The 57,671-nt window shown below is 68.0% G+C and carries 37 protein-coding genes (1 of these 37 running past the window's edge); 9 read left to right on the forward strand and 28 right to left on the reverse strand.

From position 1 onward, the window contains the following. Positions 1-789, forward strand: a 789-nt coding sequence (locus tag AC5WS8_RS33185; protein WP_496107220.1) for a class I SAM-dependent methyltransferase, incomplete at its 5' end; no start/stop codon positions are given. Between the two features lie 287 nt (positions 790-1,076). Here AC5WS8_RS33185 and AC5WS8_RS33190 read toward each other — a convergent pair. Beyond that, positions 1,077-1,904: a carbon-nitrogen hydrolase family protein gene (locus tag AC5WS8_RS33190; RefSeq protein ID WP_496107221.1), complete on the reverse strand. Its 828-nt coding sequence runs from the start codon at positions 1,902-1,904 to the stop codon at positions 1,077-1,079. Between the two features lie 405 nt (positions 1,905-2,309). On the opposite strand from AC5WS8_RS33190, the gene dnaE reads away from it, so the two are divergent. Together dnaE and AC5WS8_RS33200 are read left to right on the forward strand one after the other, a co-directional pair. Continuing rightward, the gene (gene dnaE, locus AC5WS8_RS33195) at positions 2,310-5,912 is read left to right on the forward strand and encodes a DNA polymerase III subunit alpha (RefSeq protein ID WP_496107222.1); all 3,603 of its coding nucleotides are present in this window, start codon (positions 2,310-2,312) and stop codon (positions 5,910-5,912) included. After that, positions 5,909-6,292 (forward strand): DUF6300 family protein, encoded by a 384-nt coding sequence (locus AC5WS8_RS33200; protein WP_496107223.1) that lies wholly within the window; start codon positions 5,909-5,911, stop codon positions 6,290-6,292. The genes dnaE and AC5WS8_RS33200 overlap by 4 nt, the downstream gene beginning before the upstream one ends. Positions 6,293-6,442: 150 nt before the next feature. Here the strand turns inward: AC5WS8_RS33200 and AC5WS8_RS33205 are convergent, their stop codons facing one another. From AC5WS8_RS33205 to AC5WS8_RS33325, 25 genes are all read right to left on the reverse strand, one after another. After that, entirely contained in the window at positions 6,443-7,180 is a 738-nt protein-coding gene (locus AC5WS8_RS33205) for a M15 family metallopeptidase (protein WP_496107224.1), read from the reverse strand. A gap of 1,175 nt (positions 7,181-8,355) precedes the next feature. Continuing rightward, positions 8,356-9,705 (reverse strand): MFS transporter, encoded by a 1,350-nt coding sequence (locus AC5WS8_RS33210; protein ID WP_496107225.1) that lies wholly within the window; start codon positions 9,703-9,705, stop codon positions 8,356-8,358. Next, positions 9,702-11,921, reverse strand: a complete 2,220-nt coding sequence (locus AC5WS8_RS33215; RefSeq protein ID WP_496107226.1) for a tetratricopeptide repeat protein — start codon at positions 11,919-11,921, stop codon at positions 9,702-9,704. Before AC5WS8_RS33215 ends, AC5WS8_RS33210 begins: the two co-directional genes overlap by 4 nt. Further along, the gene (locus AC5WS8_RS33220; protein ID WP_496107227.1) at positions 11,918-13,186 is read right to left on the reverse strand and encodes a tetratricopeptide repeat protein; all 1,269 of its coding nucleotides are present in this window, start codon (positions 13,184-13,186) and stop codon (positions 11,918-11,920) included. Before AC5WS8_RS33220 ends, AC5WS8_RS33215 begins: the two co-directional genes overlap by 4 nt. Before the next feature lie 781 nt (positions 13,187-13,967). Further along, positions 13,968-14,234: a helix-turn-helix domain-containing protein gene (locus AC5WS8_RS33225; protein WP_496107228.1), complete on the reverse strand. Its 267-nt coding sequence runs from the start codon at positions 14,232-14,234 to the stop codon at positions 13,968-13,970. A 210-nt stretch (positions 14,235-14,444) separates the two neighbouring features. Continuing rightward, positions 14,445-15,251, reverse strand: a complete 807-nt coding sequence (locus AC5WS8_RS33230; protein ID WP_496107229.1) for an SAM-dependent methyltransferase — start codon at positions 15,249-15,251, stop codon at positions 14,445-14,447. 105 nt (positions 15,252-15,356) lie between these two features. Further along, positions 15,357-16,070: a GntR family transcriptional regulator gene (locus AC5WS8_RS33235; protein WP_496107230.1), complete on the reverse strand. Its 714-nt coding sequence runs from the start codon at positions 16,068-16,070 to the stop codon at positions 15,357-15,359. Further along, positions 16,067-16,567 carry a hypothetical protein gene (locus AC5WS8_RS33240; RefSeq protein WP_496107231.1) on the reverse strand — a complete coding sequence of 167 codons (501 nt, stop codon included), beginning with the start codon at positions 16,565-16,567 and terminating at the stop codon, positions 16,067-16,069. Before AC5WS8_RS33240 ends, AC5WS8_RS33235 begins: the two co-directional genes overlap by 4 nt. A gap of 29 nt (positions 16,568-16,596) precedes the next feature. Then, a complete protein-coding gene (locus tag AC5WS8_RS33245) occupies positions 16,597-17,391 on the reverse strand; it encodes a zinc-dependent metalloprotease (RefSeq protein WP_496107232.1) in 795 nt (264 codons plus the stop codon). 94 nt (positions 17,392-17,485) lie between these two features. Further along, complete coding sequence (locus AC5WS8_RS33250) at positions 17,486-18,340, reverse strand: helix-turn-helix domain-containing protein (protein WP_496107233.1); 855 nt, start codon at positions 18,338-18,340, stop codon at positions 17,486-17,488. 53 nt (positions 18,341-18,393) lie between these two features. Continuing rightward, a complete protein-coding gene (locus tag AC5WS8_RS33255) occupies positions 18,394-18,990 on the reverse strand; it encodes a hypothetical protein (RefSeq protein ID WP_496107234.1) in 597 nt (198 codons plus the stop codon). A 70-nt stretch (positions 18,991-19,060) separates the two neighbouring features. After that, positions 19,061-20,896: a glycoside hydrolase family 15 protein gene (locus AC5WS8_RS33260; RefSeq protein WP_496107235.1), complete on the reverse strand. Its 1,836-nt coding sequence runs from the start codon at positions 20,894-20,896 to the stop codon at positions 19,061-19,063. Between the two features lie 84 nt (positions 20,897-20,980). Beyond that, the gene (locus AC5WS8_RS33265) at positions 20,981-21,832 is read right to left on the reverse strand and encodes an HAD family hydrolase (protein ID WP_496107236.1); all 852 of its coding nucleotides are present in this window, start codon (positions 21,830-21,832) and stop codon (positions 20,981-20,983) included. After that, positions 21,832-22,545, reverse strand: a complete 714-nt coding sequence (locus AC5WS8_RS33270; RefSeq protein ID WP_496107237.1) for a hypothetical protein — start codon at positions 22,543-22,545, stop codon at positions 21,832-21,834. The genes AC5WS8_RS33265 and AC5WS8_RS33270 overlap by 1 nt, the downstream gene beginning before the upstream one ends. Before the next feature lie 94 nt (positions 22,546-22,639). Beyond that, positions 22,640-23,092, reverse strand: coding sequence for a DUF6302 family protein (locus AC5WS8_RS33275; RefSeq protein ID WP_496107238.1), 453 nt, complete (start codon positions 23,090-23,092; stop codon positions 22,640-22,642). Further along, positions 23,089-23,286, reverse strand: coding sequence for a DUF5999 family protein (locus AC5WS8_RS33280; protein WP_496107239.1), 198 nt, complete (start codon positions 23,284-23,286; stop codon positions 23,089-23,091). Before AC5WS8_RS33280 ends, AC5WS8_RS33275 begins: the two co-directional genes overlap by 4 nt. Before the next feature lie 143 nt (positions 23,287-23,429). Beyond that, a complete protein-coding gene (locus AC5WS8_RS33285) occupies positions 23,430-24,665 on the reverse strand; it encodes an acyl-CoA dehydrogenase family protein (protein WP_496107240.1) in 1,236 nt (411 codons plus the stop codon). Positions 24,666-24,748: 83 nt separating this feature from the next. Beyond that, the gene (locus AC5WS8_RS33290) at positions 24,749-25,375 is read right to left on the reverse strand and encodes a GAF domain-containing protein (protein WP_496107241.1); all 627 of its coding nucleotides are present in this window, start codon (positions 25,373-25,375) and stop codon (positions 24,749-24,751) included. Then, positions 25,375-25,968 carry a GTP-binding protein gene (locus AC5WS8_RS33295; RefSeq protein ID WP_496107242.1) on the reverse strand — a complete coding sequence of 198 codons (594 nt, stop codon included), beginning with the start codon at positions 25,966-25,968 and terminating at the stop codon, positions 25,375-25,377. The genes AC5WS8_RS33290 and AC5WS8_RS33295 overlap by 1 nt, the downstream gene beginning before the upstream one ends. 52 nt (positions 25,969-26,020) lie before the next feature. Further along, a complete protein-coding gene (locus AC5WS8_RS33300; RefSeq protein WP_496107243.1) occupies positions 26,021-26,461 on the reverse strand; it encodes a DUF742 domain-containing protein in 441 nt (146 codons plus the stop codon). Then, positions 26,461-26,964 carry a roadblock/LC7 domain-containing protein gene (locus tag AC5WS8_RS33305; RefSeq protein ID WP_496107244.1) on the reverse strand — a complete coding sequence of 168 codons (504 nt, stop codon included), beginning with the start codon at positions 26,962-26,964 and terminating at the stop codon, positions 26,461-26,463. The genes AC5WS8_RS33300 and AC5WS8_RS33305 overlap by 1 nt, the downstream gene beginning before the upstream one ends. 58 nt (positions 26,965-27,022) lie before the next feature. Then, the gene (locus tag AC5WS8_RS33310) at positions 27,023-28,597 is read right to left on the reverse strand and encodes a sensor histidine kinase (protein WP_496107245.1); all 1,575 of its coding nucleotides are present in this window, start codon (positions 28,595-28,597) and stop codon (positions 27,023-27,025) included. Next, a complete protein-coding gene (locus AC5WS8_RS33315; protein ID WP_496107246.1) occupies positions 28,594-29,046 on the reverse strand; it encodes a hypothetical protein in 453 nt (150 codons plus the stop codon). The genes AC5WS8_RS33310 and AC5WS8_RS33315 overlap by 4 nt, the downstream gene beginning before the upstream one ends. 198 nt (positions 29,047-29,244) lie before the next feature. Next, a complete protein-coding gene (locus tag AC5WS8_RS33320; protein ID WP_496107247.1) occupies positions 29,245-29,688 on the reverse strand; it encodes a hypothetical protein in 444 nt (147 codons plus the stop codon). Positions 29,689-30,014: 326 nt separating this feature from the next. After that, the gene (locus AC5WS8_RS33325) at positions 30,015-30,467 is read right to left on the reverse strand and encodes an ATP-binding protein (protein WP_496107248.1); all 453 of its coding nucleotides are present in this window, start codon (positions 30,465-30,467) and stop codon (positions 30,015-30,017) included. 340 nt (positions 30,468-30,807) lie between these two features. Between AC5WS8_RS33325 and AC5WS8_RS33330 the strand changes: the two genes are divergently transcribed. After that, entirely contained in the window at positions 30,808-32,196 is a 1,389-nt protein-coding gene (locus AC5WS8_RS33330; RefSeq protein ID WP_496107249.1) for an NsdA family TPR-like regulatory protein, read from the forward strand. A gap of 66 nt (positions 32,197-32,262) precedes the next feature. Then, on the forward strand, positions 32,263-32,751 hold the full coding sequence (locus tag AC5WS8_RS33335; protein ID WP_496107250.1) for a TrmO family methyltransferase domain-containing protein: 489 nt from the start codon (positions 32,263-32,265) through the stop codon (positions 32,749-32,751). Positions 32,752-32,807: 56 nt separating this feature from the next. On the opposite strand, the gene AC5WS8_RS33340 is transcribed toward AC5WS8_RS33335, so the two are convergent. Together AC5WS8_RS33340 and AC5WS8_RS33345 are read right to left on the reverse strand one after the other, a co-directional pair. Further along, on the reverse strand, positions 32,808-33,413 hold the full coding sequence (locus AC5WS8_RS33340) for a hypothetical protein (protein WP_496107251.1): 606 nt from the start codon (positions 33,411-33,413) through the stop codon (positions 32,808-32,810). A gap of 123 nt (positions 33,414-33,536) precedes the next feature. Continuing rightward, positions 33,537-34,781 (reverse strand): helix-turn-helix domain-containing protein, encoded by a 1,245-nt coding sequence (locus AC5WS8_RS33345; RefSeq protein ID WP_496107252.1) that lies wholly within the window; start codon positions 34,779-34,781, stop codon positions 33,537-33,539. 608 nt (positions 34,782-35,389) lie between these two features. Here AC5WS8_RS33345 and AC5WS8_RS33350 point away from each other — a divergent pair. The 4 genes from AC5WS8_RS33350 to AC5WS8_RS33365 all read left to right on the forward strand — a co-directional run. Beyond that, positions 35,390-36,577 (forward strand): hypothetical protein, encoded by a 1,188-nt coding sequence (locus AC5WS8_RS33350; protein WP_496107253.1) that lies wholly within the window; start codon positions 35,390-35,392, stop codon positions 36,575-36,577. 1,554 nt (positions 36,578-38,131) lie between these two features. Further along, on the forward strand, positions 38,132-55,549 hold the full coding sequence (locus tag AC5WS8_RS33355; protein ID WP_496107254.1) for a hypothetical protein: 17,418 nt from the start codon (positions 38,132-38,134) through the stop codon (positions 55,547-55,549). A 231-nt stretch (positions 55,550-55,780) separates the two neighbouring features. Further along, the gene (locus AC5WS8_RS33360) at positions 55,781-56,896 is read left to right on the forward strand and encodes a hypothetical protein (RefSeq protein WP_496107255.1); all 1,116 of its coding nucleotides are present in this window, start codon (positions 55,781-55,783) and stop codon (positions 56,894-56,896) included. Between the two features lie 631 nt (positions 56,897-57,527). After that, on the forward strand, positions 57,528-57,671 hold the 5' end (the start) of the coding sequence (locus tag AC5WS8_RS33365) for an ATP-binding protein (RefSeq protein ID WP_496107256.1). 1,938 nt of this gene lie beyond the right edge of the window; 144 of the gene's 2,082 nt are visible here — the first part of the coding sequence; the start codon lies at positions 57,528-57,530; its stop codon lies beyond the right edge, outside the window.

The raw sequence follows: 57,671 nt of genomic DNA on the forward strand, positions 1-57,671 counted from the left end.
ACTGTCTTCGACCGAGCCGCCGCCAGTTACGGGCGCATCGGCGGGCAGTTCTTCGAACAAGCGGGGCAAGCCCTGGTGCAGCTGGCCCTGCCACAGCCGGGCGAGGACCTTCTCGACGTCGGCTGCGGCCGCGGCGCCTCGCTCCTGCCCGCAGCCGCGGCCGTTACCCCCCGCGGACGAGCCGTCGGTATCGACAAGTCATCAGCGATGGTCAGCCAAGCGAACCAGGCACTTGCTGCCCGCGGACTCACCCACGCATTCGCGGTGGTTGCCGACGCAGACGCTCTTCCCACAAGGACAGGAACCTTCGACGTCCTTCTCGCCGGCCTCGTCCTTCAATTCCTTCCAGAGCCACAACGCACCCTCCGGCGGCTCACCCACATGCTTCGCCCCGGAGGACGCATCGCCATCTGCACCCCCGCGGCAGCACCTGACGACCTGGACATCGTCGACCGCACCGCAGACGCGGCCCTCATGGAGTTCATGGGCGCATCTGCACAGGAACGAGCGCACATGCCGGGAATCGACAGCTCAGCCCTAGTCGCCGCTATGCGTCACGACTACGTGAAAGTTCAAGTGTTGAATACGTTCTTCCCGATCGCAGTGCCGGTCTCGAAATTCTGGGACTGGCGCATGTCACACGGCAGAAGAACACAACTGGAGAGGATTCCAGAAAAGGACAGGGAGCGTGCGCGCGAAAAATTAGTGGAGAGCGTGCGCGCAGTCAGCGTCGCCGGTCACGTGCACCTTCCCATGCCCGTGTGCATGATCGCGGCATGCCGAACCTAGCGGCTTGCTATCCATCACACGAGGCTGGCCTGCGGTCATGGTGGCGATTGACAGTGGAGACAGAGGGGCCTCCTCTCGTCCAGCGGAGCGAATGGATCCGACGTCGAGCCTCTGTCCGTCCTCTTCATCGCGGCCGGGACCGCGGTCTGCGTTGCTGACGGGCCCGTTCACAGTTGTCATCTCGAGACTGTCCACGGTCGTGAGCCTCGGCGCAACAGCACCTGTGTGCCGCCCATCCTGTACGGCGTGTGTCTCTCGGTTCTCCTAGCGGGCACAGAAGCAGGAACTCAGTCGAACAGGCCGGCCCCGCGGCTCTGCGCGCGTGCCAGCCGCCGCCAAGGCCGGGCCAGCCGCAGGCCGACAGTGATGTCCTGGTCTGAGGCGTCCAGATCAAGGTCTATGACGGCCAGGCCTGGACGATCCGCTGCCGGGCAACGGGCAAGCCACCGGCCTCCCGGACCGATGATCCCAGCGGGAGCTGTGCGGCCGAACTGCGCGGGCACCGAGTAGCCGATCCAGTAGTTGAAGAGCGTTCCGTACGCCTGGGCGACGACGGCGCGAGCGGCGTCGTCCACCATCACCGACAGCAGGACCACATCCACATCAAGCGCCTCGTACTGGTCAAACAGCTCGGGAAAGTTCGCCTCGATACACAGCGCGCAGCCAATCCTCAGCCCGTCGACATCGAACACCACCGGCTCGCTGCCGGGGGAGTACAGGCGGGTGGCCTCGGTGTGGGAGAGAATCCGTTTGTCGTACCTGGCAACAATCTCTCCCCGGTCAGACACGACCAACAAGGAGTTCCGTGGGGCCGCGGCTGCGGGCAGAGGACGGATGGTGCCGAACGCCACCCACACGCCGAGCTCGCCGGCCAACAACCGGATCGACTCTTCCTCTTCGCCAATGACATCCCAGGCTGCCCCCGCCCAGTTCACCCTCCCAAGGTCACCAGTCGGCATGGCATCCGGGTCGGGGTAGACGATCGCTCCCTCGGGGAACTGGACAAGCCTGACCCCAGCTGCGGCGGCCTCACGCATCAACGAGCGAATCTGCGCCCCGCTCGCCCGAAGAAGCGCAGGGTTGGCTGGGTCCTCCGGGACGTTGCTCTGCGCCACGGCCAGCCGTAGGAGACGGACGGCGCCTGCATGGTGCGGCAGGTCCCATCGTGGCGTCGGCGGCGCGGATGGGTCGGCGGTGGAACGGGGCACGGTTGCCTTCCTAGACGTGGGACTGCGACCAAACGCTCAGATCTTCCCATTGTCTAGCAAATCGGAATTAAGGCGCAATGCGAGTCGTGGCGACAGGGCATCCATTCGGCCGCCGGGCCACCGATGGGACGGTGGCGCCAGCATCCTCCCAGGCTGGAGCGGCTTTACCCGAATTTGCGTGATCACCACATCGGCAGATGTGGTGACTGCGGGGCCTGTGGATGTGTGTGTCGCGTCCTGACGCATCGCCAAATCCCGCTAGGCTTGGGACCCTTGCTCGGGCCAGTCAATGCGCAAGGGAGCCACCGCACCGTGAGTAGCAGCTTCGTTCACCTGCACAATCACACCGAGTACTCGATGCTCGACGGAGCGCAGCGAATGAAGCCCATGTTCGAGGAAGTGGCGCGCCAAGGGATGCCGGCAATCGCCATGAGCGATCACGGCAACATGTTCGGGGCTTACGAATTCCAGTCAGTAGCTAAGGCATTTGGCGATGTAAAGCCAATTATTGGCATTGAGGCATACGTTGCCCCTTCGTCTCGGAGGCATAAGAAGCAGGAATTTTGGGGACCTGGTGGCCGGCGTGCGATGAGCGATGACGGCGAGGGTTCAAAGGACGTCTCAGGCGGTGGCCGATTCACTCACATGACCATGTGGGCAGAAAACGTCCAGGGTCTTCGAAACCTCTTCTACCTCTCCACTGAGGCCTCCTACACCGGCCAGTTCCCTGCCGGCAAGCCGCGCATGGACATGGAGCTGATCAGCGAGCACCCCCAAGGGATCATCGCCACCACTGGCTGCCCGTCGGGCGCCATCCAGACGCGCCTGCGTCTGGGGCAGTACGAGGAAGCGCGCGAGACCGCTGGTGCATACCAGGATATCTTCGGCAAGGACAACTATTTTCTCGAGTTGATGGACCATGGCCTGTCCATCGAACGCGAGGTGCGAGACGGATTGCTTCGCCTTGCAAAGGAATTGAACATTCCCTTGCTGGCGACCAATGACGCACACTACGTCCATCCGACCGACGCGGAGGCGCACGATAACCTCCTCTGCATTGGAGTGGGTAAAAACAAGGACGACCCCAACCGATTCAAATTCCAAGGAACCGGCTACTACCTCAAGACCGCGGCCGAGATGCGCGAGCTGTTCTCGGAACTGCCGGAAGCCTGCGATAACACCTTGCTGATCGCTGAGCGCATCGGCTCATACGACGACGTATTCGACAACGTCGATGAAATGCCGCAGTTTCCTGACGTCCCCGAGGGGATGACGCAGGAGGAGTATCTGCGCAAGGACGTGCTCAAAGGGCTCGCCATGCGCTATGGAGACCCAATCCCCGACCACGTAATGGATCGCTTCGAGACCGAGATGAAGATCATCGGTCCGATGGGCTTCTCTTCGTACTTCCTCGTCGTCGCAGACATCTGCAAGTACGCGCGCGACAACGGAATTCCTGTTGGGCCAGGCCGTGGATCCGCAACCGGATCCATCGTCGCCTACGCCACTCGAATCACCGAACTGTGCCCCCTCGAACACGGCCTCCTGTTCGAGCGGTTCCTCAACCCTGAGCGCATCAACCCGCCGGACGTCGACCTCGACTTCGACGACCGCCAGCGCGACCGGATGGTCCGGTACGTCACCGAAAAGTACGGTGACGCGTACACCGCCATGGTCAACACCTTCGGCCGGATCAAGGCGAAGAACGCGATCAAGGATTCCTCCCGCATCCTCGGCTACCCGTTCTCCCATGGCGAGCGGATCGTGAAGGCTCTGCCCCCGGACCAGCAGGGCAAGACCATCACCCTGTCGGGCATCTGGGACCCCGAGCACCCACGGTACGGCGAGGCCGGCGAGATCCGGGCGCTGTACGAGAACGAACCTGATGTGAAGAGGGTCATGGACACCGCAAAGGGTGTCGAAGGCCTGATGCGCGGCACTGGCGTGCACGCCGCCGCGGTGATCCTCTCCAAGACCCGCCTGACGGATCGCATCCCCCTGCATATGCGCGCCTCGGATGGCGTGAAGATCACAGGGTTCGACTACCCCAGTTGCGAAAACATGGGGCTGGTCAAGATGGACTTCCTGGGGCTGCGGAACCTCGGTGTCATCGATCAGGCGATCCAGAACATCCGGGAAAACCGAGGGGTCAAGCTGGCGACAGTGGATCCGATGGACGGCGACCCAGAGACAGTCGTCATTCCCTTGGACGACACCAAGACCTACCAGCTCCTGTCCGACGGCAACACATTCGGCGTCTTCCAACTCGACGGCGGCGGCATGCGCGCCCTGCTGAAGCTGATGCAGCCCACCCGATTCGAGGACATCGCCGTAGCGCTCGCGCTCTACCGGCCCGGCCCGATGGCCGCCAATGCCCACACCAACTACGCACTTCGGCAGAGTGGCAAGCAGGAACCCGCTCCAATCCACCCGGACCTGAAGGACGCTCTCGATCCGATCCTGGGCTCTACCCACCACCTACTCGTCTACCAAGAGCAGATCATGGCCATTGCCCGGCAACTCGCCGGCTACACCCTGGGCGGGGCCGACATGCTTCGCCGGGCCATGGGTAAGAAGAAACCTGAGGTCCTGGCCGCCGAGTGGGACAAGTTCGCGGGCGGCATGAAAAGCAATGGCTACTCAGAAGAGGCGATTAAAGCCATCTGGGACGTCATGCTGCCGTTCTCCGGCTATGCATTCAACAAGTCCCACACCGCAGGCTACGGCTTGGTCTCCTATTGGACGGCGTACCTCAAGGCCAACTACCCCGCCGAGTACATGGCCGCGCTACTGACTTCGGTCGGAGACGACAAGGACAAAGCAGCCGTCTACCTGGCCGATGCACGCGCGAACGGCGTCCGCGTTCTACAGCCGGACGTCAACGAGTCGACCGCAGAGTTCACCGCCGTCGGCGACGACGTGCGATTCGGCATGAGGGCCGTTCGCAACGTCGGCGATGCGGTGATCGAGGCCATCGTCGCTGCACGCCGTTCCAAGGGGAAGTTCTCCTCGTTCGCGGACCTGCTCGACAAGTGCGACCTGCCTGCCCTGAACAAGCGGGCCGTCGAATCGCTGATCAAAGCCGGCGCCTTCGACTCCCTCGGTCACTCCAGGCGCGGTCTGTGCGCGATCCACGAGGACGCGATCGACGCCGTCGTGCCCGTCAAGAAAGCGGCCTCCTACGGGCAGGACGATTTGTTCGCCGGGCTGGGAGACAGTGCGGCCGAAGACGCTGGGGCCGGGTTCGGGCTCGACTTCCCTGTCGACGAACAGGAATGGCCCCGCCGGCAACTTCTCGCTACCGAGCGGGACATGCTCGGCCTGTACGTGTCGGCGCATCCCCTGGACGGCGCCGAACACATCCTCTCTGGCGCCAGGGACACCACAATCGCTGAACTCTTGGCCTCCGGGCGAAACCAAGGAGACGTTCAGCTCGCCGGCCTGATCACCGGTGTCCAGCGGAAGATGACCAAGCAGGGAAACAACTGGGCCATCGCTAACCTCGCAGACCCCACGGGGTCCATCGAAGTGCTCTTCTTCCCCGCGGTCTACCAACTCGTAGCTCACGCCTTGACTGAAGACAACGTCATTTCAGTCAAGGGAAAGATCGAGGACCGTGACGGGACCCTGAACATCTTCGGCAGGGAGCTCTCAGTCTTGGACGTATCTAGCGCCGAACACGGCGGCAAACCCCCGGTACGCCTAGCGCTGCCTCTTCATCGTGTTTCCGACCAGGCAGTCGCGGACTTGAAGCGCATCCTGCATGCTCACCCTGGGGATAGCCCCGTGCACCTGAGTGTGCGCGGACCGCAGAAGACGACCGTCTACGCCTTGGCAGCACAAGTCGACGCTTCCTCGCTGGCCTCCGATATCAAGGGCGCATTCGGACCGGATGCCTGGCAAGGTGTGGCGTGACCGACGTAAATCGGACGGCGACGACTCCCGCCCTCATCAGTCATGACGAGGTATTGGTCAAGATCGCCGAGGTGCCAGACTGTCTGGCCTGCGGCACTCCTGGACTGCTGCTCGTCCGTTATAAACACTCCTGGAAGAATCAAATCGGGGATGATGTCCCAGGCATTCGCGAGGCCCTGTTATGCGCCCAGTGCTCTCACCGAAACTCAGTCGCTGCCGAGTTGATTGCGCTATTCACCGTGGACGAAAAGATGAGTCCCGATAACATCGATGCTTTCGGCGGCCTCGTCGCGGCATGGGTTGAATCACTGCGTCAAGACCCCATTGACGTGGAACTACTCGCAGCTGAACACGATCAGTGGCTGCGAGGCGCACTTTGATGGTCGCCGGCAGGATGCGGTCTGGCGTCACTTGGCAACCGTAAGTTTGCACCGATGTAGTATCGGCTGGCTTCGTGTGGCCCCCGGCCGCAAGCTCCCTTGGGAGGCAGGGGCTGCGGGGTCGTGACCTGACATGGATGCCTCTGACCTTCAGTGGGATAGCCGGAGAGACTCCGCATGTGGATCGGTTATCACCCCGTACACGGACCTGTCCAAGTCGGTCATCAGTGCTGCGAATCTCGTGCCGATCTCGAAGTGCCAGCTCTCGTACCAATGGGGTACCCAACCGCCGTGGGCCATCGCCGCAAGCAGAAGCATTCTGTTATCGCGAACGCGCTTAGGAAGAGCATGTGTATCCAGGAATGACATGTCGTCGGGTCTTTTGGGGGTGGCGTCGATCCGATAGCCGATGTCCAACTCGGTTCCGTTCAGGGATGCGAGGGCGACATCGATTGCGCCGCCGCAGCTGTGCGGGGCGATCCATGGTGGGGACACGTACCGGCCAGCCAGCCCGATGAGTTGGCTTGAAGTCATATTCGGATGGTCGGTGGCCAGTCGCGACATCTCCTCCTGGAAGTAGAGGCTCTGCTGAGTCGGTAGCCGGTAGCACTCGACGACGCGCAGCCTACGGCCGCGCTCGCGCAAATACTTCTCAGCCATCCATAGGTGGTCCACCAATCCTGAGCGAATCATCGCAAAAGTGTCAGTGGTGTTGGCCTTACGCTCGTCGATCAGGAACCGCCCGTCGTCGCGTAGGGACACCAGTGGCTCTCCACAATCGGCGACCCGGACGGCGGCGACCCGCGGATCAGACATAGCAATGCGGTCCCCAGCGATGCGGGGCACGCAGTGAGGGGCCGGAAGGAACGGGCGGGAAATCTCGCTCATAGCGCAGGTGACTTCTCTTCCATTCGTGTGGGAAGGTCTGGGAGGGCGGGAAATTGGTGGCTGACACGGTCCGGTCGGCGTCGAGTGGGCTGAAGGATGTGGTTCCGCCCGCCAGCTGGACCGGCCTGCTCTTGCCCACGCCGCCGACCCCGCTGATCGGGAAGCTGGTTCGGGAGCGGCGTCAAGAGCACGCTGGTCCTCCTCCTCTCGCTGGCCTCCGTGGGGGCTGCGGAGGAGCCGAACACGATCGGCTCTACGCTGGCGTGCATACGAGGGACCGCAGCGACCCGGTTTGCGGGAAGGCTTCGTCGGTGCCTGCACGGGGCCTTCGGATTGCTCTTGAGACGCCGAGCCCTCAGCAGCGTGGGGTGCACCACCTCTCCACACGAAGTGCACCGGGTGCGCCACCGGTATGACACACCTGGGTAGGGTTCCTGGGGCTCGCCGATATGCAGGCGCATGTCAGCGATGGCGATGGCTTCTGGGAGCGGCACACCACGGTTGTTGTGGGCGCAACGCCCGCCAGGGTTGTTGTTGACGACATCGGTCAGGCGAACACTGCGGATGCGATAGCACGTCCCGCACTGCACACGCCACGGATCCCGTGCTCTGCCGGGGTATGGGCCGACTGGCAGGAAGTCGAATTGAGCCAGAACAGCCACTGGGTCGGTGACGGGCACGCCAGCTTCCGCGATCGCAACAGTCATCGGCAGGCTCCTTCAAATGCTGGCGGCACAGTCTTCGGGGCGGTGAACTCCTCGGCCGGCATGACGGGGAAGGTCATCGCGTCATCAGCCACGATCGTCAAGCCGACGCCAAGCCGGTCGAGGTTGCGGTCTGCAACGCCTCGACGGTGAATGAGGCGCACGTCGCCATCGACGTCATGGGCCCTCTCCTGAGCGGCACACGCTCCAGGGCGTCCATTGATTCCTCGTTGCGCTGCAGCAGCACGGACTTGCCGCTGTGGACCGGATTGAGTCACTCCACCCGGTCGTCGGGGTGGGTGGCGTGGAGAAGGCGCCACGATCGGTTTGACGCCGGGCCTGCTAATCGGGACGCAGGCATGGTGCAGAGGCACCTCCCTGAGGACACGGAGCAGGGCGTCGCGCAAGCGCGGGTCGGTCAGCGCAGCGTCGGCATCGAGGCGCTGGCGGCGGATGGCCGGGGCCAGATCATCAGGCACGGGAGTTGTCCTTGAGGTGCCTGTGCTGAGGGGAGAGGGGCGGGCGAGCGGGGGCACCGGGCATCGCGGCGAGATCACGGATCGGGGAGAACCACAGCATCAAGACGGGGACCAGGTAGAGGACCGTGCCGGTCAGCAGCGTGGCCCACACTCCGACGAAGGCGGCGATGCCGCCCGCGGTCAGGGCCGCGAAGGGCCGGAGGCCGGAGACCAGCCAGACGGACGTCTGCTGCGCACGGGACTGTAAGTGCGGCGGGCACAACTGCTGACGGATCGACCGCTGCGTCGACCCGGCAGCAGCGGCCCCCGCCATCCTCACCGCCCCGGCTGCTGCCAGGACGGCCAGCCACATCCACCCTGGCCGGGCGAGCAGGAGCGGTATGCCGCACACTGCGTATCCAAACAGGCCGGCCAAGAGGACACGGCCGGGCCCGATCCGCCGGACGAGGCGCGGGGTTGCGATCGCGCCCGCCAGGCCGCCCACGCCGCTCATCCCCATTACCAGTCCCAGTCCGGGGGCGCCGGAGTCGAGCGTGGTCAGCAGTGTGTAGGCGAAGTACGTGGTCACGATCCCCTCGGCGTAGGCGTGGAAAGTGAGCGTCAGGACCAGGGGCCGCTGGAGCGGGTGCCGCATTACGTAGCCGATGCCTTCGCAGATTCCGGAGACCATGCGCGCGGGCCGCGCTTCGGCCGTCCGCTGCACGGCGGAGCGGATCCGTGACGCGCACCAAGCACTGGCGAGGTAGGAGAAGCAGTCCAGCCACAAGGCGCGGGCGGCTCCGGCCAGCGTGACGACGAGGGTGCCGCCATAGGCGCCCGCAGTGTCGGCGGCCGAGAACGCCGCGATTGTCCGGGCGTTGGCGGTCTGCAGCTGCTCGCGATTGACGAGTTCGGGCACGATGGCGATCGACGCGGCCTGGTGCAGCACGGTCAGCGCGCCCAGCAGCAGCGCGACGACGTAGAGGACCGGCATGGCAAGCGCCCCGACGGTCCAGCACACCGGCACGGCCGCGACGACCGCGGCGGCCGCGAGGTCGGTTCCGACCATCAAGGGCTTCTTCGCATACCGGTCACCCACCCAGCCGGCGGGTAGCGCGAGAACGAACGCCGGTGTCATCACGGCGGCGGCAAGGAGGGACACCTGGCCTGGTGTGGCGTGCAGTTGCAGCACGGCGACAACGGGCAGGGCAACGGCATGGAGCGACGAGCCCGCCAGGCTCGTCGCCTCACCTGCCCAGTAGGCCCGAAAGGAACGGTTGCCCCGCGCTGGCAGGCAGTCCAGCCGGGCCTGTATGTCACAGTGTCCACGAGGAGTTGGCCGTCGCCAAGCGCGGGAGATCATGAGAGGTCCTGCAGGGCCTGACGGACACGACTCTCATCGCGGCGGCTAACTGCGGAGTAGATCGTGATCGCCTCTTCGTAGAGGCTTCTGGCCAGGTCAGGTCGGCCGCTGTCTCGCAGGGTGTGGCCCAGGAGTTCCCGGCTATGGGCCCTCCAGCGTGCCGAACCGGATACGTCGCACTCGGCGACGGCGATGCGGCCGTACTCCTCACCCTTCCCGGGATCGTCTGCGGCGGCGCAGGCCCGAGCGAGCCACGCCAGCGCCCGCGCGGCATCAAACCAGTCCTCGACCTCGAGCAGGGTCGAACGGGCGGCGGTCAGTGTCTCGATCGCGGCGGCCCCACGGCCGAGTTCGAGTTGGGCCTGACCGAGGCAGATGTTGGTGATCGCCACGGCCCGCGTGTAGGTGAGCCGGTCGGGTTCGGACTCGCTGGTGCGGGCCAGCTCGGTGCGCTGCTGGCGAGCCTGAAGGAGGAAGGCTTCTGCCTCGGCCGGATCTCCGCCGTGCAGGTTCACTGCCCCGAGTTCGTGGAGCGCCTGGGACTCGGCACGGCGGTCCTGCTCCTCGCGGGCAGTCTGCAGGACGGCTGTGAACGTCCGGGCGGCGTCCTCGAATTTCCCGGCGCCGCGCAGTCCGACGCCCCAGGTGTTGAGCATTTCGACTTCGGCCTCACGGTCCTCGCAGCGGCGCGCGGCCTGAAGACCGCGCTCGTGGCTCTCGGACCACAGCTCGTGGTCGTGGGACGAGCGGAGCAGCGGCCAGATGGCGTGGGTCAGCTGCCAGGTGGGTCTGTCCAGGCCGGCGGCGACTGCGGCACGCAGTGCGTGCAGCACGTTGTCCCGTTGGGCGTACAGCCAGGTCAGGGCGGTTGCATCATCCGGGAACTCGATCGGTTCGGCAGGCGGGTAGACGTAGTCCCGGCGCAAGGGGCGGTGGGTGGGTGTCAGGATCCGCTCGGCCGTGCTCGCGGTCGCCAGGTAGAAGTCCAAGGCCCGTTGCAGGAGCTCCTCCGGTTCCCCGAAGGTGGCCTCCCGTGTGGCCCGCGCGCGGGCATGGACCCGGGCGCTGTCGTGGAACCGGTAGACGCGTCCGCGGGAAGAGACCTCGCCCCGAAGCTCGATGAGATTCAGCTCGTGCAGCTGATCGAGGGCGGCTTCGGCTTCCGAGCGCGTCAGGTTGCAGACGGCGGCTGTCAGCGGCACGTCGAAGTCGAGGGCGAACAACGACCCCATGCGGCGGTAGACGGCTGGCGCAGGGGTGCTACGCGGAAGCGACCAATACGAACGATCCAGGGCGTGGGTCACGGCCGCCTCCTGGTGAGTGAGCGGGGGATGCGGAGAACTTGCTGGAGCACCGGACGCGAGCTCGGCGAGAGGCCGGTCCGGGTCGGCGGCGAGGTGGGTTACGGTCAGCGCGATCGCCATAGGGGAGCCGGCAGCGAGGCGGGTGATCTGCGCCACGGCACCAGGTTCACGGGCTACGCGCTGGTCACCGAGGCAGCGGGTGAGGTACTGCTGCGCGGCGGCATGGTCGAAGGGGCCCAGCCGATGCAGTAGGGCGCCGTTGGGGGCCAGTTCAGCCAGCGGGCTGCGGCTGGTCACGACGATGAGGTGGCCGCTCCCGCCGGGTAGGAGGGACTGCACCTGGGCGGCTCTGCGGGCGTTGTCGAGCAAGATGCTCACAGGCCGCCCCGGCCGGGCAGTTGCCGACCGCCACCAGGCGGCCAGTTCTTCCGTAGAGGTGGGCTGCGCTCCAGGGTGCAGGGAGCGCAGAAACCGGGAGAGGATCTCGCCGGTGCTTGACGGCCCCTCGGGGGAGTAGCCGCGTAGGTCGGCGTAGAGCTGGCCGCCGGCGTACTCAGCGGCCAGCATGTGCAGCAGACGGTTGCCCAGAGTGGTCTTCCCGACTCCACCGGGCCCGTTGATCACCACGATGCGGACGGCGTAGTCAGGAACCTCCCCGATCTGGCTGGTCAAGGCGTCGAGGTCCTCTTCCCGGTCAGTGAAGGCGGCGGGGACCGGGAGCAACTGGCGCGGAATCAGCGGGTCCAGGACTGCCTCGTGGACGTGGACGCCGCCGTGAATGGTCCCGGCCTGCACGGTGGGTCCGTAGAAGGAGCCGTTCGTGATCGTGTTGTAGGTACTCGCGCCGAGCGGAGGCGACGACCTCATCGAGGCCGCAGGGCCGTCACCGGCCGCCGGGCGGGCCTCCGTCACAGGTCACCCGCCAAGGCCCGTACCCGCTCGGCGTCCGCCGGCCGGATCGACCCGTACAGGTCCGCGGCCTGCTGGTAACACTCGCGCGCGGCAGCAGTCTCGCCCCGGCCAGAGTGCGCCTGGCCGAGATACTCCAAGGCCTGGCCCCGCCACAGCGTGCTCCCGGCGTCGGTGAGCGCCGCCAGGGCGCTCTCCAGCTCGCAGACACCATCGCTGGCGTCTCCGGCGAGTACATGGGCGTGGCCCTGAAGGACGAGCGCGCGGGTGGCGTCGTAGGGGTCCTCGGCCGCCAACAGCATGGTCCGCGCCCGGGCGAACAGATCCACCGCCCGGCCGGGATCCTCCGCGAGGGTGATCTCGCCGAGGACGATCGTGGCCAGCGCGACCCCACGGGGGTAGCCGCACGCCTCCCACAGTGTGATGGCCTGGCTCAGTAGCGGACGAGCCTCCTGCGGGCGGCCGGAGTTGTGGTGGCACGTTCCCAGGCCGAGCAGCGCCTGGCCCTCGTCTCGTACGTCACCGTCTGCCCGGGCGGCGTCCAGGGCCTGGGTGTACCAGCCGATAGCGTCCGTCAGGCGTCCGGCCGAGGTCAGGCCGATCGCGCCTGAGAGCAGCATCTGCCGCACGGCGGCCGCGTTGCCGGCGCGGCGGGCCGCGGCGAGTCCGATCTCGTGCGCCTTCACCCACAACGCGTACGGGTGTCGGCGCAGGAACCACGGCCAGAAAGCGTCGACGAGTTGCCAGGCAACCTCGTCCAGTCCGGCGGCCACCGCTGCCTGCAGTACGCCCACGAGATCATGCTCATGTGCCTCCAGCCAGGCGATGGCCCCCGGATCGTCGTCGAAGACGGCCGGGGTGTCGGCAGGAGGGGGCAGCCTGCGGCGGAGGGTGCCCTGGGCGGGGGTGAGCCGCTGCTGCGCCTGGGTGGCGAGCGCGAGCATCCATTCGCACAGTCGCCGCACCACGTCCTCCTGGTCGTCCGCGCTGTCGTGCTGGGCTGCGCGGGCACGCATGTGTTCCCGTACGGCCGAGCCCACGCGGTAGCGAACCGGCTGGTCCGGAGCGGACTTGTCCGGCTCCAGCAACTGTTCGTCGGCGAGGACCTCCAGCAGCCAGTCGGCTTCGCCCCACTCCAGGTGGCAGACCGTGGCCACCATGTCGGGGTCGACGAGGTCAACCGGTAACAGGCCCAGCGAGCGGTAGAGGTACTGGGCGTTCGCCTCCAAGTTGTCGTAACTCTGGTTCAGTCCAGTGGTGATGGCCATCCGTGCGGGGTCCTCACGATCGGGGTGAATTAGGGAGTCGGCGACCGCTGAAAGGCTGAGCGCGGGCCGGGACTTAAAGCGGGCGCCGGCCAGGACCAGCGGCAGGGCAGGTGCGCGCACCCTTCGGCAAGGAGGGCAGCGGCCTCGGGGTCCGCTGACATCCGCCCCTCGCCTGCGAAGCGGGCCAGCAACTCGATTGCCGCCTGCGGGGTGAGCGGTCCGAGGGGAAGGAGCGCGGCCCCGTCGGCGGCCAGGTCCCACAAGAGGCGGTGGCTCGTCACGACGGTCATGCTCGTAACGCCGGCGGGCGACAGTGGCCGGACCTGGCCAGCGTCTGCTGCCTTGTCGAGCAGGATCACGACCGCACGGCGGGCCGTGACCGAGCGCCATAGCCCGGTCAGCTCCGTCAGACTGGGCGGCGTTTTGTCGAGTCCGAGCGCGCAGCCACTGCTGCAGCACGACCTCCGGCGCCACCGGCCCGGCGGGGCTGCCAAGGTCGGCGCGCAGTTGCGCCTCGCCCTCGGCGGCGGCGTCGGCAAGCCAGCGTGTGGCCAGAGCCGTCTTGCCCACACCCGGGAGACCGCTGATCACCGCCAGGGTGGTGCCGCTGCGGCACGCCGAGCTCAGGTTGCCCGCGACGTCCTCGCGGCCGGTGAAGAGCGATGGGACACGGAGCAGTTGCCGCGGCAGTGGCAGATCTTGCGGCACGGCATGGTGATGGATGCCGCTGTGGATCTGTCCGGCCTGGACGACGCCGGTCAGCTGTACGGCCCCGGCGTTCTCATTTCTCACCATGGGGTTTTCCCGCGGCGGGCGGGTGCTGGTACCCGCGGGGGCGGAAGGTTACACCGGCGCCGTGGAGCACTCTGTAGATGGCACCGTAGGACCGTCCGGTCTCCGCACAGATGGCGCGGATGGACATGCGGGCGTACGCGTCAACGACCTGTTTGCTGAACGTGGCAGCCTCTTCGCCGGTTAGGCGCCTGCGGCGCTTGATCTTCGGCAGCGGGGTCTCAGGATGAGGCGGCGGCGTGGGACGGTCGGTCATATCTACTCCGGTGGTCAAGGGCGAGCGAAAGGTCGAACCAGCAGGTTCGCGATCCCGGCGGAAAAGGTCAGGCCGGGCAGCTCCTTTTGGAGCCAGCCGTGTTGGCCTGCAGGGTTGAGGTCGATCAGTCCACGCCGGTGGGGCGTCGAATCCGCCCTCGGCGTTCACCGTCGATTCCAGCCGTTGGGCGATCAGCTGGAACGGCGCGCGTCACGGCTTACGGGCAACACCGCCGTAAACGTCTGTCGGCAGAGCGGGGACGCCGGGCTCGGGCCGCCACAGCGGGCAGGAGACGACGCCTGGTTCCAGCACGTCGAGTCCTGTGTAGAAAGCCGTGATCTGCTCAGGGCTGCGCAGTACGTATGGGAGGGCACCGGTGTTGTCGTATCCCTGCTGGGCTTCCTTGAGCTGGGGGCTGGTGTCGATGCCGTCGTAGTGCACGAAGTAACTGCCGGGGCGCAGGGAGTCCTGCAATCGGCGGACGATCGACACCGCTTCGCCGTGGTCTTGGATGTGGCCGAGGATGCCCATCAGCATCAGAGCGACGGGCTGAGTGAAGTCGAGGGTCTGGGCGGCCGCCTCGAGGATCTTCTCCGGGTAGTGCAAGTCGGCGTCGACGTAGTCGGTGACGCCCTGGGGAGTTTGGCTGTAGAGCAGCGCCCTGGCGTGGACGAGGACGAGCGGGTCGTTGTCGACGTACACGACCTTGGCGTCGGGGGCGATCCGCTGGGCCACCTCATGGGTGTTGTCGTACGTCGGCAGGCCGGTGCCGATGTCCAGGAACTGACGGATGCCGAGCTCGCCGGCGACGTAGCTCACCGCGCGGATCAGGTACTGCCGGGACTGGCAGGCCATCGTCACGACCTGCGGGGCGACTCTGCTGTATTCGTCGCCGGCAACCCGGTCGACTTCGTAGTTGTCCTTGCCTCCCATCCAGTAGTTCCAGATGCGTGCCGAGCTCGGGATTGAGGTGTCGATCTCGCTATACAACGGGGGTCCTCCAGAGGGTCGGATCATCGGCGGCCTGCCTGTTGACGTGAGGCATGGGCGGGCAGACGCCCGCGGGCTTGAGCAGCGAAGGGGCGCGCTGCGGGGATGGGCGAGGAGTCGTCCGGTAGTGCGTCACAGGAGCAGTGGCGTTGTGAGAGCTCTCTGGACATCCCATCCACTCTCGACGAGCCTTCTGCGCAGCACGCCGTAGGCGACCGCGCAGCGGTGGTCCCCGCTCCAGTCACTGAGGGTCTTGCTCTCACCGAACGCGGCGTGCCGCTCGGTGTCCAGAACCGGGCGCGGCGTACTGTCCGCCTGCGTGAGCAGTTCCTCGGGCTGGACTTCGGCGACGTCGTGTGTGACCCGCGTTCCCCTGGGATGCACTGAGCCGACGAGGTATCCCACGTGGACCAGCGGCTGGATGGCGCTGCGGAACGCGGGTGTGGCAAGACCGAACTCTCGCGCGATCGTCGAGGTGCGGGGGAGGAATGTCCCGGGCTTATAAACGCCGTCCGCGAGGCGCTGGCGCATCGCACGTTCAACGAATTCGGGTGTCTGCTTGAGGGCCGCCTGTATTGGAACGTCGACAACACGTGCGCCCAGGTGGTGAAGGTGGACCAGGCCCTCGCGGGCGAGACCGCGCAGGGCCGCGGCCACGACGTGACGGTCCACCTTGTAGCCGAGCTCAAGGTCTCTGGAGGAGTCGAGGAGCGTTCCCGGCGGGATGGTGCCAGCGGTGATCGCCTCTCGCAGGCCCCGGTATACGCGGTGGGCCTGACCGGCTCGTTTCGGGCTGAGGAAGCGGGTCTCTTCGTCGAGGAGTTCACTAACGGCGTCCAAGGTCACCACTCCTCGGTGAGCAGGGCCGAAACCGACTGCGGATCGGTCAACAGGGCCGACAGGCACTGCGGATCGGTCAGCAGGTGTCCGGCTGGCTCGCGGGTGATCCACCGCAAGTGGAGATCATCACTGCGTGCGCTTCGAGGCGGTACCCACACAGCGGGACCGCTGACGTAGGCGGCGTACGAGGGCCAGGGGCGGCTGTTGGAGCCAGGCGGGACGAAGAAGGTCCAGCAGTCGCCTTCGGCGGCCACGGCACCGCGGCGGGCGCCGTGCTCGCGCAGTTGGTCCAGGGCCGCGGAGGCGTACAACTGGGGTGCCCGAACGACGTCGAAGCCGCGCCCGGTGTCGACGAGCCGGGGGGCAGAGCTGCGCCAGGCCGAGCCCAGCAGGGCGTACGCCTCACGGCCCGGCTCCCCGCCGGGCAGGGTGGGGATCTCCCAGGCCGGCGCCGGGCTGGCGGAAACGGATGGCCGTACGAGGGTGCGGAACAGGGAAGTCACGAAAGTGCCGTTCAGTACAGGAGGTCGGGTCAGGCGGGCAGGCGCTTGATCCAGCGCGCGGGATCCCGGAGTTCGTCGAGAGTGGGGACCAGGCCAGCCACGCTCCACACGCGGTTGAAGGTGTCCGGTCCGACGGCCGACATGGCCTGTCCGACAAGGGCTCTGGCGCGGGCCTCCTGCCGGGACGATCCGAGATCGAGGACGCGGAGCGCCGCCTTCAGAGGGCTCCGTCGCTGGTCGCGGGAGACGGGCTTGCCGAGGATGAGCGGGGTCGCCTGGTCGCTCGTCCACTGCGCGTGGCCTGTGCTTAGGAGGCTGACGAGGTTCTTGCTGGCGCGGACCTGCGGCCAGGCTGGGGCTGGAATGAGGTTCCCATCGCACGCGGCGACCTGTGCCTGCTGGGCAAGGGCGTAGACCAGCAGTTCACACAGCTGGTCCGGTGCGGTCAGGCCTTGGAGGTCCAGGGCCTCGGGGATGAGTAGAGTCGACGGGCGGCCTGCGCTGTTCGCGATGAGGGTGGATATCTCGCTCTTCCAGAATCTGCGCATTGCCATACGGGCTCCCTCTGGCATAGCGGCGATCCATCTCTGCTGCCGATCGGAGAGGTCGAGCTCTGCGGTGTCGCGTGCGAGCTGGCGGCGCAGGAAGGCGCACCATGCCCTGGCGAGCCCTTCAGGGTCCACGAGGTCGACGGTCCCTTTGTCCGGCAGGGGCAGTCCTGTGACCTTCTCCACCGCGGGCATCGCCTCTGTGAGGATCCGTTGGATTTGCTCGGCCAGTTCCTCGTTGCGGGGCGTCTCGTTCAGGACGTACACGGTGATCACGATGCGTCTTCCAGCTGAGGTGGGATGAGGACAGGGCGTAGGGATCAGGCAGTGGTGCGAGGGCGGGCCGCCGACACAGTGCGCACGGGGAGGCTCACGCCGACCTCCTCGCCCGGCGGCCCCGTGCCGAGGCCTGAGCTGGAGTCGCCGACCGGGCAGCGCGGCTCCCGGAAGCCGCGGTGGATGACTGCTGTTGTGCGTGGGCGGCTTGCCGCAGCTGGCGCAGGCTCCACGGGGACGGCAGCGCCCTGCGGACCGCCTCCTCCATCAGTTGGCGTTGGCCTGCCGCCGCGGGGCCGTTGTGTACGCCGCCCTGAGCCTGGATGAGATGGCGGGCGACATAGACCTGGCGGCGGAGCCGCTGGGCGTTGCTTCCGTCCCAGCCCCATGCGGTGCACGTGAACTCAGCGAGCAGCGAGACAGGTTCGGCGAGAGGAGCCGGCACGAGATGCACGGTGATCGCCCCGTCCTCGGCCAACCGGATGAGGCGGGACAGTCCGTCGGGCGTCCGCTCCAGCACGCTCTCGTGCAGCAGTACGACCGTCCGACACCGGTGTGAGGACGCCGGGCCCCGGCCTGGAGCGCCCAGGGCCGCTCGGTCCGGCAGAGGAAGAAGGGACGCCGGGAGCGGACCGGCGCTGTACACGAGGGCGTACCGAGCGCTGGCCTGCAGAGCCTCCACCCATGCCTCCGACGGAGCGAAACCGTCCAGGTTGTGCTGATGGGCCGGATGCGTCAAGAGCGCTCGTGCCTCCTGCACCTCGCGGTCGGGTGCTCCGCAGGCGCCCAGCAGGGCGGCCGCGGTCGTGGCCGATATCGGAGCTCTGGCCTGCTCCAGTGCGCCGATCCTGCTGGACGATGTCCCGATGAGGTCCGCGGCCTGCTGACCGCTCAGTCCGGCGCGCGTGCGGTAGAGGCGCATCAGCGCGCCGACCAGGACAGGGGGCAAGGAGGGAACGTTGCACTGCGGTGCGCACGGTGGGGAGACGAGTGTGTCAGTGGTCACGGGCGTACCGCCGTGGGACCCGCCGGGACGGGGAGAATGGGCACTTCGCAATGAAGGAAGAGGTCCAGGCGCGGGCGCGGTTCGGCCCTGCATTGCACCAGGGCCACCTCACCGCTTGGCGCGCTGACGGTCCTCTCATGCCCCCATCCGGTGTCCTTCGCCAAAGCCAGCAGCCCGTTGGCAGGCTCCCCGGGCGACAGCGGGACTTCGCCCCGTACCCACCTTCTGCCTAGCCGCGCGGCAAAGGCGGTCGCCCACAGGGTGACCAGCCGCAGGACCGGTTCCCCGACAGGGGCATCCGGCGACTTCACGAGGTGGCACAGCATCAGGCTGGGCTCGGTGCGTGTCGGAATGGCCCAGTCGACGAGCAGCGGTTCACGTACCAGGTGCAGCGCCGCGAGGAGCCGGTCGTCGCCGGTAAGCGTGACGATTTCGGCGCCGTCGCCGTGCTGCAGGAGGGTGAGGAGAGCTTCTACGTGAGGGCGCAGGGCAGGACACGCCTGGGGCCATAAGGCAAGATCGGCGGCGAGCCGGTCGCGGTCCTCCTGCCGGGCGGGGCCGGGCGTCATGCGGTAGGGCGGTGGGGTGGACACGGGTCGGGGTCCTGTTCGTCGGTCAACGGAGCGGGGCAATGCCCGGTCAGGTGTGGCCCGGGCTGTGAGGTCAGGCAGTTGCATCCAGGACGAGGGCCTTGCCACAGGAGATGTCCGCTTCCGTGGAGACAAGCCGTAGTGCGGCGGCCACGAGAGCGAAGTGCGAAAATGCCTGCGGAAAGTTGCCCACCTGTCGGCCGTTGGCGCAGTCGTATTCCTCGGCGAGCAGCCCGATGTCGTTGGCGATGCCGAGCAGCTTGTCGAACAGAGCGACAGCTTCCACGCGGCGGCCGATCATCGTCAGAGACTCGACCAGCCAGAACGAGCACGCGAGGAAGGCGCCCTCGTCGCCGGTCAGGCCGTCTGTACCGGTCTCGGTGCCGGCCGTGCGGTAGCGCAGGATCAGGCCGCCGGGGGTCACCAGCTCGCGCTGGATGGCCTCGATGGTGCCGATGACTCGCTTGTCGTCCGGCGGGAGGAAACCGACCTGGGGGATGAGCAGCAGTGCCGCGTCCAGCTCCATCGAGTCGTACGACTGGGTGAAGGTGTTGCGCCCAGTGTCGAAGCCCTTGTCGCACACGTCGTGGTGGATGGTGGCGCGCAGTTCACGCCAGCGCTCGAGCGGACCGTCGGCATGTCCGGCTTCGATGAGTTGGACGGCGCGGTCTACGGCCGCCCATGCCATGACCTTGGAGTGGACGAAATGGCGACGTGGGCCGCGTACTTCCCAGATGCCCTCGTCCGGCTGGTCCCAGTGCTTCTCCAAGTAGGTGACCAGGGTGATCAGCAGGCGGCTGGAGTCGGGGTCCTGCTCGAGCCCGAACAGACCGGCAAGATGCAGGGTTTCGGCGACCTCGCCGTACACGTCGAGCTGGAGCTGGTGCGCGGCGCCGTTGCCCACGCGCACGGGCGTGGAGTACTCGTACCCAGGCAGCCAGTCCAGCAGCGCCTCGCCGAGCTCGCGCTCACCCGCGATGCCGTACATGATCTGGAGGTTCTCCGGGTCGCCGGCGACCGCACGCAGCAGCCACTCGCGCCAGGCGCGGGCCTCCTCGCGGTAGCCGGTGCGCAGCAGCGAGGACAGGGTGATCGCCGCGTCGCGCAGCCAGGTGTAGCGGTAGTCCCAGTTGCGGTTGCCGCCGATTTCCTCCGGCAGGGAGGTGGTGGGCGCGGCAACGATGCCGCCGGTGGGGGCGTACGTCAGGGCCTTCAGTGTGATCAGCGAGCGGATCACCGCTTCGCGGTACGGGCCGTGGTACGTGCAGTGCTCGACCCACTCCCGCCAGAACTCCTCCGTCGCCTCCAGCGAGTGCTCCGGCGCCGGCAGCGGCGGCGGCTCCTTGTGCGAGGGCTGCCAGGAGATGGTGAACGCGATCCGGTCACCCGGGGCGACCGTGAAGTCCGCGTACGTGGTGAGCGACTTGCCATAGGTCTCGGCGGACGTGTCGAACCACACAGAGTCCGGGCCAGCGACGGCGACCGTGCGCCCCTCGTGCTTATGCACCCACGGCACCACACGGCCGTACGAGAAACGCATCCTGAGCGCCGAACGCATGGGCACCCGGCCCGAGACGCCCTCCACGATCCGGATCAGCTGCGGAGCGCCGTCACGCGGCGGCATGAAGTCGGTCACCCGTACCGTGCCGCGCGGCGTGTCCCACTCGGACTCCAGGATCAGCGAGTCGCCGCGGTAGCTGCGCCGGGCCGCGGTAGGCGGCGGGGCGTCCGAGGCGTGCGCCGGGCCGAGCCGCCAGAAACCGTGCTCCTCGGTGCCCAGCAGCCCGGCGAAGATGGCATGCGAGTCGAAGCGGGGCAGGCACAGCCAGTCCACTGTGCCGTCCCGGCAGACCAGCGCAGCCGTCTGCAGATCGCCGATGAGTGCGTAGTCCTCGATACGCCCAGCCATGGATGTCCGTCCTGTGTGGGTGGTCCCACCCTCGGGGAAGGGCCACCGTCGTGGATATGTCGTCTCTGCGGCTCCGCCGCCCGCTCAGCGGCGGGCGGCCTTCACGCGCGGGTCGCGCGTGGTGGTGCGGGCGGTGCGTTGGTCTGTCTCACTGGTCAGAGCGGTGTGTGCAGTTCGGCGGCGAGGATTAACACAGCGATGGCGAGCACGAAGGTGGCCACCCGCCACACGTTCTTGCGTTTCATGCGGGACTCCGGGGTTAGGCCATGAGCGCAGGCGCACGCGCCGGGGAAAGAGCGGCGGTGCGAATCCAGTCGGCGGCCTCAACCACGTTCTGCACGATGCGCGTGGGCATGGGGTCCGAAGGCCGGCGCGCACGCTCATCCGCGACCCACACGGTGTGCAGCCCCGCCCGCAATCCGCCCTCGACATCCGTGGCCAGGCAATCGCCGCCCATGTGCCGGTGCCGGCTCCGAGCTCGTCCAGGGCGAGCCCGAACAGTGCCGGGTCGGGCTTGCGTACGCCGTACTCGCCAGAGATCACCACCGAGCCGAAATACTGGTCGAGCTCCGCCACTTGGAGCTTGGTCCGCTGCGCGTCCGGCGCGCCGTTGGTGACCACACCCAGACCCCATCCGTCATCCGCCAGCGAGCGAACGGCGGTGCACACCTCCGGGCGGTGAGGAACGAGTTCGGCGGAATGTTGCCGGTAGGCGGTATGGAGGGCGGCGATGGACTCACGCACACCGAAGGCGTTCTTGATCTCCTCGAAGAAGCGATGTCGCGCGCCGTCGTGCCGCTCCTCAGCCTCCATGAGCCAGGGCAGTGGAATGCCGGTGGCGCCGGAGAACTCGGTGGCCCACAGAGCGAACGCTGTCGTGTGGTCGGTGAGGGTGTTGTCCAGGTCGAACAGGGCAATCCTGGGCACGGCGGTCATCAGTGCCACCCCCACACGGGGCCGGGCACGGCAGTGGGCGCACGTCCTCCGTGGCTTGGCGGTGACAGGGTGTCTTCGTCGAGCTCGGCGTCGCGCAGCTCCAGCATGAGCTGACGTGCGACCACTCGGTGGATCGCGTCGTCGCCGAAGCGAACAAACTGGTCGGTCTGCGGAGCCGAGGTAGGGGAGTAGAGGATTCCCCGAACGCCGACGAGCTCGGTCTCGCGGACCCGCAGGCAGATGAAGCCGGCCTGAAGCACGCGACAGGCCCGCAGGGCGCGGTTGCCGCAATCACGGCACATGGCTGGCGTGGCGGTGAGGATGTCACGAGGGAACGTCAGGGTTGCCTTGGCCTGTTGGTCCGCGTTCAGGAGCCACAGCGTTCCGCGCTCGTCGTGGTCCGGTTCTCCTGCGCACCCCCCGCAGTGATGGGGGCGCTCCATCACCGTGCGCTGACGGTCGGGGAAGTGCTGTGACCAATGGAGGGGGCCGGTCTGGGTGCCGCCCCACCGCTGCCACAGGAATCCGTCGATGTCCCGGTCCGTCGGGCGCTCGTCGACGTACCTGATGTGACCGTCCTCGTCGAAGACGACCTCGACGTCGGCGGGGGACTCTCCTTCGTACGGGGCGATGAACAGCCCGCTGCCGACGGTCTTCGTGGGTGGGAGGAGAAGCTCCGTTGTCGCACCGGCAGAGCGGTCGAGGCATTGCACGTCTATCTCCTCGTGGCGGCTTCGAAGTTCGCGTGCTGAGCGCGACCTGTGGGGCACTGCGATGCGGAGCTCGTTTGTGTCAGGTGCGGCGGGATCATCCGGCCTCCCTGGGGTCGCGGAGGTACGTCTCGATGGCGGCGGGGCTGTACCCGTAGAAGCGGCCTAGGGCAGCGTCGTCGCCGTCGTGCGGCGGCTCGTGGCCCCATCGCAGGACGTGGCAGGTGTCCGGCCACGGCGACAGGTAGATCCGCAGGCCCCAGAAACCGGGCTGCCCGAGGAGCAAGCCGCGGATGGACTCGCCGACCTCTCGGTGCGTCACGGAGAGGTAGCCGCCACGGCGGGGGCCTCCGACAGCGACGGCCAGGAGCGGGGCTCGGAAGACGCAGACCGCGAAGCTGTTGGCCAGCACCAAAGGGTCGGCGAGCCGGTTCCGGTAGTGCTCGTAGTCGTACGCCTCGGCTGGGGGCCGGAGCTCCAGCGTCAACGGCTCGGCCACCGAAGTCGTCACGTCGGCGATCGCGCGGACCGCTGTGGTCGCAGTATTCATGCGGCTACCAGCGAGGGAGTGGGCCGGTGGGGGGCGATGATCCGACCATCCGGGAGCAGTTCGCCGGTGTCGTCGAAACGCACGATGCCGTTGCACAGGAGCACCCATCCCTGAGCGTCACTGCGCGCCGTTACGGCAGCCGCGTCGCCGTCGGGTGCGTGGGCGGAGGGACAGGGCGGTTCGTGCCGACACATGGCGGGCTTCCTCTCGACCGTTCTCGTGTGGGTGTGTCTGGTGGGCCCTGCCGCCGGGAGACGGGGTTGCTCCCGGCGGCAGGGCGGGGAACCCGCGCGCGGCCGCTGCGAAAGGGGGGTCGGCCGCCGCCACGCGCGGGGAGTCAGGCGGGGGTGGGGTCGGGGCGGAGATGGATGGCGCTGGCCTTGCCCAAGAGCTCGGACCACTGAGGGGTGGTCTCGCCCAGGGCGGTCTGAGCGAGACGTATTCGCTGGAACTCGCCCGTTCCGGCAGGCGCGTAGGTGTGCTGGATGTCCCGCCACAGGCGTTCCAAGGGGTAGTCGCCATCCAGGGCTCGGGCGCCGTGCAGCTCCATGGCGTCCTGCCCGGAGCGGACGCCCCATGCGTGGCCCTTGTACTTGGCGGTGACCAGCTTCGGGTCGCAGGAGCGACCTTGGTCGAGCATGCTGACCGCTTGGTAGGCGAGGTCATGGGCGGCATCGAACCTGGATTGCATGTCCCCGAGGCGGTCCCGCACAACCGCCAGGTCGGCCAGAGTGCCGCCGTAGCGGCGGCGTTCCTGCAGGTAGCGGAGGGTGAGTTCCACCATCGCTTCGTGGAGGCCGAGGCTGACGGCGGTGAGATTGGGCAGACCGCACAGGATGCTGCTGCTCTTGGCCACGTCCATGCCCTGCCCGACCTGGCCGAGCCGGTTGGCGTCGGGCACGCGCACGCGGTCGAAGTCGAGACGGCCGCGGGAGAACCCATGGAGGCCGAGACCAGGCCGGTGAGGTTGGACGGTCAGGCCCTTGCGGTAGTGCTCGACGAGGAACGCCGTCAGGGACTCCGACGACCTGGTGCCTTCGGGTGCGGTGCGGGCGATGACGACGTGCAGGTGAGCGATGTGGCTGTTGCCGATGTGCACCTTGCTGCCGGTGATTACCCATTCGTTGCCGTCGCGCTCGGCGACGGTCTCCATGCCGCCGATGTGGCCGCCCGTCTCCGGCTCGGTCACCGCGATCGACAGCAGCGCCGTGCCCTCCGCGGCCTGTGGCAGCCAGTACGCCTGCTGCTCGTCGGTGGCGAAGTGCTGCAGAGCGGCCACCGGGATCAGACCGGCCTGGAGGATCGTGCCGGCGGCCCCGGACACCTTCGACAAGCGGTGAATCAGGATCGTCTTGGCGACGTGGCCGGCGCCCAGCCCACCGAAGGAGTGCGGGATCGTCACTCCGAACCAGCGGCGGCCGGCGAGAAGTTGTGGGACTTCGCGCTCAACCTGATGAGCGTTGTCCTCCATGCCCGCCACGCGGGGGGCGATCTCCTCTGCGGCGAAAGCATCGGCTTCCTGCCACAGCAGATCCTGTTCGGGGGCGAGATTCGGGATGATCGTGGTCGGCATGGTCGGTCCCTCTCCCTTGGGTGGTCGCAAATTGGGTGCGGCCGGATCCGCTTATGGGTAGCCCGGGTGAAGGTGGCTGAGGATCAGGACTGTGGCGCGGCGGCGGTGATCTCTTTCATGACCGTGCCGCCGGTGTTCTTGACGATGTCCCTGAAGCCGCGGGCATCGGTGAGGAGCCGCGGCTCGGGGTCGATGATGCACACCGTGCCCAGCACGATTCCGGTCTCTTCGTGGATCAAGGGGGCGCCGAAGTAGGCGTGAATGCCGACGGCGTCGACGACGGGATTGCCGTAGAAGCGGGGGGACGCGCGGACGTCGTGGAGTGGCAGCGCCTTCTTGCGCCGGACCACATCGGGACACCAGCCGTCGCGTCGGCTCATGGTGCGGCCGATGATGGGGTGGCCGCTGTCCTCTGCCGGGTTGTGCAGGCCGATGAAGGTCTGCTCCTCGAGGAAGAGGTTGACCATCCCGTAGAGGAAGCCAGAGGCCTCCGCCATCTGGGTGGCGAAGTGGTCGTAGAACGCATGCGGGTGGGTGGGAACGCCCAGGCGCTGGATCAGGGCCTGGCGGGCCTCCTCCTCGGCCTGGACTTCGCTGCCCGTGCGGATCGCACCGGCATGGGGGACGATCGGGCCGCGTTCACTCCGTGTGGGGAGGCGGGCATTGGGGCCGGTGAACGGAGGCACGTGGATGTGGGAGTTCTGCGTCATCAGGCGTCCTGTAGAACGGTGTCGGTGGGGTGGGCGGGGCCGGTCGGGGCACTGGTCAGGGCGTGTCGGACAAGGCTGAGCAAGGCCTTCGCGACCGAGGTGGTTACGCGCGCGTCGCAGGTCACCAAGGGAATGTCGTCCGCCACTTTGAGGGCTTGGCGGACGTCGTGTTCGGGGTAGCGGTAGGCGCCGTCGAATTTGTTGACGGCGACGATGAACGGCAGGCCGATCTGCTCGAAGAACTCGACTGCGGCGAAGCTGCTGTCCAAACGGCGGGTGTCGGCCAGGACTACGGCGCCGACCGCCCCGCGGGACAGGTCGTGCCAGAGATCCACGAACCGGTCCTGGCCTGGAGTGCCGAACAGGTGCAGCTCCAGCGATTGGGGCACGTCCGGTGGCTCGAAGCGCTTGCGGCCATAGTCGAAGGCCACCGTGGTCGTGTTCTTCGCTTCCACGCCCGCCCGGTTGTCGGTGCGGGCGCTCGCTTGGGTCAGGTACTCCTCGGTGTTCAGCGGCTCGATGTCGCTGATAGCGCCGATGCACGTGGTTTTGCCGACCCCGAACCCTCCCGCGACGAGGATCTTCAGGCCCACAGGCCCGCTGACTTGCCTCAGCCGGGCGCCCGCATCAGCGGGCGCCAGCGGCTCAGCCGGCCTTGGGGTAGGGGGGTTCATCGGACAACTTGGCGAGGCCAACACTCAGTGCCTCCAGCAACTGTCGGGTCGGGCGCCGCCCGAGCGGTGAATTATCAGCGGGCTCGGTGTAGCCATTCGTCACGGGCACTACCAAGGCGCCCGTATCCAGCAGGTCCGAGAGCAGGACCCTCACGGTGGCCACGGGCCGGCGGATCGTGCCGGCCAGCTCGGTGACCGAGCGCCGCCGTTGCTGACACAGGGCCAGGATCTGCCGGCACTCCTCGGGCAGGCCCGGGCCTGGTCTGCCGGAGCCGGGTTCCAGCTCCGTCTCCAGGCTCAGCGGGTAGCGGGGACGGGTGCGCCCGCCGGTCAACGTGTAGTTCCGCACGAACGAGGAAGTGTCCGCGTCGGTCCTGGCTGCTAACGCGGTGTGCTGCCTGTCCGGGCTCATCAGACGTCCTGGCGGACCGGGGTGACCATGAACGGCGCAAACTTGTTCACGAGGTTCTGCATCTCGTATCCCACGGTGCTGACTTCGGCGTCCGGCTCGGTGATCACGCCGAGCACGGTCTCGACCGTGCCACCGAAGCTGCCGGGATGGTTCTTGAAGACCGCACTCGTGCCCGCGAACTGCAGGAAGAAGAAGCAGTCCTCTCGGTCGATGATCATCTGCGAGGGCGGCAGTTTTTCGCCGCGCGGCCCCTTGATGTTCTGCGCCAGCGAGGCCAAGCCGCAGAAGGCGGCGGCCCACGGGTCCGCCCAGTCCGGGTGGATGTCGCTGTCCAGCAGCTTGATGCCGTCTCGCGATACAAGCAGGGCGTGCGTCACACCCGGGATCTGGGAAACGAACTGCTTCAGCAGCCAGGCCATCTTCTTCTGGTGGTCGTTCATGTCGACCGGAGGAGCTGTCGCACTGTCGTCGCCGTTGTGGGGGCTCAGGTCTGGAGTGGTCACGGTGAATTCGCTCCATGCGGAATCAGTGGCCTGCGAGGGCAGGCCGCGGGGGTGGGGGTTACGGATGGCTGGCCGGGGGTTCGCCCGTACCTGACGGCTGCGGCGGTTCGGCTGCGGCGTCTTCCTGGGGTTGCGCAGCCTTCTGGCCGTCAAAGAACGCGGCGGCGAGGTTCGCTCGGGCTGCTCTCGCGGGCGGGCCTGGCCGGTCACCAGGGTCGGTGATGCGCAGCTGTCCGGGGACGCGCTGCGGCAGCGGCGGCGGAGTTGCGGAATGCCCGGGACTGGCCAGGGCGGGTGCCTGGCGTGCCTCAACGTCGAGTGCGGGCGGTGTTCGCACTCCCGCCTCCGAAGACGTCGGAGGAGAGGGCAGAGCGGCGGGCGACGGCCGGCCGGGAGCCGGGGCTGTCGTTGCCCTGCGGGCCGGGCGGACCTCTTCAGCCTCGACCGGGACGAGGTGCTTGGCCGGTACGACCACGAGGGCCGTGGTGCCGCCCGTCGCGTTTTCGGACAGCTTGATCGACATACCGTGACGGTGGGCGATCTTCGCGGCTACGAGGAGGCCGATCTTCGCCTCGCGCAGCTGGCTGCTGACATCAACCTTTTCCGGCGCCACCAGGAGCTGGTTCAGCTTCTCCCGATCCTGCCAGTCCATCGGCATCGCGCGGTCTTCGACCTCGATCGCCAGGCCGGTCGACACCGGCTGCGCCCGGACGTGCACCTTCGTGTTCGGGTCGGAGAATGTGCAGGAGTTCTCGATCAGCTCAGCCACCAGGTGGGACAGGTCGGGCCCCACGTGCCCGGGGAGAGCAAGCTCGGCTCCGACTGTGCTCGCCGCCACGGCGACCCGCGAGTAGTGCTCCACCTCTGAGACGGCGCCGCGCAGTACCGTCACGACGGGCACCGGGCGGCGTTCGCTGCGCAGTGAGTCGCCGCCCAGCACCGCCTTGCTCTCCACCAAGCGGCGCATCCGCGTCACCAAGTGGTCGATCTCGTAGGCCTTGGCCAGCAGCTCCGGGTCATCAGTCAGGGCCTCGAGCTCGTCCAGTGCCTCCAAGGCCCGCTTGATGAAGGCGTGTTCACGCCGTGACAGATGGTGGAGAAGCCCCACGAGAACAGCCAGCTGCGATTCGTCGTGCACGCGGAGCAGAGCCTGTACGGCCTGGACTTGTACCTCTGCCAGCAGTCCTTCGAGTTCCGCCACCGGCCCTTCGCCCTCGATCGGCGGGAGACTGTCGGGAACCCGCGGCCGTCCGCCTCGGCACAGCTCGTCGGCCGTCCACAGCAAAGCCTTCTCGACGGCATTTCCTGCGTCCGTGATCCGTTGCAGCCCCGCCGCCCCTGCTTGCTGTACGGCGGTGAGTTCCGCTTCCCGTGCCCGCTGCAGGGCGGCGGCAGCCGCCCGAGCACGGAGGGCTCCGAGGATTGCAGCCGCACCTACGCCGAACGCCAGACCGAGCAGGAGCGGAGCCACCGACAGGTCCGCCACCTGCCAGGCAAGGGCGGCAACGCACAGCAGGGCCGCCAGGAAGACGAGGGGCATCGCTATGGCTGCTCGCACCTGTTCGAGGATGTAGCGCTCCGCTTGTGTGCGGCGTCGACGGCCACGGCGGTGCGATACCGATGTGGGGGTCACGCGACCTCCTCCCGCGACACCGGGAGCAGCACCTGCACGGTCTTGCCGACCGTTTCGCCCTGCTCGTCCAGCAGGGGGTAGTGGGTCAGCCGGCCTCGGCAGTGGCTCACCCACCACAGGCCGCGCCCCGCGGGAGCACCCTCCACGACCTTGTCGAAGTCAGGGAAGTCCGGAGTTCCGTCGTCGACTTCGATGAGGAGTTGGCTGTTGGGGAGAATGACCAGCCTCAGCGGGGTCCCGTCGCAGTCCAGGGGCGCCGCGTGTGCTGCGGCGTTGGTCGTGAGGACGTCCGCTACGCTGCCCGCCGCGTCCTCGTCGCCGCCCCAGCCGATCTTGCGGAGCTGGCCGAGTACCAGGTTCCGCGCGGTCTCCCCGGACAGCGGCCAGGTCAAGACGGCACTCAGCTTGAACGGCGCCTCGTCCGGAACGGGGACCGGGACACCGCGCACGACCCCTTGTGCGCCTGCACCATGCTCGGCCTCGGTTCCAGAAGGCTGTTGCGTGGGTGCTGAGTCGGTCGGGCGCACGAGGGCGACGGTGCGCTGCGTCGGCGGCTTCACTGGGGAACTCCCTGGTTCGAGGTGTACGAGGCGCGGGCTCGGAGACGGCGGCCGGTGGTGACGGGGGCCTGGGCGATCGTGATGTAGTCAGGCATGGCATGCCTCGCGCCCACGCGTGCCGCAGATCCGCCGCATCCGGGCCCGCGTCTGACTGAGCGATTCGTGAAGGCCCGCCGGCTCCGTGACTGCGGCCGCCATTGGCCCGGGCACACTGAGCCAGAATCGGGCTCGACAGGCCGGCTGATACCCCCTGGTGAGGCACTGGAAGGACGGGCCGCTGCTGCAAGAGGAATGCGGTGCCAGCCACCGGTCAGCGGTTCCGGATCCGACGGGGACGAGCAGCACGCGGTGGGTGATGCAGCACAGCAGCGGTCCGACCTCGCGGCTTGCGTCGAGCATCGTGTCGATCGAAGCCATGCCGAGACCCATGCTGACGCGGACGACGTCGAAGTCGCGGGGGAGTGTGGGCGTGAGGGGAGTCTCGCCGGATTGAATCCGCCAGGCATGGCGCGTGGTCAGCAGGGGAATCATCAGCTCTCCGGTTAGGACGGGAATCCCGTCGGTCGGATGGGGCAGAGCGGCATTTCGCGGCGGGGGCCACGGCGATCAGGGCAGAGGGCAGCCTGGTGATCCGCAGGTCCTTCGTCGGGCGTGTCCGCCCACGCTGCTGTCGTGGTCGTGTGCCAGGGGAACGAGCCCGTTCTGGTGCCGGGCCGCAGCGGGACGGGGATGGCGCGGCACCAGAACGGAGACTTTGTCATCGCCCGGCGAAGGGGGAGCCGGCACGGCGATACGACGGCTGAGGGCATGCGACGAACGGCCGAAGGACGACGTGGCGACTGCCGGACTGAGGGTGCTCACAGGTCCTCTTCGCTCTGGGAGGAGGAGTACTCGAGTTCCAGCCAGACCGCTTTTCCAGTGCCGTCGGCGTTCGCAGTGACTCCCCACCGGTCGGCGAGGGAAGCCACAAGCAGCAGGCCGCGCCCGTGTTCCTGGTCCTCGGAAGCCGAGCCCAGGCGAGGCTGGTTGTCGGACGGATCGTGGACCGCCAGGCGCAGTCGCTGGCCGTCGTACGTCGTTGTCATGGTGACCTCGGTCATCGGGGGGCACTCGCTGCAGCCATGCGTCACGGCGTTGGCCAGGAGCTCCGTGGAGAGCAGGGCAGCCATGTCCGCGATCTCCCCCAGCCCCGAACGACACAGGAAGGCGCGCAGCTTGCGGCGCGTCGGGGGGATGGAGGCCAGGTCGGCGCGGAAAGCGTCCGCGGTTTGGAAGCAGCGTGGTGTCTCGCCCTCCGATGGCTTCGTCAAGCCCCTTGCACTTGCGAGGGTGTTGATTGGTGTTTTGGTCACTGCGCACGCTCCTCGGACCGCGCCGTCGTGCTCGACGACGGCATGCGGCCGACAGCCGCTGGCTCTTCTCCGCGTCAGGTAGTGCACGTTCGGTTCCTTCTGGCCGGATAGCGAAGGGCTGATTTTTGGCCACAGCCCGAGCGCGTATGCATGAGGTGGCCGATTCCCCGACACCGCAGGGGCGTTGGAGGAATATCGTCTTCACGAGAGAACCGCGTCTGCGGGCCAGTTGGTATCCCGTCGGGGACGTGGGTCCAATGAAAGTGATGAAAGATCGTTTCGGGGACAGGGGCGCACCATGGGGCGCACGCGCAACGTCAGACTTGAAGCTGTAATCAAGGAGTTGGGGCTGCCACAGGCACGATTGGCATCCCGGGTGCGCCAGGTCGCGGCCGAGAACAACGTGCCCGAGCTGGAGAACGTGACCCAGTCGCACATCGCCCGCTGGATCGGTGGCACCAAGCCCAGCGGACGGACTCCCGGTATTTTGTGCGAGACGCTCTCGCGTGGTCTTGGCCGCGTCGTCACGCTCGCCGACATCGGCCTGGCACCCGAGTCGGGGACCGAGCTGGAGCCGCCCGAGTGGAGCGTCGACACCTTGACGACGCTGGTGACGCTCGGGGGTACGGACATGGACATGGATCGTCGGCGGGTGCTGGTCAACTCGGCATACTCGGTTGCGGGCCTGGCACTGCCCAACGAATTGTGGTGGGAGGAGGCGGCCGAACGCGCACGCAGCCGCAAGCCGCTTTCGGCCCACACGGTCACCGCCCAGGACGTGGAAAACGTCCAAGAGATGGCGGCGTTTTTCTCCCGCCGCGACCAGCAGCGCGGCGGCCGAGGCGTGGGCCGGAGCGCCCTCGTGGCCTATCTTCATAACGAAGTCGCCGAGTTTCTCTCCGGCCGCTACAGCTCCGAAAACGTGCGAAGGGCCATGAGCTCGGCAGCAGGAGAACTGGCCTACCTCGCCGGCTGGACCGCTTTCGACGCCGGCGAGCACATGGTGGCGTTGCAGTGGTTCCGTGTCGCCACGCAGCTCGCCGAGGAAGCCGGGGACGCACCGCTGGCCGGGCACATCATCCGGGCAATGGCCCACCAGGCCGTAGACCTCAACCAGCCGGTCGAGGCCGTGCGTCTGTCCGAAGACTCGCTGTCCGCCCGCCGTTACACCAACGCATCCTGGCGGGAGCGAGCCTTGCTGGGGGTCGTCCACGCGCGAGGCCTGGCCGCTACAGGTCAGAAGAAGGCGGCCCTGGCCACCTTGCTCAAGGCCGAGAGCGACCTCAGCCAGGCCTCGGAGGGGGACGACGAACCTAGCCGCGTGTTCTTCTTCGGCGAAGCCAGCCTGGCCCACGAGACCGCCGCGGCGCTGCGTGACCTCGGCGATCTCAAGGGCGCCGAGCAGCAGTTCGAGCACAGCGTGCGCACCAGGCGCAAGCAGTTCCAGCGGACCCACTCCGTGACGTTGGGTTACCTCGGAGCAGTCCAGATTCAGCAAGGCCAGCTCGATGCCGCGTGCGCAACATGGAATCGGGCGCTGGACGCCATGACCGGAGTGCAGTCCGGACGGGCCCGGGAGACTGTCGTACAGATGCGCCGTGCCCTCAGCCCGTTCCGCAACCGTGCGGGCAGCCACGTCACGGAATTGGACGCGAAAGCCCGTGCGGTACTCGGCAACGTAGTCTGACGCACACTGCAGAGCGCCAGAACGGCTCAGGAGCAGTGGTCTCCTGGCCCCGACGAAGGGCAGTACGTGTTCGACGCGCACATCCAAGTGCCGGTGATTGCAACGGTCGTCGGCGGGCACGCCGGCCGCCTCGACGACTACAAGGGCGGGGTCCAGTCGATCATCCGTCTGAACGGCAAGACGCCCGCGGAAACGCTGCAGGGAATCGAGGAGTTTTCCCACCTGCAGGTCGTCTGGTACTTCCACGGCGGATCGCCTGACGATGTCGCTCTTCACGCACGAAGCCCCCGCGATAACCCGCAATGGCCGGCCACCGGTACGTACGTGCACCACAATCACCGACGCCCCGCCCGCATCGCGGTCTCGTACCCTCGCCTGCTGCGCGTCGAGGGGCTGGACCTGTACGTGGAGGACCTGGACGCCGACGACGGCACACCGATCGTCGATCTCGTGGCCGTATTCAAAGAGATGCTGCCGCGCGGCCCCGTGTACCAGCCTGCCTGGCCGACAGAGATGCTCGCGAATTACTGGGCGAACGCCGAGGAACGCCCGTAACTGGACACCCTCGTGCGCGGGCAGGGGCGGCGCGGCTGGAGTCTGGTCGCTGACGTTCACAGCCGTGCTCCACTGGGCTCGGCTGTCGCTCGGAGGGCCTGTGCCAGGGGAGCCAGCAGGTCTTTGCCATGGATCAGCGGCAGCGGGTGGTGGGTCTGGTCGTGCCACGGCGGCTGTTCCCATCGCATGCCATGGGAAGGCGGCAGGGCGACCCACTGCTCGGGGCCGGACCGGACCTCCACGGTCGAGGGGCTTGTGCCCTCGGGCAGTGCGTAGCGGCCGGTGGCCGGTAGGACAAGCAGCACGGCCTTGTCCTCGCCGTACAGAATGCACGGCACGGCCTTGCCGTCGCGATCGAGCCGCATCACAACTGAGAGACCGCTCCACTTCGGCAGCACAAGGGCATCGAAGGGAACGGTGGGGGCGATCAGCGCGGCCCCGGGCGAAGCATTCAGCTCTGCGGCCAGCCCGTCCGCCGGGCTGGGGATCAGCGGTCCAGGCAGCGGGTGCGCGCCGGATGCGGGGCAGGTGCCCGACTCGCCGCACGTGCAGCCGCCCCTGGGCCGGTGCCTATGCCCAGGGGCGATCGACCACCCAAAGATGCTGGTGTACGCAGCACCGCAGGCGGCGGCGTCTTGAGTGTTGATGAGCTGCGGCGACATGGCGATCCCCTTGCGGATGTGTCGTCAGCGACGACACATCACGATGGACCAAGAGACCGCCCGCGACCCGGAAGAATTTTCCGGGTAGTTTTTCAACCCCCGCCGCAGGACTGGCGTTTGACGCTAATGCACCAGTTCCATGCTGCGTACCAGGGACGATAGAACGCTCGCCTGCGACGGAACGCCAACGCCGGCCAGGTCCTTGACCAGGGCGCGGGCCATCGGATCAGAATTCACGTAGTAGGGCGCCTCAACCGATGCTTGCTTCAGCGTCATCACGGCGGAGGGCAACCGGTTCATGCGCCGTAGAGCACGCGCCTTGTCGATCTGATAGTGGATCTTCCGCTCCTTGCTGGGGACGTCCTCCACGGAGACGTTACGTACCTTGGACAGTCCCGCGTCAGGCTGGTTGATCTCGACGCCGACCTCGGCGGCGTGTACCGCGACGGTGCCCCTGCCGAATACGGTGTGCGCGTCGAGGTCGTACCACTCCGCACCAAGGCGGTCAGCGTCTTCCAGGGCCGTGTCAACACGTGCCCAGGCATCGTCTGCCCTGGACCCGCGGGCGTGAGCAATTGCGCAGCGCAGGTGCAGTGCGCCCCGAAGTGAAAGAACTTCGTTCGCTGGCTGACGAGCTGAGGCAAGCGGTTCCAGATCGCGTAGTGCCGCCTCGGCGACGGCCACGGTCTCGGGGAGCGACGCCTGATGCAGCAGGGCACCGCAGCGGTCCCAAGCGACCTGTGCCTTCACCAGCGGGTCATCAACTTGGGTCGCGGCGTTGGCGGCAACCTCGGCGGAGGACCAAGCGAAGTCCGGGTAGCCGAGCTGGTTCAGCACCATCCGAGCCGTGCGGGCGGCGTCCACCAGGAGCCGCAGCGCCTGCTCCCGGTCGCTGCCGTCACAGACGAGCAGGGCGGTGTTCAGGTCCTCGATCAAGCCGGGCAGCAGCATGGCGGCCTTCGGGAGGTCCGCGTTCTGCCTAGCGGCGTTGGCCTGGCGGGACCTTGTCCGCACCTCCGCCAGCGGGATTGGAATCCCCTGCGGGGTCAGCCCCGGGTGGCCGGAGAGGATGAGGCCGGACCGGCGCATGCTGGTCCGCATGGCCGGAATGTAGGAGTGGGCGATGTTTCCGCCGTTTTGCTGGAGCCGGTACGGCTGACCGAGCAGCCACACCACGTCAACATCGCAGTTCTCTGCGATGTCGGTAATCAGCGAATAGCGGTCGAGTGGGATCCGCCCGGTCTCCACCCTGCCCAACCAGTCCCCAGTGCGGCCGAGGAGCCCGGCCAGCTCCTCTAGGGTGAGCCCCTTCGCATTGCGAGCGACCCTAACGCGCGCACCGATGTGAGCGTCCATGTCTTCGGGCATACTGAAGCTCCGTTCTGCGTCGACAACAGAACGGTACCCGGGGCGCCGCCCCGGTGAGTGCGCTCAGCGGCCTTCGTCTTTGGCGGAGGCCGCTGTCGTGCTCACGGGGCTGCTGATCCGCTGTGCCACCGCGCCGCCCGGCCCCGGCTGGCTGACCTCGCTCTGGTGCCGCGCAGTCCCCGTCCCGGTGCGGCCGGCGCCAGAACGGGTTCGTTATGGCTACCGGGGATCCGCGGCAAGCCGCAGCGATTGGTCACAAGGCTCTGGATGAGGCTGCCAGCTCCCTCACGCAGGGGCCGCCGACGACCTGCGGCAGCTCGCGCCTTCGTCGACAAACGCACCAGGGTTCAGGAAACGGAGGGCCTTCGTGAGGGGATAGCGGCTACCCGTTTGTCTGTGCCCGTCTCCAGGGACCACGATGCGTACCCGTTCCGCCAGGCGGGAGCGAGGCATGGGATCTGCCCGCCCCACGGGATGCAAACCTCATCGTCTCGGATTTCCGGGAACAGTCGGCCTCGGAGCTGCCAACCTTGCGCCTCCAAGATCCGAGCTGGGCCTTGCGCTCCACGGGCCTATCGCTTTCTGGTCAGATGAGAGGAGGACAGCCTATGACCGCATTCGTGCTAGGCAATGGCCCGGCGGCTCACCCCTTCGCCGGGATCAGCTGTCCCTCGGGCGGACCAGCACTTGAAACTGCGACGCGGCTCCTCCTGGACGCCTGCCCGGCGGTGAGGCTCTCGCCACGGCGGGACGAACCCCTCTCAGTGGTCTGGGACCATGGGGTGGGTGCCGCGTACCAACTCTATGCTGCAGCCGAGCGCGACCTTCAGGCACACCTCGACCGGAGCGCAACAGAGGCAAAAACGAGTTCCAGCGCCGCTCAGAAATACGTGGCCGCGGCCACTACTTGGTTGGAGTCTTGCGGCCCTGACTGGCGAGCTTTCGACGGGGGAGATTGGCAGGAGGCAGCACGCTCTTGGCATCGCATGACTGGCCTGCCGATTCATCCCGCAGTGCAGAACCTTCTTGATGAACGGCATGGACCGGTGTCCCTCAGTGCCACCAGGGAGCTGGATGACCTCGCAGAGGCAGTCCAGCAGGCGGGGCATCCTTGGACCGGACAGGACCTCCTCGACCTGGCCACGGTCACACTTGCGGCAACGCATCACAGTGCACCCCCCGGCCTGCGTGGCGCCGCGTACGCCTACCTGGACCAACTTGCTGCGGAACCATCTCCGCTGGGCAGCGTCGGCTTCCCGCCCGCTGAAGAAGCGACGAATGAAGAGCCCTTGTGGCTCGCGCCCGCTATGGGCCTCGGGCAGTACGCAGACATTGGCAGAGGTCAACTGATGGATAGTCTGACCGAATTTGAGAATGTCCTGAATAGCCCGAGAGGTCCCGCTGACGTCACCGTGGACCTTCTCAACGCACGAGCCCTCGAGTTGGCGGCAGCAGCCAGCCGCGTGATCCGAGCACGCCGTGAACGGGACCCGAAGGCCGAAGAGCGACTGAAGGTGCTGGCGCGCCGACGGCTGGAGGAGCTGGAACGCGTTGCATGGGTCGCTGCCACTAGCAGGGAAGACCAGCACCTGCTTTCCCGCACTGAGATGACCATCAGCCGGGAGCAGGCGCGTACCGCGCTGATCGATGAAGACTATGCGCGCTGCGAACGGCGACGGCACCAGCAGACCAGCGATGCGGGCGCCCAGGCCTCCTGCGTCGGTCGGGCGCAAGAGTGCCCGACCGAGGTTCTAGTCCCGCAGCATGCTGAGGTGGCCATGGAGGACCGAGCGTGAGTGACAACGGCGCGATCGTCTACGTCCTGCCCGACAAGGAAGAAACCCAGTCGCCGCTGAAGGCTGCGCAGTGGTGGCTTGCTGCCGACCGCCCGTCCGGCCCTGCGCCAACGCTCATGGCGGAGGTCAGATCTGTAGGGCCGGAGGCCAGCCTCACGATGCTCGCGGATCCGCGGAGCCTGCTGTCCATGGCTCGTACGGAAGCCGGCATTGCCGCCTGCACGGATTGTGACGGCAGCGGGCAAGCCACGCACAATGGCAACAGGCCGGCTGGGGACGGCGCCGCCGACCAGTCCGCGGACCACTGCGCAGGGTGCGCCGGCCGGGGCTACACCGGCCCGGCCCCAGCAGACCATCCGCTCTTCATCGCCGAGGCGGACTGGATCCTGGCCAGGCTCCCCGGCAGCGAACTCCCCGACGAAGGACACTGGCAGCGTGCCGCGCGAGCCTGGACACGCCTCGCGCAACCCGCCCTACAACCCAGCATCGGCAGAGCCCGGGCACACGCAGGAAACTGGGAAGCATCCCAGGCCTTCAGAGGTGAACTTCAGGCACTGGCCACGACCAAGGCAGTCCCAACAGCCATCTCGGTAGCCCGAGGACACGAGCACATCCTCGCGAACTGGGCAGTCGTGCAGGCTGCAGCCCCCCACGACGTCGACGCCGCAGCCCAGGCGGCAGCCCTACTGCGAGAGCTGACCGGACAGCTCTTCCCGGCCGCAGCCGCCGGTTCCACGGGATCACTGCGAAACAGCGAGACCAACCCTCGTCTCACCACGGCTCTGACGATATGTGCTTTGGCTACCCCCAGCACAGGAGCTGCTGAGGCTGCGGAGGTCCTGCGCCGCGCTACCGACCCGATCCGACCGTCGGGGCGAACCCCCAACTCCGCAGTTCTAGAGGCGGTCGTGCCTGCCCTGAATCCCGCCGCGGCGCCCGGCCAGAACTCCGCCAGCGTGGTACTCGACCGGCTTGCCGAGGCGACGGCTGTCGCCATCCGAGCTCGCGGAACCAGCGCACACCCCCGTCTGCTCCGCGAGCAAGATCGTGCCGCGGAAGCACTGCGCAACGCGCTCCTGGGCAGTGCAGCGGTCCTGCTGTCCCGCACGCGAAGCCACCAGATCACGGAACAGGCCGCAGCCACCGACGCGCGGCGCCCTGCTCCTCCGGCATCCCACCGTGAGCCTCCGACCCCGGGCACGCCCGGACCGGGGCGCCGGGCACCCGGGCGCTGAAATCAGGAGCTGACATGCCGCTGCTCGTAACGCTTATGTCCCCGCCAAATCGGTCCTCCAGTGTGCGTGAGCCGGTCAATGCCGGACAGAGGCGCGGCGGTGGAACGTGAGCTCCTCAACACAGACCGACCCCGAAGAAGGGAACACGACCGCGGGCGACCTCGTGCCACCAGCCGGCACACCAGAGGAACGGTCCGAACCTGGTTTCGTTACCCGGGTCACCCCTCCTGCGTGCACGGCAATTGACCGGTCCTGGTGGGCGGGTGCCTACGGTCAGTGGGACACGTCCAATGTGGGGCGCAAGGGTGTTCCGCCCGCCATGGTCAAGTTCGCGCGTGAGGCGGAGGCTGCGGGATGGGCCGTTGCGCTGAGAGCCGGAACCGTCGACGCTCCGGACAGTGAATCGTCGCTCGGCGTGTGGGAGTGCGAGGCATCCGGCAGGGCGCACGACAGCCGACAGGGCGGGGAGTCGCTTGCCGTTCTTTCCCTGATGTGGACGCAGGAGGACGGGCGTAAGCGCTGGACGTTCGATACTGAGCGCTCCGGGGCGGAGTTCGGCGGCCGGATCCTGACGGGCTACGTGACGCTGGAGGACTACCGGCGCGCCCTGTCTCAAGCTCGGGTCCGGCAAGTGGACCCCGTGGCAGAGGCAGCGGAGACTGCCGCTCGAGAGGCCGCGGAACGCGCGAAACTTGAAGTGGAGGACGCAGCCGAGCGAGCAGAGTACGCGGCGGACGCTGCCGAATACGCACGCCAGTGGGAGCGCGCGGCGGATCGGCAGGCTGAACGGTTCGGCGACTGGGTGGCGGACAGTGGCGTGCTGTGGCTGGGGGACTATGCGGCAGCGTGGCGGAGCTGGTCCGCGACCGAATCGGCGGCATCTGAGGCATACGCGGCCGTCATGGCCGAGTGCCGGGCCCACCGTGAGGAGATCTCTCGGCTCTGGTCGGTGGACCGCATGGAGCGTGAGCACGTGCCCGACGGTGCCGCGCTTGTACGCGAGGCGGCCGAGTCTGCGACGCGTGAAGTGAAGACACTCATGACCCGCGCAGCCGAGGCGGAAGGTACCCCGGGCGCCGCGGACATGATCCGTCGTGAGGTGCTGCCCGCGCTCGTGTCGGCGCGTGAAGCGGTCGAGGCGTACCACGCGCACCGGGCAGAGGAGACACGCGAGCACACCCTGAAGGCGGCGGCGGACGCTGACCAGGTGCGGCCGGTCGTTGCGGTACCCCAGAGTGACGCCGCAGCGGACGGTCCGGCCATGCCCACGGCAACGTCTGATATCGACACGGACGCCGTGGCACGCGGCGTGGCGCTGGTGGACAGGACTCCGTCGAAGATCGAGTGGCACCGGGACGCGCCGGAGTCGTCCGCTCCGGTCGACCTGGTCACGCTTGCGCGTGAGGCTGCCACACGTGGCTGGTCGGTGAAGGTGGGCCGTTCCATGACGGGCAGTGAAGGGCTTGGGTGGGCCCTGTCGCTGTCGGGTGAGGTGGCGGTGCCGGCAGGTGGACCGGTGACGGTGGTCTACACGGGCATGTGGACGGGCAGGCCGAAGTTTCATCGGGCGGTCAAGCGGGTCGGTAGCACACGCATGGACCGGCCTTTGATGTGGCCGGAGTTCCGCAAGGTGGTGCGTACAGCGGAACTTGTGACGACGGCCCCCGAGGCAGGCCAGGGCGACGCTCCCCAGGCGGCGCGGGTTGCGACGCGCGGGGAAACGATGGCTCGGGGGATCGCTCCGCGGGCGGGTGAGGACTCCCACAGCCACTTGGGCGGGTCGGGGATGCTCGGCGCGGATGTGGTGCGGCGTGCATACGAGCGTGCTCACCAGGGCGATGGGGCGCCAGTCGCGTATGCGGCTGACGTTGTGTCGGATCCGGGCGGAGTGGATGCCTGGGAGTCCGAGGGCGGCGTCCTAGAGGGCGGAGGGCGGCCGCTGCTGATCTGTCACGGCAACGGTGGCGGCGTGTTCCCCGTGGCGTTCCGTGGCCCGTATGAGGGGACCGTACGCCTGTCGCGTGACGTGCGGCTGCGCAGGGTGCGGGGGGAGCTTGCGGCAGCGCGGAAGCGTGTCGAGTCGGCCGAGTTCATCGCGCAGGAGCGTGCCGCCTGGTCGGCGGACATGCGGGAGGTGGAGCAGGAGGCCCGCCGTAGCGCGGGTGTGCTCGGGGATCACGTGTGGCTCAGCGCAGAGCACGCGGGTGACTGGCGTACGCACGCGTACGACGTGGCGCTTGCTGCCGACCGTGCGGCGCGGAACGCGCGGGATGCGGTGCGCGCTCTGGAGCGGGAAGAGTCCGCGATCGTGACGGAGCAGGGGCTGGCGGGGGAACGCGTAGCGGCGGCAGGTGCGCATCTGGCGCGGTTGCATGCGGGCGAGGTCCAGGCCGGTCGTGGCGCGTGGCTGTCCGAGGACGGCGAGGCTGCGATGGTGTTCACGCTGCCGTGGGACGCGTCGCACGACGTGGAGCAGATTCCGGGGGGAGCGGCAGCGGATCAGATCACGGGGTACGCGGCATTCGTCGATGTGCTCGGGGACGCTGTGGCCGCGCGGGATGAGCGGCGTGCCCTGACGGCGAAGGACGTTCCTGGCCGTAACCGGATGGGTGGCCACGGCCCGGATACGGACCTGCGGCGCGCCATCGTGAACGCGTCCAAAGGGTTGGATGCCAAGCCCTGGAAGGCACCGAAAGTCCCGGAGGCCGGAACGCCGTTGAATGCCGAGACCCTGGCGACGTGGGACACGGTGGGGGACGTCGTGGCGGAGGCCGAGGCGGCCCCCGGGGTGTGGCTGCCCATGGCTGCCGTAAGCCTCGCGGAGGTGTCCATGGCCAATGGGTGGACCGTGGCAATGCAGCGCGACGGGGGCACGGTCGTGGTGCGGGCGGCGGGGGCGGCGGTCAAGAACGGTGAGCCGCTGCCGTACGAGCTGCGCGCAGTGTGGATTGACGGGGTATGGAACGAGGACCAATCGGGGGCCTGGGTGTCCGGGCGGCGGGTGACGGCCAAGCGGGCGTTGCTGTGGTCGGCGCCGGTCAAGGTCGGGCGCTCGGGTACTCATCAGGAACCGTCGCTCCTGTCCACGGTGCAGCATAAAGCGGAGCCGGGGACACTCGGCGTGCGCACGCCGGAGTGGTCGGCACCGCCTCCCGCCGGGGTGTCGGACCCCGGGAGCATGGAGGGGTGGGAGGACGAGGGGGGCGTCCTGGCCAATGGCGATGCGGCGACCGTGGAGCACCCCGGGGTGACCGCGGCCGCCGCGTCGACCGACGAATCCCTGAGCAAAGACGGAGCCCCGGTGGAGCCTGGGCCCGTGCCGGAGGTCACGGCCGTCAGCACCGACGAACACGGGGTGAGCACGTGGGAGATCACGGGGGACGCCCGTGGCCGGCTCACCATGGGCGCTGAGGTCAAGGTCCCCGGTTCGGCGGTGTGGCTGCGGGTGGAGTCCGTCAGGCTCGCCCATGGCGGGTGCTGCGAGGTCTCAGGTACGGCCGTCAACGGCATGGGCGCGGGCCGGCCGTGGGTCAGTGAGCGAGTGGACCACTCCGACCGTTCGGTGCCATACGTGGTGGCACGCGGGCACCGGCCGCCGGTCAACGTACCGAAAGCGCCAGAGGCCACCACGGTTTTGGACAAGCCCATCGACGCCGGCGTCTCGGGAGGGCAGACCAACGAAGAGGTCCCGGCTGATCAGGGGGCTCCCGCCAGCGCCGCCGAGAAGCCCGTCGGGCAGGACACAACAACGGATCAGCCGGACGGCACGGGAACGAGCGCAACCTCGCAGGACGACGGGCGAGAGCAACAGCACGAGGGCGCCCCGGAGGAGAGTCCGTCCCAGGACGCTCCCGCTTCGGACGGAGACGGGCTAGGCACGGTCGACCTGTTCGAGTCTTTCGACCTGACCCGTCCTGATCGCGTCCCCGCTCCGGCACCGCAGGAGGAACCCGCGCCCGAGACGGAGGCCGCGTCCACCGGCGTCGAGGACGGGCGGATGACCGTGGAGCAGCAGCAGTCCGAGGCGGCGGCCGCCGAACCGGATACGGGGATCGTCGACGAGCGAGGACTTGCGGCCGCTGGATGGCGCAGTCTCGCGCACGCTGCCGATCTCGACGCCGCTGCGGTGCTACGGCACTACGAGCCTCTGCTTGAGGTGGTCGGGCTCAGCGGCTCCGATGCGGTCTCCTACCTCACGGGTGAGACGGCCCTCGACGACGGCAGGTACGACTCCGACACCCCGTACCAGCGCCTGATGGACGACATCGGGCGTCGTGCGGACCGGGTCGGGGGCATCTCCGAACGCGGCCGCGTGGTCACCATGCGGGACGTGAGCGAGGGCCGGAGCACTCTGCACCGGCACCTGATGAACGTCACGTTGGGCGTGGACGACGTACGGCAGGGCCGGGAGGAGCCGCTCGGTATCGACCTGGCGGCCATCCTGGCCGACCCCGACTCCCGCTTCGCACTGCCCGACGACCCGCAATGGCGCCTGGCCGCCGCCGTCCCCACGGGCAAGGTCGTCGTCGCCCATGACCCGGAGACCGGTTACGCCGTCTTCAACACCTACCGAAGGCGCAAGGCCGGGGAGGTGCTGCGGGAGCAACGGTTCTGGTGGGATCGCGATGCCGTACCGGAGGGAGTGTGGCGGCCGAGAACAGACCATTCCGAGGATGAACAACACCAGGCGGTCCGTGAGCTGCTCGCCGCGCTCACTGCGGCGGGCATCGATCACGCGGTGCATGGCCAGGTGTTTACCCACTCAGAAGACCCGGTGCGGCACGAACCCGTCCCCTCCCCGGAGCTGCAGAAGGAAGCTGAACCCAAGACGGACAACGTCCCCATCGAGCAGCTCGCGGCAAACCCCAGCCGCGAGAACACTGACGGTCCTGCAGAACACCCCGAGGCCGCTGGGGAGCCAGCACCTCCGAGCGGGCCGGACGATCAGCAGCCCACCGCGGGCGACACTCCGGTCGAGGAGTCGACCGGCGGGGCGCCGGCGGAGACATCCGCTCAGGTGTTGGCGGGCATGCCGCGTAATGCGGGCGTGCTCTTCCACGAGGCGGCCGACCGGGGTTGGGACGTTCGCGCGGAGCGCCATTGGACGGGCCGCGCATGGGCGCGCCAAATCGTGATCACGGGGCTTGTGATGGTGCCCAAGGGGCTGGAGGAGGTAGAGCACATCGCGGCGTGGTCCGAGGACAAGGGCGGCTTTATGTCGTCGGCGTCGTCGGCCGGTTTCAAGGATGTCCGGTCGGCCGTTGCTGCCCAGATGCCCGTGAGCCGCGAGGCGGAGGAGTCCGGCCGGACCGTGCTGGGGCGGGATGCCGCGACCTGGGTACGTGAGATGACCACGGCGGCTGCGAAGATCACGGCCGGTCTGGCGGACGTCCGCGACGCGTACAACGCGCTGGACGGTACGGGGCCGGTCGGCCATCGGGCCGTCGAGATAGCGGGGGCCGCCTACCGCGAAGCGACAGATGCGGAGCGGCGCGCCGTCGACGCCGTCAAGGCCGCCCGGGCCTGGCTCGCCGAGTCCAACGGCGAGGATGCTCGCGGGTGCGCTGCCTGGCGGCGTGTGATCGTCCTCGCCACACAGCGGGTGACCGATGCGGCCGAGACGATCGCGGGCGCCCTCGACCGCGCAGAGTGCGAAGAACTCGCTGCCCCCGTGATCGCGGAGGCTCAGGACCGGCTGAACGCGCAAGAGGCGGCATGGCGTGAGCGCTTGGCGGCCGAAGGTCGTTCGCCGACGGCGCGCGGGTACGGCTCCCTGATCTACATGCTCGAGGACCCGGCGCGCGACTGGGCGGCTTGGTTCGATGGCTACACGGATAACAACGGCGTAGCCCACGACCCCCAGGGTGACGCGTCTCTGTCGATGGTCGCGCAGTACGACGCATGGGGGGCCGAAAGGGCCGCCCGTTCGAACGGCCGTCAGGTGTCGTTCCCGTCGCGGTATACGTACGCCTCGAACATGGCGCACGACCGGCAGAGCGCGGCGGCCGTGGCGTTCGCCCTGGCGGTCGGTGAGCACATCGCGGCGTCGGACGATGACGACGTATCCCCGATGGTCCGGGGAACCCGTACTCTCCTCGCCGACATCGCGGCCGTGCGCCGGAACCCGAAGGGGTTTGCCACGGCCAATGAGCGCAAGCACCTTGCCGATTGGGTCACGTACCCGCACGGCGACAACTACCGGCCCGGGGCGGCCGGGTTCGCCGAGCATGCGCCGGAGCTGTGGGAGGCGTACGAGACGGCGGCCCGGACGTATGCGGGTGTGCAGCACTTCCGGCACGCCCTTGCATGGGATCGGAAGCAGGCGGCTGAGCGGGCCGAAGAGATCAGGCAAGCGGACGCCGAGGGGCTCGCCAGTCTCACGGCTGCCCGTGAAGCACGCCGGGTGTCGGGCCGCGAGGCGGAGGAGTGGGCCGCGGCCGTCGAGCGGTTCACCACGGCCCGTGTGCGGGTGCACGAAGCATCGACGCTCGCAGCCGGGGATGTGGAGCGGGCCGAGGCGTGCGGGGAGCGCGTACGCGAGTCGGACGAGCTGGCGGATGACGTGTGGTCTGCCGTTCGGTTCTGCCGTGAGGCGTACGACGACGTCCACCGTGCAAAGCGCGAGGCCGACCATTATGCGGAGTCGGCGGAGATCTACCGGGAAGCCGGACAGCTCGCGGACTACGTGGCCGAGTGCGTACGGATGGAAGATGCGGCGCAGCGTGCCGAATCGGGGCGTGAGGAGACGCTGAACCTTTACGGGTGCGCGTTCGAGGACGCCACGAGGGCTGAGGAGGCTCGGCAGACGGCCTGCGCGGCGGACGTCGCCGGGCAGGTCGCTGCCATCGTCGAGGTGATCGCGTTTCACCAGACGCCCGGCGTCGTGGGCCGCGTCGTCTGCCAGTGCGGCGCCGTGCACGCGGGGTACTTCCCGCTGCACTCCCGTGGCCTCAAGGGTGAGCAGCCGTCCGGCATGGCAGACCTGACCGACTGGGACATTGACGACGCGCTGGCCGCCCGTGGCCTGGCTGCCTCGGCCGACCGCGATCAGTGGTCGCGCGGCGTTCTGGTCACGACCGAGGACGGCACGGCTGGCTTCGCTACCCGCATCCCGGTGACGATGGACCGGCGGGCAGCCGAGGCGTACGAGGCCAGCCGCGCGGAGCGGCAGGAAGCAACGCAGGCCGCGACCGTCGAAGACCGGGAGCCGGAGGCCGTAGACGACCCACAGCCGGCCGAGGCTGGCGCGCCAACAGACCTGTCGCCCCTGTGGGCTCGTGAGGCCGTAGACGCCCGTACGCAGGCGATCGAGTTTGCAGCCAAGGGCACGCGCCAGCCGAAGGGCTTCCCGGTCCGGCCGGTGGAGGGTGAGCGTGGGGTGTGGGAGTGCGGAGGGCGGTTCTACTCCGTGAGCCACAACGGGCGGGACGAGTCCCTGTGGGGCGATGGCTACCCCAACACGGTGCACGACATCACGGAAGTACGGGCACGCCGTGGTGGATTCGGTCCGGCAGCGCCGATCATCGGGCACGCGCACGGCACGGCCGATGCGCGGAAGCCCATTCGCATGTACGCCCGTGAGGTCGTCGAGTTGATCACCGCCCAGGGGGCCGAGGCGGCCCGGGAGGCGGAGCTCGAGCGGATCGCGTCCCTTTCCGGCGCTGAGTTGGCGGCCGAACACATAGAGCGGGCGCGCGGCATGGCCGCGGCTGTGGCGGACGCCGCAGGGCCATCGGGTGAGCTGGCGCGGCGGACGGCGGCGGCTGAACTGGCGGCGGCCGAGGCACACGCCACCCGCTACGACACTCCCCAGGCGGACGCCGAGACGGACCACCAGGAGACGGCTGTGGACGCGGAGACGGACAGGCGCGAGGCACAGCTTCGGGCGGCGCTCATCGAGGGCGAGACGATCGTCCCCGTCTCGTACACCGACCGGCGCGAACCGGTGGCCGGCTGGATCCTGACGACGGCGGCCGGGCACACGTTCCGGCTGCGCCCTGTGACGTACGCCCGTCCGGATGAGGACCAGTGGGAGGCCGGTCACGACGCTGACGGCTCCCACTGGTGGGCCGCGAACCTGGACGACCGGCCCCTTACCGCCGTGCTGGCGCGAATCCGTGAGGACTCGGCGACCCGCACCAAGTTCGCTGCCCTGTGGGCCCGGTACGGGCACCTGACGGCGCAGGCCCCCCAGTTCGGGACGACCACGGACCGCGTCCAGCTCGAAGAGGGCGTGTACCTGGTCCGCCGGTTCGGCTCCATCGGCCTTATCGCGTCGTGCCGGTGGGGCTGGGAGCACCTGACCGACCCGGACGGCGCGCAGGGCCGCACCGGTGAGGACTGGTCCCGGAAGGGCCCGGATAACCGGCAGTACGTCGCTGAGTGGAAGATCTGGAACTCAGCCCAGGGCGCCATTCCGAACGCGCGGCTTCGCGTCGTGGCCCAGCTCACGGACGACATGACCGGCACGCCGGACGCGTACTGCGATGCGTCGGCGCCGTACGTCGGCAAATGCTCGGCGAAGCGCTCGGGCGCCCGGTACACGGTCGCTGTCGTCACCGACCAGGGAGCCGAGCTTGGCCGTTACACCGTTTGCGCGCGGTGCCTGTCTCACAGGCTCCTGAACGAGGAGGACGGCCGCGACGGGCGCACCGGTCACCGCGATGTTCAAAGCCTCGCTCAGGCCCTCGCGAAGGGGGATCCGAAGGTGTGTGCCCTGCACTGGGAGCAGTGGCCGGACCGGATCGCCGAGGTTGCCGGACAGATGCTGTCGGCTGCGCTGGACGCCGGGGAGGTCGCCCCGTGGCCTGCTCAGGCTCTGGCCGATCAGATCATCGCCGAGGCGTGCGAAGCCGGGGATGACCGCGCCAAGCGTGAAGCGCGGGCGGAGGTCAAGGCTGCGGGTGGGGACGCGAAGGCGCAGAAGCGGGCGGCGGAGGAGGCGGCCGCGGCTCGCCAGGATCGGGCCGCGCTGGTTGCCGGGCAGGGCGCAGCCGGGCGCGCGTTCTCGGCTCGGATCCGGGCGGAGTCGGCTAGTAAGGAGACCGCCCGACACCTGGAGGCGGGAGACCGCGCCAAGGCGGAGAAGGCAGCGGGGAAGGCGTCGGAGTGGGCGGGCACCGCCATCGAAGCGGCCGAGGCCGCGACCGCTGCGGGGTACGGGCCGACGGAGGACGAGGCACGCGCGGACATGGAAGCGGCGAACGAGGCCGCTCGCGCGGCCGTCGCAACCCTCGCCGGACTCGCCGGCTCGGGGGTGGAGGCTAGCGAAGCGGCACCGGAGCCTGCCGAGGAGGCCCCCAGGGTCGTCGACGTCACCGCGCTGACTGTCACCCCGCAGGACCGCGACGGGGAGCCGTCCCGCTATGAGTTCACCGTCGCCGGCCCCGGGTTGACCGTCGGCGAGTACAAAATTTCCCACGACTGCCAGGGCAAGGACGCCCGGGGGATCATATGGCGGGCGTACTGGCACGGCGTAGAACCGTCGGGCCGGTGGGACGTGATCAGCATCGGCTCCGGTGAGGGCAAGGGCGCGGCCCTGGCGGCCGTCGCTGAGCATGCCGCCGAGACCGGCGGGGACCTGGCGACCGGGTTCTCCGCCGCCCGCCGCATGCGCTATGACGCCGGGCTGTGGTTGCTGCCGGAGGTCGGGGAGTCGGAGGCGATCGAGTACCACCCTGACGGCTCGTGGACGATCACTGCCGAGACCGGCGCCCTGTACACGGTCCACCGGGAGTGGGAAGGCCGCGACGCCTCCAACGACCTGGCACCGCTCCTGATAGAGGACGAGACAGGGGCCCTGGTCGCATCCTGCACCGCCGTCGACGGCTACATGTCCGCATGGGCGCCGATGCTCGAACGGCTCCGCCTCCACGCCCGGGCAGTTGCTGATGAGGCGCCACACCGGGCGGCTGTCACCCTCGGGGGGCCGGGACAGTCATGGGTCGAGGCGTGGTGTGTGTGCGGCTGGACCGAGCGCGCCGAGGTCGCCAAACACGCCGACCGCGCCCCCGCTGGTGAGGCGCTGGCCCTGGCGCACCAGCGGGCCCACGACCCGGAGACGTCAGCAGCCGGCGCCCAGGTGTTCGGGGCAGAGACCGAACACGCAGAACTCCCTCCGTCGGCAATACATGACGACGCCCCCACGCCAGCCGCGTCGGCGATCCCGAGCGTCTACATGGCGGTCCCGGCTGCCCGTGCGGCGGCGGTCGACCTCGCTGAATCCGCGTGGGGTGTCGAGTGTGACCGGCACGGGCCGGTGACGGTGTGGGTCGACATGCACGGCGAGACGTGCCCGCAGCACCGTGCCGGATGGTGCGAGACCCGCGCGGACGCCGAGCACGCAGCCGCACTGCACAGGGACGCGCACGCGCGTCGAGATGCGGACGTCATGTCCCCGGCCGAGATCGAGCGTGCGGAGGCGCTGGGCTGGTCGGCTGCCCAGTCCGACATCGTGAATTGGGTCGCAGACGGCAAGGTCGGTGAGTTCCCGGACGGGTTCTTTGCCCTCGATGTCGCCTACGACAAGCCCGACGTTTCCCGGAAGCTGAACCGCAACCGCGTGCTGAACCTGTGGGCGTCCGGCCACCTGCTGGTCGACCTGGACGCGAACGGGGCCCGCCGCTTCACCCTCTCCCCGGAGACGGAAGCCGCGCGCAAGCTCTACAACCAGGCCCGGCGCCTGGGGATGATCGAGGCCGCAGCGAAGGACAACTCGTTCGGCGTGTCGAAGGCAGAGCGCGACGCCTACCCGCTCATGTCGGAGCGGCGCACCTTCGACGGGGAAGAGCCCTGGCAGGACCCGCCGGAACACGAAGTCCGGATCGTCTGTCACGACGGCGACAAGGTGTCCGCATACAACCGAGGCCACGCCTTCTACTGTGTGTGCGGCTGGAGCCAGTACCGGCCGGAGGCGGACGCGGCCATGGCCGAACAGATCGCGGCCGAACACGCCAACCCCGCGCCCGAGGAGGCGCCGGACGCGGCGCCGGTCGAAGAACTGCGGGCGTACATGTTCAACGCGGGCAAGGCGGGCCTGTTCGTTCATGTCACCGGTCCGCGCGAGGAGCACGTGAGTGCGGATGAGCACGTGGCAACGTCGGACAGTGTGGAGTCATTCCAGGTGGAGGCGCTCACCGGCGCGGACGCCGATACTGCGCTAGCGGCCGCCGGGTGGGAGCGGAGCGGCCCCTGGGACGAGGACCGGTCGGCGCCTGTACAGCGTGCCGCGCCGGCCGCCGAGGCTGACCCCGCGCCGGTCGTGCTTCCGGCGGAACCGCTCACGCTCACCGCGAACCCGGTATCGCCCGCGCTGCCCGCCGGTGAGTCGGCCGAGACGAATGGCGGTCGCACCCGCCTGCAGGTCCTTGAGGCAGGGGAAGACATAGCCCCCCAGGACACAGGCCAGACGGAACAGCTCGGACTGTTCGGTACGGACCAAGAGGACAGCCCGAAACCGCCAGCACCGCCATCCCGCGAAAGCCGTACAGTCGAACGCGGCACCTTGTGGCCCGGCAGCCTGGTCACCTTCACACTGGACGACATCGACGCGCCGAAGCCCGCCGACCGTGAGCGCGGCCCCTTGGTGATTACCGGCCATATTTACCCCGGCTACAGGCCCTCGCTGGGGACGAACAGCCGTGCAGTCCTCCTCGACGCAGTGGTGCGCGACTCGGGAGGCGACGAGGTGGCCGCCGGGGACATCGCTGTGCAGGCCATGCCCGAGCGGGTACTGCTCACCCCTGCCGGCCACCGCAAGGACCTGTACCCGGAACTGCGCGGCGTCACAGATGTCCGGGTTGGCGACCTGGTCGCCGAGGGCGGCGCTAGGGGTGCGGCCGTCACTGCGGTCGCCTACGCCAGTGATCCTCGCGGAGCGAGCACGTTCGTCACCCGGGATGTCGTCACCGGCGTCGAGCACAGCTTCACCCGGCTGCACAGTAATGGTCTCTCCGTGGTGCCGCGGGAGCGCCGCCTGCCCAAGGACGTGGCCCCGTTGTTCGGCGAGCACACCAGCCACGACAACGCCTTGGCGGATACGCACACCGTTCTGGAGAGCTACCAGGCCCTTCAGGAGGCGGCGGCGCTTCAGTGGCCTGACGGGGACGGACCGCAGCCCGAGCTTCGCAGTCTGCACACCATCATGAGCTCCATTTCCCCTCAGGGCACTGGAGCGGAGGCATATCGGTCCAATGCCGAGGCGATGGCCGCCGCCCGAAATGCACTCGTCCGGGTGTTTGCCCAGGCTGGCCGCGTAGCCCGTTACCAAGGGCACATGGGCCGCCCCCTGCACGAGCTTGGCCAGCTGCTCGACATTCAGGTTTACAAGCTGTCCGCCTTCGCCGCCCGCCTTGAGGTACAGGCGGAGGCCTCCGTGGGTGACGATGCCAGACCCGCCACGGCAGCCGACGTCACGCAGACCGAGACTGCTGAGACCCCGGCTGACGAGGAAACCCGACCCGTTCGCCGTGCCCCGAAGCAGGACGAGAAGCCGAAGCACCAGGAGGAGCAGGACGCCCTGTTCTACCTTGCTCAGCCGGAGGCCCCGACAGAGACATCACCAGCAACCACGGCCAACGCCGACGAAGCTGACTCAGGCGACAGCCTCAACGACACGGAGGTCGGAACGCCCGGCCCAGGCGGAGACCGGCTGAGCACCGGCGAGGGTGGTTCATCCGATGCCGACGACCGGGACGGTGCGATCCTGGATGACAGAAGCCCCTCAGCGCTGAATCCCCTCGGAGTTCATGAGAGCGAACCGCTGGTAGACGAAGATGCAGCTGCCGGACCGCGCCCGCACTCAGGGCCCGCCCCTGGGGCCGTCGCTCCGGCTGTCGCCACCGCACCACTGGAGGACTCCAGGACACCGGTGCCGCGCGCACGACCAGCGGACACACCTCTACGTCCCGGCCGGCTGCTTCACGCCGACGGCACTCCTCTGGTCCTGCACCTGTCCTTTCCTGACAAGGCGGCGACCTCGCATCCTGTGACAGCGCACGGGGCAGCCGCCGCTCCCTTGGGGACCGGCGAGTGGCAGGTCGTGCTCGATGAGAAAGGAAGCCGGATGGTCGTTCATCCGGCGCTCATCAGCCGCCCGGACACCCCGCGGTACCCCGGTGTCGAAGACCCTGAGGAAGTGGCACGCTGGGAGGCTCTGGACGCGTCCGAGGCGATCGGCGAAGACGCCGCTGTCCTTCCCGCACGGTATGTGCGCCCCGGTGACCGCCTGGCTATCACCCGCAGCGTGAAAGACAAGGAGATCACCGAATACCTCGAGGTCACACGCCTCCGCAGCCACAGCCCAGGAAAACGGGCCAGCAACGGACTGGAAGTCACCCTGGCGGGGCCCCGCGGTGGAACCAGAAAGGTCACCCTCGAACCAACTGCGCACGTCACCATCGCGCACCCTACGGCCCACCCCGCCGTAACGGCTCCCGCAGACGGGCGCCCCATCACCACACGCCTGCTCCGGGAGCTCTGGGCCGAGGGACCACAAATCCGGCAGGTACACGACCCGGACACACTCCAACTGATCGCCGACGGGCAGTTTGCGCTGCACCAGCAGACAGACAGCAGTTGGGAACTCCTCCCCGCCACCACCGCCACAGTCATCTGGCCAAGCGAGTACATCTACGGCTTCGACGGCGAGCCGCCATGGCCCCTCGCGGGATTCCCCGACGCCAACCAGGCGAAGGAGTTCGCGAACCGCCTCACCACCCTCCTGTGCAACGGTGCGCCCGGCACCATCGACTTCGCGTCACCCGACTTCCCCGCAGCAGCACAGACTTGGCGCAGCGAAGACGGTGCTCCGCTGTACCTTGTCCTACTCGGCGAGCGTGCCGCCTTCGACCGGTCACATGGCTACGCCGACTCACACGCGGCCGCGGAATACCTCAAGTTCGAGTCAGGAACGCGACGACCGCCGGCACCCGCCGGCCAACAGTGGGCAGACCGGCTGGAGGCCGGAGACGTGATCCTGCTCGAGATGGATGACGAACTCAGGCCGTTCGACATCAGAAGCCGAAGCACTAGCTCGAGCGGACTCGTCACACTCGTCCTCGACAGTGACGACACGGTACTTCTTGCACGCAACATGACCGTGCCGAGCGACGCCACACAGCCAGTCACCGCCAACGGAGCGGCCTACGCAGACCTTCAGGCTGGCTGGGCCGTCCCCGAAGGAGCCTGGGTAGAACTCGACCCCGCAGATCTGGACCCTGAGTTGCAGCGGTCCCTGGAACATCCACAACTCCGGGAGCCCGGATCGCGAGTACGAGCGAAGCTCAGCACACGCGACGACGACACCTACGAGATACGCCTCAGCCAGATCCGCCTGGTCACAGCAGACCAAGAGCGACACACTCTGGCCCAGGACCTGGTCATAGAGCAGCCCGACCTCCTGGTCAGGCTTCACCCAGCCACTGCGGCCGCCGAAGAGGCCTCGCAGCTACCATCAGGACAAACACTCACCAACGGCAGTCAAGGCCCCAGCCCCGACCCTGCGCCGGCAACCACAAGCAGCAGGCCCACCGCCTTGCCGCCAGCAGACCAGCAATCCGGCGCTGCCGCACCTGGCATCGGTGCGGTTCGTTCTGAAGACGACACACCCGCTCCCGAAGCGGCCCACCCGAACCCAGAGGAGACCGCCGACCAACAGGCCGCCACACCAGCGACGCTTGCGCCCAATCCAGATAAGCAACGCCGCGCCCAAGAGATCGCCGACGCCGCTACCGCCGCGACCCGCCCTGAACAGGTCAGAGAACTCTGGGAGGCGGCACGCAGCGAATCGCTGCCTCCAGACACCCCGGTTGACACGCCCGACGGGACAAAGCCGCTCCGGTCCTACCTCATGGTCCGGGGCCAGGACGTGGCGGCGCGCACTGCTGCGACAGACACCACGTCTGCCGCAGAACACCCCGCACCGTCGCCCGACGACACGCCCCCGGCCTCAGACACGCCGGGGCGGCCTGAACCCCACAATGCGGAGATGGCCGAACCTGAACCGGTCCAGGCAGCCACTCTGTACGAGCTCGCCAGTTCGGTCCTCGGCAGCGAACAAGCGCCCGCGGCACCCACGGTGCTGGCAGACCTCGATGGAATCACCCTCTACCACATGGTCAGTGCGGTACCGCCGGAAGCAGCCGACGACCATGTCGGCTCCCGATGGCTCTACCTGGGGCTGACCGACGACACCTCGAACCCCTACATCCCGATCGCGGTCATCTCCGACGCGGACCTCTCCCGCATTGCCGCCCCAGACTTCGAGCACGCGGTTTCTACGTGGGCACATGCCGCCGAACCCGGACTGGTCAACCTCTCAGACACGGCAGCGCCCGTTGGCGGCCGCAGCCCCCAAGAACACTACGCCGAAGCAGCCGCCGCGGCAGCGAAGACCCCCGACGAGCCCGCGCCCGTGGACGAGAGGTCCATCGCTCGCACAGCGCGCCAGAAACTGCCAGAGCTTCCTCAGTTGCCACAGCCGGCCCGCAGGCGTCCGAGCGAGGCCGCGGTGACAACGGAGCGAAACAGGCGCGTCCTGCGGCCATACGAGCACGCCGCACGGGCCCTCCGCAGCGTCAGCGAGGGACATCCAGTAACAGGCGATGCCCGCGAAGACCTTCGTCGAGCACGCCACTTTCTTGGGGATGCCGCCCAGGCCCTGGCCGAGTACGACAGTCACATGCCGGATTCCGCTCATGCCCGATCCGTCCGGGCGCAGCTGGATCATGTGGGCACGGGGATCGAGCAAGCCTTGGCCGCGCTGCCTGAGCGCCGCCCACAACTTCTCGGAGACGGACCCAACGGCGGAGCGTTCCTGCACCCGTGGGACCTCGCCGACGAAGACTTGATCAGCTTCCTGGGCACCGAACCCATGACGCCGGAGGGCAAAGCGAAGCCCTATACAGGACGCTTCCGCCGCCACCTCATGCCCGATCTCAAGTGGGACGAACTGGGCAGTACACCCGTACAGTTTGAGCTGATGACCTGGAACGAGATGCGAGGGGAGTGGGAAGCAGACGGGCTCGAGCACTACGCGACCATCCCTGTCGGCGGACTAGTGGAGCGCCTCACTCCCGAGCAGTGGAATGCGTGGCTTCGCCTGCAGCAGCCCGCCGCGGCCAAGCTGGTTGACGAAAAGGCGCCGGTGCAGGACGCCAACGATGAACCTCGCCCGCCGAGCACCAGCCTCGTGTCAGACAGCGCGACACTTCGCCGCGGCGCACGTGCCCACGGCGGAACGGGTGAGTCCGACGAGACCCAACTAACCGCCCCCCGCCCCGAAAACGCGACCGCCGCCGCTGACGACGTCCTTAACGGTGCGGCGCAGGACAACGATGGCGGCGGTATGACCGAACGTCAGAGCCGCGAGGACTCGGCCGGCTCCCAGCGCCAAGGGGCAACGGCAGCCCGGCCGGAGCCCGCCCCACTGCGCGCGGACCTGCTTCAGACTCATCCCGCCGGCACCGAGGAAACTCAGGCCACCCCCACGCCACCAGTCGAACGTGCCCCGGAGTCGCGCACAGAGGGCGCCGCCCGCCGAGCTGGGGCCAACACGCCCCCTGCCGGGAACGTCGGCACCGTCGCGGAGAAACAAGGCCTCCAGGCAGCGGTCTCGACCACCGAGGACCGAGCCCGCACGATCCGCGACCGCCTCGACCGGCCCGAAGATCATCTCAACGCCCTCCGTGAACTGTTCGAAGCCCTCGCTGCTTCAGCCAGCGGCTCCAGCACGGCCACGGTAAACGCCTCGTTCGGCGCACCTGCAGCGCATGAAACCAAGCCAGCCCGACAAGGCATGCCCCCAGCCCTCACCAGTGCCCGAGCGGACCTGAACACCCACATTGAGGCGATCAACGACTCCCCGCGTACCACGCCACGGCTCCGCACCGAGCTGGGCGTCCTCATCGCGCAGATCGACCAGACACTGCCGCAAGTAAACGCAAGCCACGTCAGCCAACGCCCCACCCTCCTGAACAGAGCACTCGACCTGCTCGTCCGCACAGCGGAACGCCTCAAGGACCTCGCCGCCAGACTGCAGGCCCCGGCGGCCAGCCAACGTATCGAGCAACTCACAGAACGCCTGCGCGGCTCCCGCCCTCAACTCGCCGCGCCTCTGCTGGCGCCCCGCGGCGACAAGCGGCTCCAGGCCTACGCCACCACCCAGAGCACCATCGAGACCCAGCTGGCCACACCCGACCTCCCCTTGGAACAGCGACACGCCCTCCAAGAGGAGTGGCTGCTCAACCGAGCACGTTGGCACCACCACTACAAGGCCCACCATGGAGAACCACCCGAGGGGCTCATCCCCCAGACCGGGAACCGGATCGCCGGCTACCCCACGGCACCTTCTCTGCGGCCCAGAATCATCCAGGAGCTGGGCGACTACCTCCGCAGGCGGGCCAGGGATCTTTCCTCTGTACCAGCGACCGCTACCCAGGCGGAGCTCTTCGTCATCCTGGCCGCCGCGTATGAAAAGCACTCGCCTCCCACATCCCCCACGACTGCTCCACCACAGCCACCCCTGAGTACCTACCGCTCGCCGCAGGCCGCAGATCGCCCGGACGTCCGTGCTGCCGCGCGCCGCCTGGCCTCCGAGGCCACCCGGCGAGCAGCCAACACATCCGGCGCTGCGCTCCCGCCTCGTACTGGCGACCGCACGGTCGCTACGCAGTCGGAGCAGCAGCGGACAGTGCATCCCGCCTCTGCATCCGCAGCCCGTGGCCCTTCCCCGACCTGATCTTCACCGCAGTCGACGCACCCGGAATCCAGGTCCGCCATGCTTAGAGCCCGCGACACCGACGCTCCGCCAAGGTGCCCCCTTCATTGCACCAGGCTCCACTGACAAGCTAGATTGCATCCGGCCTCGGCGTGTCGACGGCAAGACCATGCCTTGCCGGAGAACGAGCACCTGTGGCGGAACGGAGCTGCACACCGCTCCCAAACGGCAAACCGACAGACGGAGCGCGCCATGTCGAGCACCCCGAGCCTGAGCGATCAGTTCGCCCAGCGGCTCAGTGCGCTGCCCGAACTCATCACCTTCCAGCAGATCGCGGAAGTGACCCTTCGGGACGTGGACGCGGTCCGGCGGTGGCAGAAACGGCCAGGCTTCCCCCCGCTGGTCGATCGCAAGGGGCCCCAGGGAGCCCGGCGCTTCAACCGTGACCTGTTCGGTGACTTTTACATCAAAGAGAAACTCGCTGCAGCAGAAGCTGGGACCGCGCCCGGTCCCAAGGCAGCCGACGCCCTCGGGGAGATCCCCGACACCCCCGGGCTCAGCCTGACCGCCGGCGAGATCGCCGCTCTACGCAAGGTCAGCATCACCGCGGTCCACAAAGCCGCGTCTAGCGAAGGCTTCCCCGAACCGACAGGCGTACGCAGCGCGTGGCGGACGGTGAAAACTCTCATCGAAGGAAGCCAGTCAGACGCGGTGCTAGAAGAGGAACTGCTCAAGCACGACGTCAAGCGGCAGACCCTCGAACGCCTCGCCCATGACGGAATGCTCGAGCGCACACGGGAAAGTCGCTACCGGCTCACCCCGGCGGGCCGCAGAAACTCGCCTCGCCTCGGCACCCAGCAGTATCTCGCTTGGGAACTCCTCAAGCAGTGCTATCCCCGATCACTGCCCATTGACGACATCATGAAGGTCGGCATCTCGCGCACGAATTTCGCAGCCATGGTCGCGCGAGGCGATGCAGTACTGGATGCCAGGACTACCTACCGTCTGACCGCGGCGGGCCGCGACAACGACCCGGTGGAAGAGGGGTATGGCGAAGGCGAATACGAGTACGACGCAGCCCAAGTCGCAAGATTCTACCGGGGGGAGCACCAGAGAAGTCGGCGCGTGGGCCCGCTGACTGTCAGCCACCTCGAGCAATGGGCGCAGCAAGTCGGCGATACCTGCGTCCGCGCCGAGATCGCCCAAGCGGCAGGGCGTTCAGAGGACTGGGTCGCCAAGAGATTGAGGCGCAAGGGCGCGCCCGCCCACTTGGGACGAAGGCAGCTCAAAGTTGGCCGGACGGCTTATGAGTACGACACCCGCACGATCGTCGACTGGCTCAAGAAGCAGTTCAACATCGAGGACTAGCCGGGCCGGCCGTGGCCGCCACGACGGGAATCGCCTGATCATGGGGAGCGCGCTGCTGTTGCACCGGTGAGCTTCTGGCTGAGCTGGGCCGGGTGCCGAACTTCCCAGTCGATCCCAGGAACCGAGGAGCCGAGAGCCGACGCACTGGCGGCGAAGGTCGGTGCTGCCGCTGGCTCCTGCCTGGGGCCGGTCTGGTCACGCAGCTGCGGCCCACGGGCCTGCCGAACGTCTTCGCACAGCTGCGCCGGTCCCTGACCCTCTGGAGAGCCCGGACGCCCGGATGCATCAAAGAGGCAGAGCTGTCGGCTCATGGGACAAGGCTGCACTGGCCCGTTACCGATCGACCGCGGCGGAGGACTCTCCTCTTGCCCGTATTCACCTCGACGCCAGGACGCCAAATCTGGATGCCGCCAGTTTCTGGCACCCTCTTTCGTGGCCTCCAGGCATAGCCTGGGAATGCAGCAGTGGAGCCCAAGGGGCGCAACGCTGACGCAGAGCCTATGAGACGGCCAAATCTCGCGCATTCAACAGCGCCAGCTATCGAATGGAATCAAGCAAAAACATAGTTTGCAGGTGTCCGAATCGGACCAGGACCGAACCCAGCTCCTGATCGATCCCACCTGGAGATTCCATGACCATGGCCCCGGCCGCCCCTGCGCCCGACAGGGCACGCAAGCTCGAATACCCCATGGCGTCTGACTACGTGAAAGACTGGACCGCCAAGCGGGCCCTGAAGGAGTTCATCTCCAACGCGATCGACGCGTCCCCCACATAC

Source organism: Streptomyces sp. PTL18 (assembly GCF_059510295.1).

Coding starts and splice junctions, on each gene's coding strand:
- AC5WS8_RS33205 (WP_496107224.1), bottom strand. CDS start 7,180: ATGAGCGAGATTTCCCGCCCGTTCCTTCCGGCCCCTCACTGCGTGCCC.
- AC5WS8_RS33210 (WP_496107225.1), bottom strand. CDS start 9,705: ATGATCTCCCGCGCTTGGCGACGGCCAACTCCTCGTGGACACTGTGAC.
- AC5WS8_RS33220 (WP_496107227.1), bottom strand. CDS start 13,186: ATGGCCATCACCACTGGACTGAACCAGAGTTACGACAACTTGGAGGCG.
- AC5WS8_RS33225 (WP_496107228.1), bottom strand. CDS start 14,234: ATGACCGACCGTCCCACGCCGCCGCCTCATCCTGAGACCCCGCTGCCG.
- AC5WS8_RS33230 (WP_496107229.1), bottom strand. CDS start 15,251: ATGATCCGACCCTCTGGAGGACCCCCGTTGTATAGCGAGATCGACACC.
- AC5WS8_RS33260 (WP_496107235.1), bottom strand. CDS start 20,896: ATGGCTGGGCGTATCGAGGACTACGCACTCATCGGCGATCTGCAGACG.
- AC5WS8_RS33265 (WP_496107236.1), bottom strand. CDS start 21,832: ATGACCGCCGTGCCCAGGATTGCCCTGTTCGACCTGGACAACACCCTC.
- AC5WS8_RS33275 (WP_496107238.1), bottom strand. CDS start 23,092: ATGAATACTGCGACCACAGCGGTCCGCGCGATCGCCGACGTGACGACT.
- AC5WS8_RS33280 (WP_496107239.1), bottom strand. CDS start 23,286: ATGTGTCGGCACGAACCGCCCTGTCCCTCCGCCCACGCACCCGACGGC.
- AC5WS8_RS33285 (WP_496107240.1), bottom strand. CDS start 24,665: ATGCCGACCACGATCATCCCGAATCTCGCCCCCGAACAGGATCTGCTG.
- AC5WS8_RS33290 (WP_496107241.1), bottom strand. CDS start 25,375: ATGACGCAGAACTCCCACATCCACGTGCCTCCGTTCACCGGCCCCAAT.
- AC5WS8_RS33300 (WP_496107243.1), bottom strand. CDS start 26,461: ATGAGCCCGGACAGGCAGCACACCGCGTTAGCAGCCAGGACCGACGCG.
- AC5WS8_RS33320 (WP_496107247.1), bottom strand. CDS start 29,688: ATGATTCCCCTGCTGACCACGCGCCATGCCTGGCGGATTCAATCCGGC.
- AC5WS8_RS33330 (WP_496107249.1), top strand. CDS start 30,808: ATGGGGCGCACGCGCAACGTCAGACTTGAAGCTGTAATCAAGGAGTTG.
- AC5WS8_RS33340 (WP_496107251.1), bottom strand. CDS start 33,413: ATGTCGCCGCAGCTCATCAACACTCAAGACGCCGCCGCCTGCGGTGCT.
- AC5WS8_RS33345 (WP_496107252.1), bottom strand. CDS start 34,781: ATGCCCGAAGACATGGACGCTCACATCGGTGCGCGCGTTAGGGTCGCT.
- AC5WS8_RS33350 (WP_496107253.1), top strand. CDS start 35,390: ATGACCGCATTCGTGCTAGGCAATGGCCCGGCGGCTCACCCCTTCGCC.
- AC5WS8_RS33355 (WP_496107254.1), top strand. CDS start 38,132: ATGGTCAAGTTCGCGCGTGAGGCGGAGGCTGCGGGATGGGCCGTTGCG.
- AC5WS8_RS33360 (WP_496107255.1), top strand. CDS start 55,781: ATGTCGAGCACCCCGAGCCTGAGCGATCAGTTCGCCCAGCGGCTCAGT.